The sequence below is a fragment of the Parvibaculum sp. genome (assembly GCF_045863935.1).
In the GTDB taxonomy this organism is placed as follows: domain Bacteria; phylum Pseudomonadota; class Alphaproteobacteria; order Parvibaculales; family Parvibaculaceae; genus Parvibaculum.
Window position 1 is genome coordinate 54,857 of sequence record NZ_BTVP01000002.1, and the last position, 55,927, is coordinate 110,783.

The 55,927-nt window shown below is 64.0% G+C and carries 52 protein-coding genes, 2 tRNA genes and 1 riboswitch (1 of these 55 only partly in view); of the genes, 34 read left to right on the top strand and 20 right to left on the bottom strand.

The features are described 5' to 3' along the window. Positions 1-22 precede the first annotated feature (22 nt). From ACKUUH_RS01515 to ACKUUH_RS01540, 6 genes are all read left to right on the top strand, one after another. A complete protein-coding gene (locus tag ACKUUH_RS01515) occupies positions 23-292 on the top strand; it encodes a hypothetical protein (RefSeq protein WP_407948078.1) in 270 nt (89 codons plus the stop codon). Between the two features lie 62 nt (positions 293-354). Then, positions 355-834 (top strand): OmpA family protein, encoded by a 480-nt coding sequence (locus ACKUUH_RS01520; protein ID WP_407948079.1) that lies wholly within the window; start codon positions 355-357, stop codon positions 832-834. A gap of 111 nt (positions 835-945) precedes the next feature. Then, positions 946-1,398 carry a MaoC family dehydratase gene (locus ACKUUH_RS01525; protein WP_407948080.1) on the top strand — a complete coding sequence of 151 codons (453 nt, stop codon included), beginning with the start codon at positions 946-948 and terminating at the stop codon, positions 1,396-1,398. A 193-nt stretch (positions 1,399-1,591) separates the two neighbouring features. Further along, positions 1,592-2,005 carry a peptide-methionine (R)-S-oxide reductase MsrB gene (msrB, locus tag ACKUUH_RS01530; RefSeq protein ID WP_407948081.1) on the top strand — a complete coding sequence of 138 codons (414 nt, stop codon included), beginning with the start codon at positions 1,592-1,594 and terminating at the stop codon, positions 2,003-2,005. Between the two features lie 8 nt (positions 2,006-2,013). Further along, positions 2,014-4,128, top strand: coding sequence for a S9 family peptidase (locus tag ACKUUH_RS01535; RefSeq protein ID WP_407948082.1), 2,115 nt, complete (start codon positions 2,014-2,016; stop codon positions 4,126-4,128). 75 nt (positions 4,129-4,203) lie between these two features. After that, the gene (locus ACKUUH_RS01540) at positions 4,204-4,998 is read left to right on the top strand and encodes a DNA-binding transcriptional regulator (RefSeq protein WP_407948083.1); all 795 of its coding nucleotides are present in this window, start codon (positions 4,204-4,206) and stop codon (positions 4,996-4,998) included. Here the strand turns inward: ACKUUH_RS01540 and ACKUUH_RS01545 are convergent. Beyond that, positions 4,985-6,955, bottom strand: coding sequence for a cellulase family glycosylhydrolase (locus tag ACKUUH_RS01545; RefSeq protein WP_407948084.1), 1,971 nt, complete (start codon positions 6,953-6,955; stop codon positions 4,985-4,987). The genes ACKUUH_RS01540 and ACKUUH_RS01545 overlap by 14 nt on opposite strands. Positions 6,956-7,088: 133 nt before the next feature. Between ACKUUH_RS01545 and ACKUUH_RS01550 the strand changes: the two genes are divergently transcribed. The 4 genes from ACKUUH_RS01550 to ACKUUH_RS01565 all read left to right on the top strand — a co-directional run bounded on the left by ACKUUH_RS01550 (position 7,089) and on the right by ACKUUH_RS01565 (position 10,716). Further along, positions 7,089-8,138, top strand: a complete 1,050-nt coding sequence (locus tag ACKUUH_RS01550) for a serine hydrolase domain-containing protein (protein WP_407948085.1) — start codon at positions 7,089-7,091, stop codon at positions 8,136-8,138. 84 nt (positions 8,139-8,222) lie between these two features. Continuing rightward, positions 8,223-8,519, top strand: coding sequence for a hypothetical protein (locus ACKUUH_RS01555; protein WP_407948086.1), 297 nt, complete (start codon positions 8,223-8,225; stop codon positions 8,517-8,519). 37 nt (positions 8,520-8,556) lie between these two features. Further along, positions 8,557-9,789 carry a serine hydrolase domain-containing protein gene (locus ACKUUH_RS01560; RefSeq protein ID WP_407948175.1) on the top strand — a complete coding sequence of 411 codons (1,233 nt, stop codon included), beginning with the start codon at positions 8,557-8,559 and terminating at the stop codon, positions 9,787-9,789. A gap of 21 nt (positions 9,790-9,810) precedes the next feature. Continuing rightward, positions 9,811-10,716 (top strand): EamA family transporter, encoded by a 906-nt coding sequence (locus tag ACKUUH_RS01565; protein WP_407948087.1) that lies wholly within the window; start codon positions 9,811-9,813, stop codon positions 10,714-10,716. A 435-nt stretch (positions 10,717-11,151) separates the two neighbouring features. On the opposite strand, the gene ACKUUH_RS01570 is transcribed toward ACKUUH_RS01565, so the two are convergent. After that, entirely contained in the window at positions 11,152-12,021 is an 870-nt protein-coding gene (locus tag ACKUUH_RS01570) for a TauD/TfdA dioxygenase family protein (RefSeq protein WP_407948088.1), read from the bottom strand. Positions 12,022-12,092: 71 nt separating this feature from the next. Further along, a complete protein-coding gene (locus ACKUUH_RS01575; RefSeq protein ID WP_407948089.1) occupies positions 12,093-12,932 on the bottom strand; it encodes a TauD/TfdA dioxygenase family protein in 840 nt (279 codons plus the stop codon). Between the two features lie 88 nt (positions 12,933-13,020). Here ACKUUH_RS01575 and ACKUUH_RS01580 point away from each other — a divergent pair, with 88 nt between their 5' ends. Continuing rightward, entirely contained in the window at positions 13,021-13,722 is a 702-nt protein-coding gene (locus ACKUUH_RS01580; protein ID WP_407948090.1) for a Crp/Fnr family transcriptional regulator, read from the top strand. 52 nt (positions 13,723-13,774) lie between these two features. Here the strand turns inward: ACKUUH_RS01580 and ACKUUH_RS01585 are convergent, their stop codons facing one another. Next, positions 13,775-14,773, bottom strand: a complete 999-nt coding sequence (locus ACKUUH_RS01585; RefSeq protein WP_407948091.1) for an NAD(P)H-dependent flavin oxidoreductase — start codon at positions 14,771-14,773, stop codon at positions 13,775-13,777. Between the two features lie 229 nt (positions 14,774-15,002). Here ACKUUH_RS01585 and ACKUUH_RS01590 point away from each other — a divergent pair, with 229 nt between their 5' ends. Both ACKUUH_RS01590 and ACKUUH_RS01595 read left to right on the top strand, forming a co-directional pair. After that, positions 15,003-15,917, top strand: a complete 915-nt coding sequence (locus ACKUUH_RS01590) for a LysR family transcriptional regulator (RefSeq protein ID WP_407948092.1) — start codon at positions 15,003-15,005, stop codon at positions 15,915-15,917. A 93-nt stretch (positions 15,918-16,010) separates the two neighbouring features. After that, on the top strand, positions 16,011-17,018 hold the full coding sequence (locus ACKUUH_RS01595; RefSeq protein WP_407948093.1) for an NAD(P)H-dependent flavin oxidoreductase: 1,008 nt from the start codon (positions 16,011-16,013) through the stop codon (positions 17,016-17,018). 179 nt (positions 17,019-17,197) lie between these two features. Here the strand turns inward: ACKUUH_RS01595 and ACKUUH_RS01600 are convergent, their stop codons facing one another. After that, positions 17,198-18,226, bottom strand: a complete 1,029-nt coding sequence (locus tag ACKUUH_RS01600; RefSeq protein WP_407948094.1) for an NAD-dependent epimerase/dehydratase family protein — start codon at positions 18,224-18,226, stop codon at positions 17,198-17,200. A 97-nt stretch (positions 18,227-18,323) separates the two neighbouring features. Here ACKUUH_RS01600 and ACKUUH_RS01605 point away from each other — a divergent pair, with 97 nt between their 5' ends. Further along, a complete protein-coding gene (locus ACKUUH_RS01605) occupies positions 18,324-19,250 on the top strand; it encodes a LysR family transcriptional regulator (protein WP_407948095.1) in 927 nt (308 codons plus the stop codon). 74 nt (positions 19,251-19,324) lie between these two features. Beyond that, the gene (locus ACKUUH_RS01610) at positions 19,325-20,554 is read left to right on the top strand and encodes an acyl-CoA dehydrogenase (RefSeq protein WP_407948096.1); all 1,230 of its coding nucleotides are present in this window, start codon (positions 19,325-19,327) and stop codon (positions 20,552-20,554) included. Here the strand turns inward: ACKUUH_RS01610 and ACKUUH_RS01615 are convergent. The 5 genes from ACKUUH_RS01615 to ACKUUH_RS01635 all read right to left on the bottom strand — a co-directional run bounded on the left by ACKUUH_RS01615 (position 20,539) and on the right by ACKUUH_RS01635 (position 25,470). Next, positions 20,539-21,117: a cytochrome b/b6 domain-containing protein gene (locus tag ACKUUH_RS01615; protein WP_407948097.1), complete on the bottom strand. Its 579-nt coding sequence runs from the start codon at positions 21,115-21,117 to the stop codon at positions 20,539-20,541. The genes ACKUUH_RS01610 and ACKUUH_RS01615 overlap by 16 nt on opposite strands. Positions 21,118-21,234: 117 nt before the next feature. After that, entirely contained in the window at positions 21,235-21,840 is a 606-nt protein-coding gene (locus ACKUUH_RS01620) for a DUF882 domain-containing protein (RefSeq protein ID WP_407948098.1), read from the bottom strand. Between the two features lie 96 nt (positions 21,841-21,936). Next, positions 21,937-23,520: a murein L,D-transpeptidase gene (locus ACKUUH_RS01625; RefSeq protein WP_407948099.1), complete on the bottom strand. Its 1,584-nt coding sequence runs from the start codon at positions 23,518-23,520 to the stop codon at positions 21,937-21,939. A gap of 53 nt (positions 23,521-23,573) precedes the next feature. Next, entirely contained in the window at positions 23,574-24,203 is a 630-nt protein-coding gene (locus tag ACKUUH_RS01630; protein ID WP_407948177.1) for a class I SAM-dependent methyltransferase, read from the bottom strand. Between the two features lie 46 nt (positions 24,204-24,249). After that, the gene (locus tag ACKUUH_RS01635; protein WP_407948178.1) at positions 24,250-25,470 is read right to left on the bottom strand and encodes a DUF3419 family protein; all 1,221 of its coding nucleotides are present in this window, start codon (positions 25,468-25,470) and stop codon (positions 24,250-24,252) included. Positions 25,471-25,809: 339 nt separating this feature from the next. On the opposite strand from ACKUUH_RS01635, the gene ACKUUH_RS01640 reads away from it, so the two are divergent. The 3 genes from ACKUUH_RS01640 to ACKUUH_RS01650 all read left to right on the top strand — a co-directional run bounded on the left by ACKUUH_RS01640 (position 25,810) and on the right by ACKUUH_RS01650 (position 30,056). Next, positions 25,810-27,645 carry an ABC transporter ATP-binding protein gene (locus ACKUUH_RS01640; RefSeq protein WP_407948100.1) on the top strand — a complete coding sequence of 612 codons (1,836 nt, stop codon included), beginning with the start codon at positions 25,810-25,812 and terminating at the stop codon, positions 27,643-27,645. After that, complete coding sequence (locus ACKUUH_RS01645; RefSeq protein ID WP_407948101.1) at positions 27,642-29,537, top strand: ABC transporter ATP-binding protein; 1,896 nt, start codon at positions 27,642-27,644, stop codon at positions 29,535-29,537. Before ACKUUH_RS01640 ends, ACKUUH_RS01645 begins: the two co-directional genes overlap by 4 nt. An 84-nt stretch (positions 29,538-29,621) precedes the next feature. After that, positions 29,622-30,056, top strand: coding sequence for a hypothetical protein (locus ACKUUH_RS01650; RefSeq protein ID WP_407948102.1), 435 nt, complete (start codon positions 29,622-29,624; stop codon positions 30,054-30,056). 12 nt (positions 30,057-30,068) lie between these two features. Here the strand turns inward: ACKUUH_RS01650 and ACKUUH_RS01655 are convergent, their stop codons facing one another. Then, on the bottom strand, positions 30,069-30,560 hold the full coding sequence (locus tag ACKUUH_RS01655) for a hypothetical protein (RefSeq protein ID WP_407948103.1): 492 nt from the start codon (positions 30,558-30,560) through the stop codon (positions 30,069-30,071). A 263-nt stretch (positions 30,561-30,823) separates the two neighbouring features. Between ACKUUH_RS01655 and ACKUUH_RS01660 the strand changes: the two genes are divergently transcribed. After that, positions 30,824-31,327 carry a curlin gene (locus ACKUUH_RS01660; RefSeq protein ID WP_407948104.1) on the top strand — a complete coding sequence of 168 codons (504 nt, stop codon included), beginning with the start codon at positions 30,824-30,826 and terminating at the stop codon, positions 31,325-31,327. Between the two features lie 67 nt (positions 31,328-31,394). Then, the gene (gene csgH, locus ACKUUH_RS01665) at positions 31,395-31,751 is read left to right on the top strand and encodes a curli-like amyloid fiber formation chaperone CsgH (RefSeq protein WP_407948105.1); all 357 of its coding nucleotides are present in this window, start codon (positions 31,395-31,397) and stop codon (positions 31,749-31,751) included. Between the two features lie 2 nt (positions 31,752-31,753). Here csgH and ACKUUH_RS01670 read toward each other — a convergent pair whose 3' ends face one another. The 4 genes from ACKUUH_RS01670 to ACKUUH_RS01685 form a co-directional block, all read right to left on the bottom strand. Beyond that, a complete protein-coding gene (locus tag ACKUUH_RS01670; RefSeq protein WP_407948106.1) occupies positions 31,754-32,248 on the bottom strand; it encodes a hypothetical protein in 495 nt (164 codons plus the stop codon). 98 nt (positions 32,249-32,346) lie between these two features. Next, positions 32,347-33,981, bottom strand: coding sequence for a flavin-containing monooxygenase (locus ACKUUH_RS01675; RefSeq protein WP_407948107.1), 1,635 nt, complete (start codon positions 33,979-33,981; stop codon positions 32,347-32,349). A 163-nt stretch (positions 33,982-34,144) separates the two neighbouring features. Next, complete coding sequence (locus ACKUUH_RS01680; protein WP_407948108.1) at positions 34,145-35,647, bottom strand: flavin-containing monooxygenase; 1,503 nt, start codon at positions 35,645-35,647, stop codon at positions 34,145-34,147. 266 nt (positions 35,648-35,913) lie between these two features. Then, positions 35,914-35,988: transfer RNA gene (locus ACKUUH_RS01685), tRNA-Gln, on the bottom strand. 180 nt (positions 35,989-36,168) lie between these two features. Here ACKUUH_RS01685 and ACKUUH_RS01690 point away from each other — a divergent pair. Further along, positions 36,169-36,245 (top strand) — tRNA-Pro (locus tag ACKUUH_RS01690). A gap of 71 nt (positions 36,246-36,316) precedes the next feature. Here the strand turns inward: ACKUUH_RS01690 and ACKUUH_RS01695 are convergent. Continuing rightward, positions 36,317-36,493 (bottom strand): hypothetical protein, encoded by a 177-nt coding sequence (locus tag ACKUUH_RS01695; protein ID WP_407948109.1) that lies wholly within the window; start codon positions 36,491-36,493, stop codon positions 36,317-36,319. Positions 36,494-36,592: 99 nt separating this feature from the next. Here ACKUUH_RS01695 and ACKUUH_RS01700 point away from each other — a divergent pair, with 99 nt between their 5' ends. Together ACKUUH_RS01700 and ACKUUH_RS01705 are read left to right on the top strand one after the other, a co-directional pair. Further along, positions 36,593-37,228 (top strand): glutathione S-transferase family protein, encoded by a 636-nt coding sequence (locus tag ACKUUH_RS01700; protein WP_407948110.1) that lies wholly within the window; start codon positions 36,593-36,595, stop codon positions 37,226-37,228. A 33-nt stretch (positions 37,229-37,261) separates the two neighbouring features. After that, positions 37,262-37,501: riboswitch (cobalamin riboswitch) on the top strand. Between the two features lie 134 nt (positions 37,502-37,635). Continuing rightward, on the top strand, positions 37,636-39,618 hold the full coding sequence (locus tag ACKUUH_RS01705) for a TonB-dependent receptor plug domain-containing protein (protein WP_407948111.1): 1,983 nt from the start codon (positions 37,636-37,638) through the stop codon (positions 39,616-39,618). Between the two features lie 69 nt (positions 39,619-39,687). On the opposite strand, the gene ACKUUH_RS01710 is transcribed toward ACKUUH_RS01705, so the two are convergent. Beyond that, the gene (locus tag ACKUUH_RS01710) at positions 39,688-40,536 is read right to left on the bottom strand and encodes an enoyl-CoA hydratase (protein WP_407948112.1); all 849 of its coding nucleotides are present in this window, start codon (positions 40,534-40,536) and stop codon (positions 39,688-39,690) included. A gap of 143 nt (positions 40,537-40,679) precedes the next feature. Between ACKUUH_RS01710 and ACKUUH_RS01715 the strand changes: the two genes are divergently transcribed. From ACKUUH_RS01715 to ACKUUH_RS01730, 4 genes are all read left to right on the top strand, one after another. Then, positions 40,680-41,081 carry a DUF2946 family protein gene (locus tag ACKUUH_RS01715; RefSeq protein ID WP_407948113.1) on the top strand — a complete coding sequence of 134 codons (402 nt, stop codon included), beginning with the start codon at positions 40,680-40,682 and terminating at the stop codon, positions 41,079-41,081. 83 nt (positions 41,082-41,164) lie between these two features. Beyond that, complete coding sequence (locus ACKUUH_RS01720; RefSeq protein WP_407948114.1) at positions 41,165-43,300, top strand: TonB-dependent receptor family protein; 2,136 nt, start codon at positions 41,165-41,167, stop codon at positions 43,298-43,300. Between the two features lie 116 nt (positions 43,301-43,416). Next, positions 43,417-43,953, top strand: coding sequence for a YcnI family protein (locus ACKUUH_RS01725; RefSeq protein ID WP_407948115.1), 537 nt, complete (start codon positions 43,417-43,419; stop codon positions 43,951-43,953). Positions 43,954-44,008: 55 nt separating this feature from the next. Further along, complete coding sequence (locus tag ACKUUH_RS01730; protein WP_407948116.1) at positions 44,009-45,244, top strand: pyridoxal phosphate-dependent decarboxylase family protein; 1,236 nt, start codon at positions 44,009-44,011, stop codon at positions 45,242-45,244. Positions 45,245-45,354: 110 nt separating this feature from the next. Here ACKUUH_RS01730 and ACKUUH_RS01735 read toward each other — a convergent pair whose 3' ends face one another. Next, positions 45,355-45,546, bottom strand: coding sequence for a hypothetical protein (locus tag ACKUUH_RS01735; RefSeq protein WP_407948117.1), 192 nt, complete (start codon positions 45,544-45,546; stop codon positions 45,355-45,357). Between the two features lie 260 nt (positions 45,547-45,806). Between ACKUUH_RS01735 and ACKUUH_RS01740 the strand changes: the two genes are divergently transcribed. The 6 genes from ACKUUH_RS01740 (at position 45,807) to ACKUUH_RS01765 (ending at position 52,067) form a co-directional block, all read left to right on the top strand. After that, positions 45,807-47,357 carry an acyl-CoA synthetase gene (locus ACKUUH_RS01740; protein ID WP_407948118.1) on the top strand — a complete coding sequence of 517 codons (1,551 nt, stop codon included), beginning with the start codon at positions 45,807-45,809 and terminating at the stop codon, positions 47,355-47,357. A 236-nt stretch (positions 47,358-47,593) separates the two neighbouring features. After that, positions 47,594-47,815, top strand: a complete 222-nt coding sequence (locus ACKUUH_RS01745; protein ID WP_407948119.1) for a hypothetical protein — start codon at positions 47,594-47,596, stop codon at positions 47,813-47,815. A gap of 169 nt (positions 47,816-47,984) precedes the next feature. Continuing rightward, the gene (locus ACKUUH_RS01750) at positions 47,985-48,467 is read left to right on the top strand and encodes a MarR family winged helix-turn-helix transcriptional regulator (protein WP_407948120.1); all 483 of its coding nucleotides are present in this window, start codon (positions 47,985-47,987) and stop codon (positions 48,465-48,467) included. A gap of 5 nt (positions 48,468-48,472) precedes the next feature. Continuing rightward, positions 48,473-49,570, top strand: a complete 1,098-nt coding sequence (locus ACKUUH_RS01755) for an efflux RND transporter periplasmic adaptor subunit (protein WP_407948122.1) — start codon at positions 48,473-48,475, stop codon at positions 49,568-49,570. Positions 49,571-49,608: 38 nt separating this feature from the next. Next, positions 49,609-51,096: a DHA2 family efflux MFS transporter permease subunit gene (locus ACKUUH_RS01760; RefSeq protein WP_407948179.1), complete on the top strand. Its 1,488-nt coding sequence runs from the start codon at positions 49,609-49,611 to the stop codon at positions 51,094-51,096. 59 nt (positions 51,097-51,155) lie between these two features. Continuing rightward, a complete protein-coding gene (locus tag ACKUUH_RS01765) occupies positions 51,156-52,067 on the top strand; it encodes an MBL fold metallo-hydrolase (protein ID WP_407948123.1) in 912 nt (303 codons plus the stop codon). 125 nt (positions 52,068-52,192) lie between these two features. Here the strand turns inward: ACKUUH_RS01765 and ACKUUH_RS01770 are convergent, their stop codons facing one another. Both ACKUUH_RS01770 and ACKUUH_RS01775 read right to left on the bottom strand, forming a co-directional pair. Next, positions 52,193-52,942: a DUF1499 domain-containing protein gene (locus ACKUUH_RS01770; protein WP_407948124.1), complete on the bottom strand. Its 750-nt coding sequence runs from the start codon at positions 52,940-52,942 to the stop codon at positions 52,193-52,195. A 72-nt stretch (positions 52,943-53,014) separates the two neighbouring features. Beyond that, positions 53,015-54,655, bottom strand: a complete 1,641-nt coding sequence (locus ACKUUH_RS01775) for a 3-(methylthio)propionyl-CoA ligase (RefSeq protein WP_407948125.1) — start codon at positions 54,653-54,655, stop codon at positions 53,015-53,017. 186 nt (positions 54,656-54,841) lie between these two features. On the opposite strand from ACKUUH_RS01775, the gene ACKUUH_RS01780 reads away from it, so the two are divergent. Beyond that, a protein-coding gene (locus ACKUUH_RS01780) for an amidase (protein WP_407948126.1) crosses the window boundary here: on the top strand, positions 54,842-55,927 show its 5' portion. It continues 372 nt past the right edge of the window; 1,086 of the gene's 1,458 nt are visible here — the first part of the coding sequence; the start codon lies at positions 54,842-54,844; the stop codon falls past the right edge of the window.

Genomic DNA, 55,927 nt, shown 5'->3' on the forward strand with positions numbered 1-55,927 from the left:
GAGAATGAGGGGCGATTTAGTCATGACTCAATACAATGCGTTCATGTCGAGAAGCAGCATTGATGTTGGAGCGGGAATCCGAATTGAGGGTAAAACGCAACCTAAGGCTGACGACACGATTGCTATCGAGTTCGCCGACAACAACCGCGTCGGGGCAACAGTCGTTTCCAGCTCCGACCAAAATTTAGAAATTCGTATTGAAGCCAAGTCCTATAAATTGCGCCCATGGCGAAGCGGCGATGATCCACTTTGCTCAATCGACATGCAATCAACTAGCTGGACCTTTTGCTAGAGAAAGCGTTTTTCAGTCTACTATCTTCTAGATTGAAGCGATTCACCTGCATGGAGGCTGAGATGGGCATGACGATGCGCGGGCTGGCGATGGCCGGGATTTTGGCTCTGGGGGCACTTGCCTTTGGCGGCATGGCCGTCGCGCAGACATCCGAGATGCACACGCAGGGGCACCAGTGCCGCAATCTCGGCAAGTCGAACAAGGCGTTCGACAAGAATTACTATGTGTATTTCGATACGAATTCGAGCCGCATCGACCCGAAATACCAGAAGGAATTCGAGCGCATCTATAAATTCGCCAAGGGCCAGAACGCGCAGCAGATCTGCCTGTTCGGAAAGTCCAGCAAGACCGGCAATGCCGCAGCCAATGCCGAACTGTCGCGCAAGCGCGCACGCAACGTCGCCAGGGAGTTCGAGGCGCTGGGCTGGCCCGCCTCCAGGATCGCGATCAACTCGGAAGGCGAGGCCTGGGGCTGGCTCGAGGAAACGCTGACCTGGGACGCGAAAGAGGACCGGCGCGTCCGCATCCGGCTTTCGAGATAAGGACCCTGCCCGGAATATGAGTTGGCGCTACGGAGCCGGGGCGGCTAACTTTAGCCCCCGATCCGGCGGCCCGGCCGCACCAAATTACCAGACAGGGAATGGAGACAGACTATGCGCGTTTTCGATACGGTCGCTGACTACGTCGCCGAAAAAGGCAATGAAATCGGCGTCAGCGAGTGGGTCACGCTCGACCAGGACCGCGTGAACCTTTTCGCGGACGCGACGGGCGACCACCAGTGGATCCATATCGATCCGGAGCGCACGAAAAAGGAACTCGGCATGGGCACCATCGCCCATGGCTACCTGACGCTTTCCCTCCTGCCCTATCTCATGGGCAAGATCAGCACCGTGAAGAGCGCCACGCGCGGCATCAATTACGGCTCGAACTCGGTGCGCTTCACCAACATGGTTCCCGTGGGCAGCCGCGTGCGCTGCCGCGTGAAGCTGAAGGATGCGACGCCCAAGGCCGGCGGCACGCAGATCATCAATGAAGTGACGATGGAAATCGAAGGCAATGAGCGGCCTGCCATGGTTGCCGAAACGATCAGCCTGATTTTCGAATAAGGCGAATTTCGAGGGCGGGGGATGCTCGTTTCCCCCGCCCCAAACGGCCCGCCATTGTCCGTCCTTGCAGGCAAGCTGCAGGTCGGGCCGTTTGACCCTCCCCGAGGGGAGGGTGGGAAGAGAGGCCGGTTGCCCGGCGGCGTCACGCAGCCCATATAGATATTCGCGACAGCGTTCTTTTCCGGGAGGTTCCATGACCGACATCAAATCCGGCAAGCCCGACATGGCGGATGACGAGTGGCGGCAGAAGCTGACGCCGGAGCAGTATGCGGTCACGCGCTGTTCGGCGACCGAGCGTCCGTTCACCGGCCCGTGGCTCGACGAGAAGCGAGAGGGCACGTTCGTCTGCGTCTGCTGCGGCTCCGACCTTTTCCGTTCCGACACGAAATATGAAAGCGGCTCGGGCTGGCCGAGCTTCTTCGACGCGATCGAACCGGGCGCCATCGCCACGAAGGAAGATGTCAGCCACGGCATGCGGCGCATCGAAATCCTCTGCGCCAGATGCGATGCGCATCTCGGCCATGTGTTCCCGGACGGACCGAAGCCGACGGGCCTGCGCTACTGCACCAACGGGCATGCGCTGGATTTCAGGCCGGACGCCGACTGACCAACCATATGAAACTCACGCCACCCGCCACCGCGCCGCGCGCCGAAAAACGGCCCGCGCCCGACACGCATCACGGCATCCGCCGCATCGACGATTACGCCTGGCTGCGCGACGAGAACTGGCGCGAGGTGATGCGCGATCCCGACGTGCTCGACAAGGACATCCGGGCCTATCTCGAAGCCGAGAACGCCTATACGGACGCGGCGCTCGCGCCTGTTGCCGAATTGCGCGAGACGCTGTTTGCCGAGATGAAGGGGCGGATCAAGGAAGACGACAGCTCGGTGCCCTCGCCCGACGGGCCCTTTGCCTATTACACGCGCTTCGTGGAAGGGGCGCAGCATCCGCTTTTCTGCCGCCGGCCTCGTGATGCAGAAGGGGGCGACGCGAAGGACGGCGAGGAGGTGATCCTCGACGCGAACCGCGAAGCGGAGGGTGAAGCCTATTTCAAGATCGGCGATGTGGACCACGCGCCGACGCACAGGCTCGCGGCATGGTCGGCCGACCGCAAGGGATCGGAATATTTCACCGTCCGCTTGCGCGATCTCGAAACGGGGAAGGACCTCGGCGACGAGGTGCCCGACACGTCGCCCGGCATCGCCTGGGACGCAACGGGCGAAAGCTTCCTCTACACGCAGGTGGACGAAGAGCACCGCCCGCTCAAGGTTTTCCGGCATGTGGTGGGCGCGCCCGCAAGCGAGGACAAGCTCGTCTATGCGGAGAAGGATGAAGGTTTCTTCGTCGGCGTGGGCAAGACGCAGAGCGGCAAGTGGCTCGTCATCTCCGCCCATGACCATCAGACGAGCGAGATCTATTTGATCCCGGCGGACGCCCCCGAAACGCCGCCGAAGCTCGTGGCGCCGCGCGAGGACGGCGTCGAATACGATGTCGAACACGACGCGCCGCGGAACCGCTTTCTCATTCTCACCAATGCGGAGGGCGCGGAGGACTTCAAGATCGTGGAGGCGCCGGAAGAGGCGCCCGGCCGCGAGAACTGGCGCGACCTCGTTCCCCACCGGCCCGGCACGCTGATCCTCGCCCATTGCGCCTATCGCGACTTCCATGTGCGGCTCGAACGCCGCGACGGGCTGCCGCGCATCGCGGTGCGCCGGATCGCGGACGGAGCGGAACACGAGATCTCGTTCGACGAGGAAGCCTACGATCTCAACATGGGCGCGGGCTTCGAATACGAGACGACGCGACTGCGCTTTTCCTACAGCTCGATGACGACGCCGGCGGAAGTCTACGATTACGACCTCGAAACGCGCGAGCGGACTTTCCGCAAGCGGCAGGAAGTGCCTTCGGGACACAACCCGGCGGACTATGTGACGCGGCGCATCTTCGCCACGGCGGCGGACGGCGAGCAGGTGCCGATATCGCTCGTCTACCGCCGGGGGCTCGCGCCCGACGGCAGCGCGCCCTGCCTGCTCTATGGCTATGGCTCCTACGGGATCAGCATTCCGGCCTCCTTCTCGACGACCGCGCTCTCGCTCGTCGATCGCGGCTTCGTCTATGCGATCGCGCATATTCGCGGCGGCAAGGAGAAGGGGTATCGCTGGTACAAGGAAGGAAAGCTTCTCAAGAAGCGCAATACCTTCACCGATTTCATTGCGGCGGGCGAGCATCTGGCGAAGGAAGGCTTCACCGCGCGGGGCAATATCGTCGCGCATGGCGGCAGCGCGGGCGGCATGCTGATGGGGGCGGTCGCCAACATGGCGCCGGACCTCTTCAAGGGCATCGTGGCGGAAGTTCCCTTCGTCGATGTGCTGGCGACGATCCTCGATGCGTCGCTGCCGCTGACGCCGCCGGAATGGAACGAATGGGGCAACCCGATCGAAAGCCGCGAGGCCTACGAATACATGGCCTCCTATTCGCCTTACGACAATGTGCGCCCCCAGGCCTTCCCGCATATCTTCGCGCTGGGCGGGCTGACCGATCCGCGCGTCACCTATTGGGAGCCCGCGAAATGGGTGGCGAAGTTGCGCGAGGCGCGCGCGAATGACGGCATCACGCTGCTCCATATCAACATGGATGCGGGACATGGCGGCGCTTCGGGACGCTTCGAGCGGCTGAAGGAAGTCGCGCGCGTGCAGGCCTTCGCGCTCGCCGTGACGGGAAAAGCCTGAATCCCGAGCCGGCGCGCGCTGTTTGGCGATTCCGTCTTGCGGAATTAAGATAGCCCCGTAAAGCGGAGGAGGCCGATGCCGCGCTCACAACCTGACATCGAAGGCGTGCAGCCCGTGCTGCGCAGCCTCGCCGTGCTCGAGGCGCTGAACGCGGCCGGCACGGCGACGCTGACGCGCCTGCACGCGGAGACGGGCCTGCCGAAGCCGACGCTGGTACGCCTGCTCGATACGATGATCGCGGGCGGCTATGTGCGCCGCGTGTCGCGCACCGCCGGTTATACGCTCACCGAGCGCGTGCTGCGGCTTTCGAGCGGCTTCCGGCATGGCGATCTCGTGGTCGAGGCGGCGCGGCCCTTCCTCTCGGCGCTGACCGCCGAACATAAATGGCCGGTGGCGCTCGCCACGCTCGACCGCGATGCCATGCTGGTGCGCATGTCCACGCGGCAGGAGAGCCCGTTCAGCACCGATCCAGACTGGCTCAACCGGCGCTTGTCCATGCTGCTCTCGGCGCTCGGCAGGGCCTATCTCGCCTTCTGCCCGGACGAGGAACGCCGCCTTCTCCTCGCCATGCTCAGGAGTTCGAAAGCGGCGATCAATGCGCAGGCCCGCGACGAGAAATACGTGTCGTCCATGCTCGCCGGGATCAGGAAGCGGGGATATGCGACGACGGCGCCGATGCGCGGCGATGCATCGATGGGCCTTGCGGTTGCCATCATGGAGGGCGAGAAGGCCGCCGCCTGCATCACCATGCGCTATATCGGCTCGACGATGAACGAGGCAGAAGCCGTCAAACGCTATCTCGCGCCGATGCGTCAGGCGGCGGCGGCGATTGCCGCCGCGCATGAGCGGATGACCGTCAACGCCGCGTGATCGTGACCGCCACCTTGTTCGAGCCGATGGCATGGACGAGGAGGCTCTGGTTTTCCTCGTCGCGCGTTGCCTCGCCGCCTTCGACCTCCACGTCATAGCCATCGGGATATTGCAGCCGGGGCACGAAGATTTCGGTCTCGCCCTTCCCTGCCGCCTCGTAGACGAAACGGAAGGCGCCCGTCTCGCGCTTGAACTTCATCTTGAGGGGCCGGCCCGCGACGGCGCGCGCATAGGGCCGCACGAAACCCTTCAGCGCGCGGCCGCCGCTGTTTATGTCGGAGGGATCGACGCGCTGGTCGATGCTGTAGATGGAGAGGTCTTCCTGGTTCCAGCCATCGCCGACTGCCTGATCGTTGCGGTTCGAGGCGGTGTAGTTCCATTGCGTCGAGTTCATGAGCAACTGGTCGAGCGCGTTGTACATGAGGTCGAGCGCGATGATGTGTTTCTGCCACGGCGCTTCGGTGCGGTCGCCCGCGTTCCAGGCCTTGTAGGCCGCCGCATCGTCGAGATCGAAGGGGATACCGAATTCGCCGAGCAGCGCAGGCGCGCCGGTGTCGCGGTTCAGCGTCTTCGAGGCATCCTTGAGGCGGCCGAGCTGGCGCACATATGACGCCTCGATCGCATCCGCGCCTTCCGTGGTGCGGCCGGTATAGGGATTGATCTTGACCGGGAAGTCGAAGCGTTTTGTCGAGAGCGTCACGATGTCGTACCAGTGGCTCGCATTCACGGTGCGCTCCGGCGTATCGGGCGGAAAGCCATGACCGAGGCCCGAGCCCGGATCAAGTTCGGCGAAGAGCAGCCAGTCCTTGTTGATCGCGCGAACGCGCTCGGCGACGCGCGCGAAGAACGGACCCATGAAATCCTTCTCCATCTCGAAACGGCGCCCGTTGCGCGCGACGAAGAACTCCTCGTCCAGCGCCTCGATTTCGCCGCCAGCAAGGCGATAGACACCGGCGCGCTCGAAGGGACAAGCGTGGCCCTGCTTCCAGATCGAAACGCCATCGCCATTCACGAGCACGTCGCGCTTCTTCACGACGGCGCGGGCCTCCCAGTCGATTCCCATTTCAGGAATTTCACGCGCGAGGCCGCGCGCGGCGGCGAAACCGTCGAGCGGCGACCAGGCAAGGCCCGGCCGCGCGGGAAAGGGGTTTTTCTCGCTCGGGCCCAGATGGCGATAGCTGAGCGAGAGGCCGACATAACCCGAGCCCGGCTCGTTCAGCGAGTCGAAGCCGATGACGTTCGGCAGGTCCTTTACGCGTGCCGCGACGGCCTCCATCGCGCCGAGGTAATGTTCCTGCAGGAAATCCTGCGCGGGGCGGCCCTGCACAAGGAAGTCGGGGCAGAAGGTGTTGCCCGCGAAGAAGAGCGTCCACATGATCGCGTTCGCGGGATACTTGTAGTTCTGCGACCAGGTCATGGTCGGATAGTTCTCTTCCTGCCGGCCGCCGCGCGCGGGGTCGTATTTGTATTGCATGACATGGGCGGCGCCCGCGGCGTGGAACTTCGTGAAGTCGAGGCCCACGGCGTCGAAGAGCCAGGCGGGCGCGCCGTCGCCGCCGGTCATGCGGCTCCAGACGTCCTGATGGAAGTCGACGAAGACATACATGCCGTAGTCGCCGGCCTTGCGGCAGAGCGCGGCGAAATAATCGAGATAGGCCTCGTCGTAGCGGAAGGGGCCTTCATGCTCCACCGCTTCCCATGTTGTCAGCAGGCGCAGGCAATTGAAGCCCCAGGCCTTGAGCCGCGCGAGGTGTTCGTCCGCCTCCGAGAGCGGGAAAGGCCGCCCGACGAAGGAGACGGTGCGATGATCGGCGAAATCGGTCGGGATATGGGTGTGCCCGTTCGGCGTGTAGGGCACCTTGCAGTCGCCGCCGAGATTGACGCCGCGCAGGAGGCGCGTTCGCCCCTCTGTGTCCCGGAACCACTCCCCATCGATTTCGAGACGCGGCAATGCCATTCGATCCTCCCTGAATTTGTTGCAGACGAGGATAGCGAGCGCGGGCGCGGCGGGACAGGGCGGATTGCATGTCGGGGCGTGAGCGGGCAGCATTGCGGGGCAACAGACGGGACCGACAGCCATGAACGCGCCGATGAAAGAGAGCCTCCCGCCCCTGCCCGCGCAACCCGCGGGCGTGGCGTGGCCCACGGCAGGGTGGCCGGAGGGCGACCTGCCGGCCGGCGCCGACAAGGCACGCTTCCATGCGCTGATGGACCATGCCTTTGCGGCGGAGGCCCCCGCCGACCTTGGCGAGACGCACGCCGTCGTCGTCATCAAGGGTGGCAGGCTCGTTCATGAACAATACTGGACGGGCTTCGAGCCGGATGTGACCTGTCCGTCCTGGTCGAAGGGGAAAAGCATCACGCAGGCGCTGGTGGGGATTCTGGCCGGGGACGGCAAGATCGACATTCATGCGCCCGCCGATGTGCCGGAATGGCAGGTGGCGGGAGATCCGCGCGGCAAGATCACGCTCGACCTTCTGCTGCGCATGTCGAGCGGTCTTGCCTTTCGCGAGGACTATGTGCCGGAGCATCCCTCCGACGTGATCGAGATGCTGTGGGGCAAGGGCGAGAAGGACACGGCGCATTTCGCGGCTTCCTTCCCACTGGAGCACGAACCGGGCAGTCACTGGTCCTATGCGAGCGGCACCACGAATATCGTCAGCCGCACGGCGGCGCGGGCGGCGGATGCTTTCGGGCCGGACTTCGAAGCCTTCATGCGCGAGCGCCTTTTCGATCCCATCGGCATGACGAGCGCGGCACCGAAATTCGACGAGGCGGGCACCTTCATCGGCTCATCCTTCTGCTTCTGCACACCGCGTGACTTCGCCCGCTTCGGCTATCTCTATCTGCGGGACGGCATGTGGGATGGCAGACGCATCCTGCCCGAGGGCTGGGCGGACTATGCCCGCACGCCGACATGGCAGCAGGCGGGCGTCGAGGAAGGCCCCTATGGCGCGCATTGGTGGCTCGGCCTTGCGGGACCGGGCAGCTTCTCGGCGAACGGATATGACGGGCAATATACGGTCGTCGTGCCGGAACTCGACATGGTGGTGGTGCGGCACGGCAAGACGCCACTCGACGTGAAAGCCAATCCGAAGACGTGGATCGCCGACGTGGTGGACTGTTTCAGGACGGCATGAGGCCCGGTCTGCGACAAATACGGGAGCCAATTCCTGCGCGGCTCGTGTAGACTGCCACGCGAACAACGGTACAGGGGCTTCTCCTTGGGCAGCATTGTCCGGTTTCCCGGCGATCTCATCACCGAGCACGACCGCAGGCGGCTGACCGCAGCCGCCGAGGGGTCGCCGTTCGACCTCGAATTCCGCAAGAACGCGCAAGGCGTTCTCGCCCCCTATCTCACACGCTGCGGGCATTTGCGGCCGAGCTTCCGGCTGAGGAAGACGCCCGAAGGCTGGGAAGCGATCGCGATGGGGGCGGAAGACGCGGGCGCCGCCGCGGCGCGCGCGCGAAGCGCCGAAGACCTGTTCCGCGCGCTCTCAGCGCCGCCCCAAAAAGACTGAAAAGAAACGCTCCCGGAGGAGAAGTCCCATGAACGTCATGCCCCGCATCGCAAAACCGGAAGATATCGGCCTCGATCCGTCGCGGCTCGCCTATATCCAGAATTACTTCCAGTCCTATGTCGACCGGGGCAAGATCGCGGGCTTTTCGACGCTCATCTCGCGCCATGGCGAGATCGCCCATTTCGAGGCGGCGGGCCAGCGCGACCGTGAACGCGGGCTTGCGATGGAGAAGGACACGATCTTCCGCATCTATTCGATGTCGAAGCCGATCACGAGCCTCGCGCTGATGATGCTCTACGAAGAGGGCCATTTTCAGCTGAACCATCCCGTTTCGCGCTATATCCCCGCGTTCAAGAACCTCAAGGTCTGGGCAGGCGGCACGGCGGAAAAATACGAGACGAAGCCCTGCGAGCGGGAAATGACGATCCGCGATCTCCTCACGCATACATCCGGCCTCACCTATGGCTTCATGCAGGAACATCCCGTCGATGCGCTCTACCGCAAGGCCGGCATCGAAGGCGCGAACACGGTGAAGCTCACGCTGAAGGAAACGGTCGAGGCGATCGCCGGCTTGCCGCTTCTCTTCTCGCCCGGCCAGTACTGGAACTATTCCGTCTCGACCGATGTCTGCGGCTATCTCGTGGAAGTGCTGTCGGGCCGTCCGCTCGACGAGTTTCTCGCCGCGCGCATCTTCGCGCCGCTCGGCATGGTGGATACGGGCTTCTTCGTGCCGAAGGAAAAGCTCGGCCGCTTTGCCACCAATTATTTCCGCAACCCGGTGACGAAGAAATCCGGCATCATGGATATGGGCGACGAGACAAGCTCCTATGCCCAGCCGCCGCGTTTCCTCTCCGGCGGCGGCGGCCTCACCTCGACCATGACGGACTATTACCGCTTCTGCCAGATGCTTCTCAATGGCGGCGAGCTCGATGGCGTGCGCATCTGCTCGCCCAAGACCATCGAATTCATGACCATGAACCATCTGCCCGGCGGCAAGACGATGAAGCAGATGTCGCGCTCGGCCTTCAGCGAGCTTGCGGCAGAGGGCGCGGGCTTCGGCCTCGGCTTCCAGGTCACGCTCGATCCGGCGGAAGCGCAGCATATCGGCTCGCCCGGCAATTTCTCATGGGGCGGCGCCGCCTCCACCTATTTCTGGATCGACCCGGAAGAGGACCTCATCGCCATTTTCATGACGCAGCTCTACCCCTCCTCCACCTATCCGTTCCGGCCGCAATATCAGCAGCTCGTCTACGGCGCGATCACCGAATAGCGCGAAAGCCCGCCTCTCATCATGCCGCTCTGGATTGCGCTCACCATTGCGGCCGCCTTTTTGCAGAACCTTCGTTCGGCGCTGCAAAAGCGGCTGACAGGCGGCATGTCGGCGACGGGCGCGACCTATGTGCGCTTTCTCTATGGCGTGCCGGTCGCCGCGCTCTATCTCGCCATCGTCATCGGCGTGACGGGCGCCGCCCTGCCGCAGCCGGATGGTTCGTTTCTTCTCTATGCGGTGGCGGGCGGGCTCGCGCAGATCTGGGGCACGGTGCTTCTCGTCGCGCTCTATACGTTGCGCAATTTCGCCGTCGGCACGACCTATTCAAAGACCGAGACGATCCAGACTGCCCTTTTCGGCATCATCGTGCTTGGCGATCATCTGAGCCTTGGTGCCTTTCTCGCCATTCTCATCAGCCTTGCGGGCGTGATCGCGATTTCCATGGCGCAATCACATCTGACGCTTACGAGCTTCTGGCGTGCGCTCGGCGAAAAGCCGACGCTGATGGGCATCGGTTCCGGCGCCTGCTACGGCATTGCCGCCGTCTGCTACCGCGCGGCCTCGCTGTCGCTCGATCATCCGGATTTTCTCGTCGCGGCCGGCTACACGCTCGTCGCCGTCCTCATGATCCAGACGGTGGCGATGACCGTCTGGCTCGCGGCGCGGCGGCGAAACGACCTTCGTGCCGCGATGGATACATGGCGCGTGAGTTCGCTTGTCGGACTTGCCGGTGCGCTTGCCTCGATCGGCTGGTTCACCGCCATGACGATCCAGAACGCCGCCTATGTGCGCGCGCTCGGCCAGATCGAACTCGTCTTCGCCTTCATCTCCTCGCATTTCCTGTTCCGGGAAAAAACAAGCCCGCTCGAGCTTGCAGGCATCGCGCTGGTGATCGGCGGCATCGTCATGCTGGTTCTGTGGCGGTGAGGCGGTCGCCCGCCCCGCTTCCCCGGGGCGCGGCAGAACGCCGGCCCCGGGGGCTGGCGGATCGTGGAGTAAAGGGCTGCCGCGGCGTGGGGGGGCAAGGGGTCGCCGGCAACTCTTCCGCGTCCGCCGCGCGGACATGCTCGGGTGGCATGCCGGCGGAGTGGGTGCCGTCTGATCGTCCCCAAGCGAAGCGGAACGCCTTCGCCTAAGCGCGAAAATCACACGGCATTCTTCAGTCTGGAACAACTATCGGACCTTGCCCGGACGGGGTCTGGGGGCTAGGGCGCCGGACAACTCCCGATGGAGTTACACTAGATCAGCCAATACGCCTGTCAAAGCAGATTCGTCCGTGGACGCACGATTCTACCATCACATCCGAAATGATGTGCCAGCGCGGAACAGATGCACATGAATTGGGCAGAAAACCTGTCTCACTTAATGGGGCGCATCACCCGCGACGGTCGTGCGATGCATGACACGCAGATGTCCGTCATAGCCGCCATCGGCAAAATGCAGCGTGCATCTGTTGTCCCACATGGTCAGCATGTTCGTGCGCCATTTGTGGCGGTAGACGAACTGGTCCTGTGTCATATGCGTGTAAAGAAAGCCAAGAATGGCGGCGGATTCCGCATGGGTCATGCCCTGAATGCCGACCGTATAGACGGGGCTGACGAACAGCGCCTTGCGGCCCGTCACGGGATGCGTGCGCACCAGCGGATGCGGCCAGGTTTTCTCCGCATCCTTACTGACAATAATCTTCATAGTGCGCTTTTCGGTTTCCTGCGCGAAAACGCCATTCGGCCCATAGGGAAGCGCGGCGGAGTGAACGGCGGTGAGGCCGTCCAGCACCTTCTTCATCTCGTCCGACAAGGCGTCATAGGCGCGGGTGCAATCGGCATAGAGCGTATCGCCGCCGATGGGCGGCACGACTTTCGAGTGGAGCAGCGTTGCCGCCGGCGGGCATTCCTGAAAGCTCCAGTCCGAGTGCCAGCCCGCGCCGAAATTGCGCGCCTTCTCGTCCGGCTCGCGGCGCAGCTCCAGAATATGCGGATGGTCCTCCATCGGCGCGATGAACGGATCATGGCCGAAGGGGCCGATCTGCAATGTGAAGGCTTCAAGCTGATCATGCGTCAGCGGCTGGTCGGGAAACCAGACCACCGCATGGCGCGCCCAGGCATCCTTCACCGCGGCCAGCGTTTCCGGCGGCAGCGGCTTTGATATATCGAGGCCCGTGATCTCCGCGCCGAAACCGCTTTCGTTCGGCCGCACATGGATCGTGCCCGCCTGTGCTCTTGCTTGCGACATGGGTCTCCCTCCCCTTCCTGCTCCTGCCTCGGGGAGAGAGTGCCATATCGCCGCCCCGGGCACAACCCCGCTTACTGGAGCGGGCCGCCCGCGATCGTGATGCGGTGCATCAACCGCTTCTCGCCGTGATAGTCGTTCACGGCGAAATGCCAGGTCGCGCGATTGTCCCAGAAGGCGACCGAACCCGGCTTCCATTCGAAACGGCAGGTGAATTCCGGCCGCACCGCATGGGCATAGAGATAATCGAGCAGCGGCTTGCTCTCGAACGGGGTCCAGCCCTCGAAATGCGTGGTGAAGGCGGGGTTCACATAGAGCGCCTTGCGGCCGCTCAAGGGATGCGTGATGACAACGGGATGCACGGCCTGACCGACAAGGCTCTCGCCCTTGAAGCCGTTTGCCTGATCGGTTGCCTTGTAGGCGCCGGCCGCGCCGAAGACATGCGCGTTGGAGTGAACCGCGCGCAGCCCATCGAGCGTTTTCTTCAGGCCCGGCGAGAGCGCCTCATAAGCCTTGTACATGTCGGCGAAAAGCGTGTCGCCGCCAGCCTCCGGCAGCTCGCGCGCGACGAGGATCGAACCCATCGCCGGTTCCTGATCGTAGGAATGATCCGTGTGCCAGCCGCCGCCGACATTGACGAGCTGGTCCTTCTCCTTGCGCACTTCGGCGATCTCGGGATAGCCGCCATTCGCCGGGAAGAACTTGTTGATGTCGATTTCGCCCCAGCGCCGCGCAAAGGCGATGTGTTCTTCCGGCGTCAGCTTCTGGTCGCGGAAGAAGATCACGCCATAGTCCCGATAGGCGGCGCGGATCGCCTCCATGTCGCTGTTCGTCGGATCGGCGAGGTTCACGCCCAGCACCTCGGCGCCGCAGCCCGGCGTCACCTTCCTGATGATTGCGCTTTCGAGACCCATGATTTTCCTCCCGGCGGGTTGTCCTGCCCTTGAGGATAGGAAGCCTGCCGGTGTAGATTGTTACCAAGGTAACATTTCGGGAAAATTCATGGCCCCGGCGCCGCTCCAGGACCGTCTCGCCGCAACGCTCGCCCGCAATGCCTGGTTTTCGAAACGGCCTGCCGCGCTCAAATCCCGGCTGATCGCGCTGGCACAGGTCTCGACCGCCGAGGCCGGTCACTGGATCTACGACACGGGCGACGAGGCGGAGGGGCTTTACGGCCTGCTTTCGGGCTCGGTGACGAGCCATGTGGTGCTCGACAATGGCGAGAGTGTGCCGGTCAGCATTTCCGGGCCCGGCACGATTTTCGGCTATGCGGCGCAGGTGCTGGGCGGCAGGCGCGTCACGACCGTCATCGCCCGCGAGCGCTCCGAGATCATCTTCGTGCCGCAACATGCGATTTCCGCGATAGTGCAGGAAATGCCTTCGCTCTGGCTTCACTTCGCGGAGCTTGCGACCGAACAGCTTGTCTGGGCATTGCGCGGCTATGCGGAGCTCATGCATCTTTCGCCCCGCGCGCGGATCGCAAGCCGTCTCCACGGCTACAGCTTTCCCTGGGGCGGCGGCGGGCCCGCCACCGTGCCGATCCGTCAGGAAGAATTTGCCGAACTCATGGGCCTGTCGCGCAAGACGGTGAACATCGTGCTGCGGGAACTGGAGGAGAAGAAACTCATCGAAACCGGCTATCGCAGCATCCGTATTCTCGATCCGGCGGGGCTCCACCGGATTGCGATGGAACCCGCACAATGAAAAACCCGCGCCGTTTCCGGCGCGGGCTTCTCAACGCGATTTGCCGTGCGGCTTATTCTGCGGCCTGCGCCACCGAAATGCCGGCCATGCGGTTCAGGCGGTTGCGGATGATTTCCTCCGCTTCGCGCACCATCCGCGTGACGAGTTCCTGGCACGAGGGAATGTCGTGGATCAGGCCCTGCACCATGCCGGCCGACCAGATGCCGTAATCGGGGTCGCCCTGCTCATAGACGACCTTGCCGCGCTGGCCGGAGACGAGATGCGCGATGTCCTCGATCTTCGCGCCGCCCTTCTTCTCGATAGCGACGACTTCCTGGCTCACCGCGTTCTTCGCCACGCGCGCCGTGTTGTGCAGCGTACGGAAGATGAGGTCCGTCGAGCGTTCGTCGTTGGCGACGATCTGTTCCTTCACCTTCTGGTGAATGGCGCTTTCCTTGGTGCACATGAAGCGCGTACCCATGTTGACGCCTTCGGCGCCGAGCGCGAGGGCCGCGACGAGGCCGCGCGCATCGCCGAAGCCGCCCGATGCGATCATCGGGATCTTCACCTTGTCGGCCGCGGCCGGAATGAGGATCAGGCCCGGAATGTCATCCTCGCCCGGATGGCCCGCACATTCGAAGCCGTCGATCGAGATGGCATCGACGCCCATGCGTTCGGCCGAGAGCGCATGACGGACCGCGGTGCATTTGTGAATGACCTTGATGCCGTGCTTCTTGAAATCGTCGACATGTTCCTGCGGCTTGTAGCCCGCCGTCTCGACGATCTTCACGCCCGACTCGATGATCGCGGCGCGATATTCGGCATAGGGCGGCGGCTTCAGCGCCGGCAGGATGGTGAGGTTCACGCCGAAGGGCTTGTCGGTCAGGCCCTTGCACTTCTCGATCTCCTTGCGGAGGTCTTCCGGCGTCGGCTGCGTCAGCGCCGTGATGAAGCCGAGCGCGCCCGCATTGGACACCGCCGCGACGAGTTCCGCCCGGCCGACCCATTGCATGCCGCCCTGCACGATGGGGTGTTCGACCCCGAACAGTTCGGTGAATCTGGTTTTGATCACTTTTTCTCTCCCTCGCCGGAGGCCACCCTTGTTGCGGCTCGAGCCTCTCGTGAATAGCTGGATGGGGCAGTTTTAGCAGAAGGTTTCGCCGCTTTGCACGAAGGGAATGGCGCCGCGCAACGCGAAAAATACCTTGCCGCAGCGTTCTCCTTGGCTTCCCAAACGCTTGAAACGGCGGGAAATCCGGCGCAGTCTCCCTTCCCAAGATCAAACATGTGAATGTTCAGCCATGAACAACGATTCCAACTGGGACGCCTATCGCATCTTCCTCGCCGTGGTCGACACGCAAAGCCTGTCCGGCGCGGGGCGCAGGCTGAAGCTCAGCCATGCGACGGTCGGCCGCCATATCGCCACGCTCGAGAAGCGGCTCGGCGCCAAGCTCTTCGTGCGCGAGCCGAGCGGCTATGCGCTGACCGGCGCGGGCGAGCGTCTGCGCGCCGAGGTCGAGCCGATGGCGCTTGCCGCCGAGCGCGCACTTCATGCCGCCCTCAGCGCCGATGGCGAGGCGCAGGGTCTCGTCCGCGTCGCCATTCCCCACAGCCTCGCCTCCTACTGGTTCATGCCCTATCTCGGCGAATTCGAGGAGCGCCATCCCGGCATCGAAATCGAAATCGTCAACGAGGTGACGCAGGTATCCGTGAAGCGGCGCGATGCCGACATCGTGATCCGCCCCTATGGGCCGGGGCGCGAGAATGTCGTCGGCCGCAAGATCGGCCGCATCGGTGTCGGCTTCTATGCCGCGCGCTCCTATGCGGAACAGTTCGGCCTTCCCGCGAAGCGCGAGGAATGGAAGGACCATCGCATCGTCGGCTTCGGCGGCCGCGCGGCGGAAGTCGAGCTTGCCGACTGGCTCGCCCATGTCACGCAGGGCGCGCGCGTGGTGCTGCGCTGCTTTTCGGATGCCGATCTGCTTCAGGCCGTGCGCGCGGGCGTCGGCATATCGACGCTCGTCTGCATCGTCGCCGAGGCCTATCCCGATCTCGTCCGCATCGCGCCGCAAAAGCTCGCGAACGGTACGGAAATGTGGCTGCTCGCCCATCCCGATCTGCGCGACACGGCGCCCGTGCGTGCCGTGATCGACTTCCTCGGCGAGAAGGCGAAGATCGACCGCGACAGGCTGGCGGGACGCAGCCCCTCCGCCTGAACGCATCCGAACATCCCGGCATTCAACGCTGAACAGGCATAACGGCGTAATCCGGTCCATAGTGAGCGCAGTGAATTTCCGGAGGACACCGACATGGCGCTACCCGACATCCTGAAGAACAGCCTGGAGATACCCGTTATTGGCTCTCCGCTCTTCATCGTTTCCGGCCCCGAACTCGTGATCGCCCAGTGCAAGGCCGGCATCGTCGGCTCCTTCCCGGCGCTCAATGCGCGGCCCGCGCATGTGCTGGAAGAATGGATCACGCGGATCAAGGGCGAGCTTGGCGAATATCAGGCGAAGCATCCCGAGAAGAAGGTCGCGCCCTTCGCGGTGAACCAAATCTGTCACGCGTCGAACGACCGCCTCGCGCATGACATCGACGTCTGCACGAAGCTCGAAGTGCCGATCATCATTACCTCGCTCCGCCCGCCCGCCGAAGTGATCGACGCGGCGCATACTTATGGCGGCAAGGTGTTCCACGACGTCATCAACGTGAAGCATGCGAAGAAGGCGGCCGAACAGGGCGTGGACGGACTGATCCTCGTCTGCGCCGGCGCGGGCGGCCATGCGGGCACGCTCTCGCCCTTCGCGCTGGTGCGCGAGGTGAAGCAGTGGTTCAACGGCACCGTCATTTTGTCGGGTGCTCTGTCGGACGGCTGGGGCATCGCGGGCGCGCTCGCCATGGGCGCGGACCTTGCCTATATGGGCACGCGCTTCGTCGCGACGGCGGAAGCGAACGCCGAACAGGCGTACAAGGATCATCTGATCAAGTACGCCGCCGAAGACATCGTCTACAGCAACCTCTTCACCGGCGTGCATGGCAACTACCTTGCGCCGTCCGTCGCGGCGGCGGGCCTCGACCCGAACAACCTGCCGGAAGCCGACAAGTCGAAGATGAATTTCGGCTCGGGCGGCAACATGAAGCAGAAGGCGTGGAAGGACATCTGGGGTTCGGGCCAGGGCATCGGCCAGATCAAGGATGCGCCGCCGGTCGCCGAACTCATCGACCGCCTGAAGCGCGAATATGTGCAGGCCTGCCGCGAATTCGCGGAGCGGATGCCCGCGGAAGCGCTGACCGCTTCGAGGGCGGCGGCGGAGTAATATCGCTTCGATGGAAAGAACCAGGGGCGGCAGGAGAAATCCCGCCGCCCTTTTCATGTGCCGTCGATTGCTTCAGGCGATGTAGCGCTCGAGCGTGACGCCCAGAAGGCCGAATGCGTAGAACGTCAGCGCGGAAGCGACGAGCGTGCTGACTATCCGCTCCATGCGATTTGCGGTGTTCATTGGATCGTTCCTTTTGCGATGAGGGAGGGAGAGACGTAGCCGTGTGCCGCAGCCGGGGCGGCGTCGATGCAGCCGAGATCGACAAGCGTCGCGCGGACGGCGATGTCGAGGGGCGTGTGGGGCTCATGGCCGAGAAAGGCGACGAGCTTCGTATTGTCGAGACGCACCGGCTTTTTCCAGAGGTAGCGCATCTCGCGCATCTCCCTGAAGGTCTCGACGAAGGGCGAAAGCAGGGTCAGCGCGAACCAGGGCAGACGCTTCACCGGCAGATCGGGATTGCGGGCGGCGTAGCGGATCGCGTCCGCCATCTCGATACCCTGTTCGAGCCAGTGACCGCCGAAGTTGAACACCGCGAGGGGTTCGAGTTCGCCGCCACGCAGAAGAAGCCGCGCGGCGGTTTCGGCCATGTCCGGCAGGTAGGCCCAGTTGTGACCGACATGATGCGGGCCGGGATAGGCAACCGAGCGGAGCTTCTTGCCCGGCTTCACCAGGCCTTGCGCGAACCAGTTGTTGCCCCCGTTGCGGCCGCCGAAGAAATCGCCCGCGCGGAGAATGAGGACGGGCACGCCCTCCTCCGATGCGACGCGCAGGCGGCGCTCCATCTCGACGCGGAGCTTGCCCTTCTTCGTCTTCGGGTTCTGCGGCGAGGCCTCGCGGATCAAGGGAAAGGCGTCCGGCCCGTAATTGTAGACGGTGCCGGGAAAGAGGATGCGCGCACCGGTGGCCTTCGCCGCGGCAATGGTGTTGGCGATCATCGGCACGACCGTGCCCGCCCAGTTGCGGTAGCCGGGCGGGTTCACGCCATGGACGATCACGTCCACGCCTTCCGCAGCCTCGCGGACATCGCCGGCCCGCATGGCATCGCCCTTCACCCAATCGATGAAGGGCATGTCGTCCATCTGCCGGGCCGCCGCCTTCGGATTGCGGTTGAGGGCGCGGATCTGCCAGCCATGGGCGTGAAGGGCCTTCGCCATTTCACCGCCGAAGCCGCCGGTTGCGCCGAGAATGAGAGCCGTCGAGGCCATGTGTCCGTCTCCAGTTGCCGTGTCGATGACTGGAAGATGGCCTATTCAAATACGAATATGAATTGCCTAAAGACGGCTATCATGTATACGTTTTCGTATGACTGACGCATCGCCCGGCTGGGAACTCTATCGCTCCTTCCTTGCGGTCGTCCGGGAGGGGAGCCTTTCGGGCGGCGCGCGGCAGCTCGGCCTGACGCAGCCCACCGTCGGCCGCCATATCGACGCGCTGGAAGCCGCGCTGGGGGTTGGGCTCTTCACCCGCTCACAGGGCGGCCTCTCGCCCACGGACGCGGCGCTGGCGCTCGTGCCCCATGCGGAGGCGATGGCCGTGGCCGCCGAGACGTTGCAGCGAGTGGCCTCGGGCGAGGCCGAGGAGGACCGGGGCACGGTGCGCATCACCGCGAGCGAGATCATCGGCACGGAGGTGCTGCCCGCGATCCTTGCACGCTTCCGCGAGAAACATCCGCGCATCGCCATCGAGCTCGTGCTGTCCAACCGCTCGGACGATCTCATCCGCCGCGATGCCGACATCGCGGTGCGCATGATCCGGCCGACGCAATCGTCGCTCATCGCGCGAAAATGCGGCGTGGTCGCGCTCGGTCTCCACGCGCATCGCCGCCTCATCGAGGAAATGGGCGCGCCGCAATCGCTCGACGAGATCGGGAACTATCCGATCATCGGCTTCGACCGCGAACCGTCCATCCGGCGCCTCGGCGAGCTTGGGCTCGTGCTGACGCGGGATCTCTTCACCTTCCGTTGCGACAGCGATGTCGGTCAGTTTGCCGCGCTCAAGGCGGGGTTCGGCTTCGGCATGTGCCAGTATGCGCTCGCCAGGAGCTATCCCGATCTTGTGCCGGTGCTGCCGGGCGCCATCACCTTCGAGCTCGATGTCTGGATCGCCATGCATGAAGACCTGAAGACGAGCCGGCGGATGCGGCTGATGTTCGACCACCTGGCCGAGGAGATGGGCGCCTATATCCGGGAGGGGACGCAGGAACCGGCGGAAAAAGCGGCAGCCAAGTAGGCTATCGCCCGCCGCGCCCTGCCCTGCTATATCAGTCGCGAACCAGCCTTCCCTTGCGTCCCGAGGACTTTCCCATGAGCAAAGCCGCCGAAGCCAGCACCGCGAAATCCGGCGAGAAGCCCAATCCGCCGCTCGCGCCCTTCAACTGGCAGGACCCGCTGCTGCTGGACGAACAACTGACCGAGGAAGAGCGCATGGTGCGCGACAGCGCGCGCGCCTATTGCGAGGAGAAGCTTTTCCCGCGCGTGAAGGAAGCGAACCGGCACGAGATTTTCCATCGCGAGATCATGAACGAGATGGGCGCGCAGGGCATGCTCGGACTGACGCTGCCGGAGAAATATGGCTGCGCCGGGCTCTCCTATGTCTGTTACGGGCTCGCCGCGCGCGAGGTGGAGCGCGTCGACAGCGGCTATCGCTCGGCGATGAGCGTGCAGTCCTCGCTCGTCATGCATCCGATCTATGCCTATGGCTCGGAAGCGCAGCGCGAGAAATACCTGCCGAAGCTCGCGACCGGCGAATGGGTCGGCTGTTTCGGTCTGACGGAGCCCGACCACGGCTCCGATCCCGGCTCGATGAAGACGCGCGCGAAGGCGGTCGATGGCGGCTATGTGCTGAACGGCGCGAAGATGTGGATCACCAATGCGCCGATCGCCGACCTCGCCGTCGTCTGGGCGAAGACCGACGATGACGTTATTCGCGGCTTCGTCGTGGAGCGCGGTTTCAAGGGCTTCGAGACGCCGAAGATCGAAGGCAAGTTCTCGTTGCGCGCGTCGGTCACCGGCGAAATCTCGCTGCGGGATGTGTTCGTGCCGGAAGAAAACATGCTGCCGAATGTGCGCGGGCTTGCGGGGCCTTTCGGCTGCCTCAACCGCGCGCGCTACGGCATCGCCTGGGGCGCGATGGGCGCGGCGGAATTCTGCTGGCATGCGGCGCGGCAATACACGCTCGACCGCACGCAGTTCGGCCGGCCTCTTGCCGCGAACCAGCTCATCCAGAAGAAGCTCGCCGACATGCAGACCGAAATCACGCTCGGCCTTCAGGGCTGCCTGCAGCTCGGCCGGCTGTTCGACGAGCAGAAGGCAGCGCCCGCCGCGATTTCACTGATGAAGCGTAACAATTGCGGCAAGGCGCTCGACATCGCCCGCGTCGCGCGCGACATGCATGGCGGCAATGGCGTGTCGGACGAGTATCACGTCATCCGGCACGTCATGAACCTCGAAGCGGTGAACACCTATGAGGGCACGCATGATGTGCATGCCCTCATCCTCGGCCGCGAACAGACGGGCATTCAGGCCTTCTTCTGAGCGGCGGGCCGGCCGGCGGCGGGTGCGCCTGCGTCCCGCGCGAAGAGCATGAACAGTGCCATGGGCCGCTTGAAGGCGAGAAGATAGGTCACGTGCAGGACGACGAAGAGAACCAGCAGGTTCGCCGCCGTCTCGTGAACTTCCTCAAGCGCTTCGTTCTCCTTGCCGTCCCGGTCGTGCTCGCGCTCCCCGTCGTCGTCGGCGAAGGCCGGCGCGATCGACATTTCAGCGGCGAACCCGCCAATCGGCGGCGGCTCCATGAGGAGTCCCGTTCCGGTCGTGAGCAGGAGCGTGACGACGATGCCTGCGAGGAGCGTCCGGCTGATCATCGGATGATTGAGGCGCCGGACTTTTGCAAGCTCCGTCAGGTCGGGGAAGAGCCGCGAGATGCCGAGTTGCCGCGGACCAACCGCCGCCCAGAGGGCGCGAAAGAGGATGACGGCGGCGACGGCATATCCGAGCCAGTTGTGCAGGCCTTCGAGTTCGTCGCCTGTGAAGTAAGCCGCGGTGACGAGAAGAGCGAGCGCCGCGTGATAGAGCCGAATCTTGTGAAACACCGACATTTGAAACCAACCATATTCGAGCCCCGCCCGGAATATGGCCGCTTCGCATGAGACGCCGCCAGACTGCATCTTGTCGCAGACGCGCCGCTACTCATTCGCAGATTCATGTGCAACAGTTCAGGCGCTGCGCATGCCCCACTGGCGCACGGGGCCGACATCCACGTGAATGAAATCCGAACGCGGATAATAACCGACACCACCGGTGCCGATGTCGAGCGCCGCCGTTCGCAGATATGACAGTTCGCGGCCCGGCACGCGAATGTCCACCGCCATGCCGCGCATGTGGTAGCTCTTCTTTGCGACGCCGGCATTGCTCTCGCGCATCTGCGAATTGGTCGCCGGCGAGCGGTATCCGGAGATGATGTGGAAGGCTTCGTTCGTGCCGAGCTTCCGTTTCAGGGCGTGGAGCGTATCGAGCAGCGCCGGGTCGATTGCGTGGACGTCGCCGGAACGATGGTCGCGCAACAGCCGGTCGATCCCGGCCAGCGCCTCCGGCTCGTAGCGGCCGTTCGCCCAGTAGACGATCTTCAGTTTTTCGTCCGTGTGCGTATTGATCAGGTCCAGCTCGCGTGCGCCCGCGCGGACATGCGCTTGCGGCGCCGCCGCCTGCCTGTCGGGCCGCAGGAGCGGGAGGCGGGTAGCCGCGAGAGCACTCTCGGCGACCACGCAGGAAGCAGCGGCGGCGCCGAGCCCCAGAAGGCGGCGCCGGTTCAACTGAAACACCATAATTCCCCTTTTTGGAACTGTAGAACCTGATTGTGCGCACCGGGAGGAGAAGATCAAGTCATTGATTTGAAAGTGCTATTATGGAAAGCCGGATCAGGCGCCGCAAGCCGCGCCAGTGCCCGTGCGAGAGGGCGCCGGGGCATCGTCCCGCAACAAGGCTGCCAGCGCCGCATCGCGGCCATAGATGTCGTCGCGAAATTCGACGGTGCCATCCTCCTCCACGAAGGCCGTCCAGTAGGCGACGACGACGGGCATGGAGCGCGACATGGGAAGACGCGCCGTCTCGCCTGCCGCTATCGCCGCTTCGATCCTTTCCCGCGGCCATTCGGGTTCGAGCAGACGAACCGCCAGATCGAGCGGCTTCTCGAGCCTGATGCAGCCGTGACTGCGGAAGCGATTATCGCTGGCGAAGAGCGACGGCGCATTGGTGTCGTGGAGATAGACGGCGAAGGGGCTCGCGAATTCGAACTTCAATCGGCCGAGCGAATTCCTCGGGCCGGGCCGCTGCACCAGTTGCCCTTCCTGCCAGAACATGTCGTGCTTTCCGAGATAGTCCGGATCGCGCGCGATGGCCGGCGCGATCTCGCCCACATAGATCGAGCGCGGGACGACCCAGGGCGGGTTGACGATTATGGTGTTGATCAGGCCCGACAGGATCGGCGTCGGCGTTTTGCGCGTACCGACGACCGTTCTCATCCGCAACACCGGTTCGCCGTCTTCGAAAAGCACCGCCGTTGCCGCCGCCGCATTCACCTCGACGCGCGTGGGCGGCATCGCATGAGCCATGATGCGGATGCGCTCCATGTTGAGGGCGATCTGCCGCGCGCGCTCTTCCGGCGTCACGTTGAGCGCGGCCAGCGTCTTCGGCCCTATGACACCGTCCCGTTCAAGACCGTGCCGCGACTGGAAGCGGATGACGGCCTCTACCGTCTGAGGATCGAGCCTGTCGTCGCCGATCCGCGCGCGAAGGTCTCCGAGTGCCACGAGACGGCCGCGCAGCGCTGCCATTGCTTCCGACGTCTCTCCCGGCTTCAGCGAGCGCCTGCCTTCCTCAAGCGCGAGAGGAGGCCAGTTCCCCCTCGCCGCAAGATCGCGGTGAAAGGCGAGCGCCTGCTTCAGACGCAGATATTCGGGCGTCGCGGGCGGCAAGGCGTGCAGCCAATCGGAAAGACGCGCCTGTTTCAACGCCGCCGCAAGGCCCGCGGCCACAGGCGGCTCCCAGCGCGGAATGGCGATGTCGTAGCCGCTGGCCGCGAGGTCGACGCGTCCTGCCTGCATCGCCCACGCGTAACGCAGGGCCGAGCGCGTAAGAAGAAGATCGCGCCCCGCGAGATCGGTTCCCCTGCCCGCCTTCAATTGTCCGGCGATCTCCCGCGTTCCGAAACTCTCCGGAGCGACGCCATGAAGGTCCGACTGCAAAAGGACATCGTAGAGTTCGGCCGCCGCGCGATCCGACCAGGCGCAGGCCCCGTCCCAATGCCGGTAGAAGGCTGCGACCTCCGCGGCGTCGTTTCCGGACGACACCCCGACCGGCGAAACGGCGCAATCGGCCCAGGCCGCGCCGGCGGCATGGAAGAGAAACAGAAGGGCCAGGAACGCGCCCCGCGCGGCCTGGCGCATGATCCTGGTTTGCAGTGTGCTTGAAATCGACAAAATCCCGACCGTCCCGAAACTCATGGGGCCGGGTTCAGTGTCACGTCAGCAGCTCTCGACCGCAATGGAAAACGGCATCATTCGCCGTGAAACGGCAATCGCAGGACCGCATAGGTGGCGTAACCGCGATAGAGCGAACGAAACCGGAGATCGGCGCCGAGGTCCGCCGCGAGCGCGCGGAGCACACGCTCAAGATCGCCGCGCGGGCTCACATGGAACTTCGCAAGCCATGCCCTGAGCGCCGAGCGGAACCAGCGCGGCAGACGCTCCTGCTCGCCGAAATCGACGATGTGGAGGCTGCCGCCGGGCGCGAGGTTGCAGATGCCCTGCGCCAGCGTTGCCTGCCAGTCCGGGATCATCGACAGCGTGTAGGACATGTAGATGCGGTCGAAGCGGCCAACGCCGAAGGCGGCATAGGGGTTGAAGCGGGTGGCATCGCCCTGCGCGAAGCGGAGCGCCGCACCATGCCGCGCGGCGGCGCGGCGGGCGGTCACGAGCATTTCGTGCGAAATATCCATGCCGTGAAGCGCGGCCTCGGGATAGAGCCGCGCCGCGCGGACGAGATTGCGCCCCGTGCCGCAGCCGACCTCGAGCACCGTCGCGCCGGGCCCGGCATCGAGCTCCGCGATCAGGCGGTCGCGGCCGAGCAGGTAGTAACGCCGCGTGAGGTCGTAGAAGTGGCGCTGGTACCGGTAGACCCGGTCCATCAGATGCGCATGGGCGTCTTCGCGATGGTCGACCGCACTCACCGCGTCACTCCTTCAGGATGTAGAGATGGAAACCGCCATAGATTGAGGAGCGGTCACGCGTTGTGAACGCGGCCGATTCCTCCGCGCGAAAGTCCCAGCGCGCGAGGATCGCCTCGTCCACGCGGCCCGGCAACAGCGTCGGCTCGGCGGCGGTGCGGAAGATGACCCGCGCACCGGGACGCGCGGTGCGCGTGATCTGCGACCAGAGGTCGTTCAGTTGCGCGTCCGTCATCCAGTCCTGCGCGTCGAGAAGAACATAGCGGTCGAGGCTCGCCTCGCCGCTTTCGCGCAGATAGTCGGTGAAGGAGGCATTCAGGATCTGTGCGTCCTTCGCCCGCGCCTGGAGCATCGCGAAGTTTTCCCGCTTCAGGTAAGGCGGCAGCGGACCGTCCTCACCCGGCGCGTAGGCGCGCGCGAAGGCCTGCCAGGCAAAATAATTCTCCGACAGGGGAAAGCCGCAGGCGAGACGTTCGAGCCTTTCGCGCAAGACAAGACGCATCTCGCGGCCGCCGGAGAGCGCTTCGTACTGTGCGGGCGGAATGCCGAGGCCATAAAGCGTCGAGGGCTTGCCGGTCACCCAGGCGATCAGCGGCTTGTCGAAGAGGGGCGCAAGCTTCTCCTCGAAGAAGCGGCGCTGTGCGTCGATCGTCGGCGCGACCAGAATGTCGCGAAGGCGCACGCCGTAAGCCCGTGCGGCGAGATGCGCGAGGCCGATGAAATAGCCGAGGAGGCCATGGCGATAGAAGCCGCGCGCGAAAAGCGAGATGCGGCGGCGGAAACCCATCGGGCGCTTGTCCCAATAGGCGCGGGTCGCCTCGTCGAGATGCGGGCGGAGAAAGCGGTCGTAGTCCGAGATGTTTTCGCGCGCATCGCCACGGCCGAAGAAGCGGAAGAAGCGGTCGTAGCCGGGCAGGCGCGCGACGCCCGCGAGCTTGAGCTTCACGAGCGCCACATGCGTGGGGTTCAGGTCGAGCGCCGTCACGTGTACGGGCGCTGCCGTGAGATAGGACAGCGCGTTGCATCCGCCGGACGCGATGGCAACGATCCGCGTGTCCGGGCTCATGCCTTCGTGGAGCCCCATCGCCGCGATGTCGACTTCCGGGTCTTCCCAAATCTGGGGATAGACGAGGCCGGTGAAGAGCCAGGTGAAGAGCCGTTCCGTCAGCCCCTCGCGGGAGACAGCCTTGTGCCGGTGGACGGCGGCGCCGAGGCGGCGGCGGACAATGCGCCTGTCTCCGGGGACGACGGTATCGGCGAGCGTTTCGTGGGTTGCTTCGGCGCTGTTCGACAAGACATGAACTCCGTTATCGGATCGCCGGCATCGCGCGGCGGCGCGCCCGGTCCACCTGCTGCTACAGGCTTTGCGTGAAGTTCGTGTGACGGTGTTACGACGGGGCCGCTTCCGAATCGGATGGAGAGGCGTATAGTCAGAAAAACAGACTGAAAAACTCCAGGAAACATCGTCTCCCCGCCCGATCACGGCGAAGGCCACCGATATCGGAACCGGGCGACGCCAGCCCAGCCGGCGCGGCCATGGCCCGCCAAAACCCGGATGTCATTTCCCGTGGATTCGCGCGCGCCCACGCCCCGGACGGACGGAAAATCCGGCTCCAGCCCGCTCTGGCGGCTGGTGCCTCTCGTCCATCGCCACAAGGGACGCTTCTGGGGCGGCATGTCCCTCATCAATGCCGGGCGGCTGCTCGAAGCCTTCATGCCGCTTTTCCTCAAGACCGGCATCGACAGGATCGCTGCGGGCGACCCGCGCCTTCTCATGCCCGCGCTTGCGATACTCGGCCTCATGGTGCTGCGCTACGGCGCCTTCAATCTCGGGCGGCGCCATGTGCGCGAAGTGGGCGTTGCCGTCGCCTACGAACTGCGCCAGCGCCTCTACTGGCACCTCGAACTGCAAGGCCCGCGCTTTTTCTCCCGCTACACGACGGGCGATCTCATGGCGCGCGCGATCAACGACATCACGCTGATCCGCCAGATGATCGGCATGGGCACGCGGCTTCTTTTCGTGCTCGGGTTTTCCGGCATCATCGCCTTCATTTTCATGTTCCAGCAGTCGCCGTCGCTGACGCTGCTTCTGCTGCCGGCACTTCCCGTCTTCGCCGTGCTCGGATGGGTGATTGCGAAACGCATCTTCACCCAGTCGACACAGGTCCAGGAGGGATTTTCCACCCTGTCCGCGCAGGTGCAGGAGAACCTCAACGGCATCCGCACCATTCAGACCCATGCGCAGGAGGCGCGCGAGACGGAACGCTTCGAGGCGACGTCCGACGCCTATGCCCGCGACTACTACAAGCTCATGTTCCTGAATTCGGGCCTTACCTCGGCCATGCTGGTTGCAACCGGCTTCACGACGCTCATTGTCGTCGGCTATGGCGGCATGCAGGTCGTCGAGGGCACGATCACGCTCGGCACGTTCACCGCCTTCATCTTCTATCTCGCCATGATGCTCGCGCCGATCCGCGAAGGCGGCATCATGGTGACGCTGTTCCAGCGCGGCGGTTCGGCGGCGGCGCGCATTTTCGAAATTCTCGACCACGAGCCTGAAATCCGCGATGCGCCGGAAGCCGCGCCGCTTGACGAGATCGGCGGCGCCATCACGCTGCATCACCTCTCCTATGTGCATCCCGCGAGCAGCGGCGAAGGCGGCTGGCCGGCGCTCAACGATGTGACGCTCGACATCCGCAAAGGCGAGATGATCGCGCTGCTCGGCCGGGTCGGTTCCGGCAAATCAACCCTGCTGCGCCTCATCGTCCGCCTGCTCGACCCGCCGCCCGGCACCGTCTATCTCGACGGGCGCGATATCCGCATGCTGCCGGTCACGCAGGTGCGCAACCAGATCGCCATGGTGCCGCAGGACCCGTTCCTCTTTGCAACGCATATCGCGCAGAATATTTCCTACGACAATCCGGAGCGAACGACGGAGGAAGTCTGGCGCGCGGCGGAAAGCGCCGATCTCGAAGCGACCATCCGCCGTTTTCCCGAAAGGCTCGAAACGCTGGTGGGCGAGCGCGGCGTGACGCTTTCGGGCGGCCAGAAACAGCGCGCGAGCCTGGCGCGCGGCCTCATCCGGGACACGCCCGTGCTGCTGCTCGACGATTGTTTTTCCTCCGTCGACACGGAGACGGAGGAATTCATCCTGTCGCGCCTGAAGGAACTGCGGAAGGGCCGCACGACGCTCATGGTTTCGCACCGCGTTTCGACGGCGCGCCACGCCGACAGGATCGTCGTTCTCGACGAGGGCCGCGTCGCCGAAGTCGGCACGCATCAGGAACTCATCGCCAGAGGCGGCCTCTACGCCACGCTGGAACGCCAGCAAGGCCGGAGGGACGAGCTCGTGCAGACTGTCGCGCTTCGCACGGGCGCGGGCGGCAATGGAGAGAGCGCATGAGCGACACCGCCGCCCCCTCGCGCCCCACACGCCGGAACCATGCTGTCTTCGACGACGAGATGGAGGCGCGCGGATTCGATTTCGGGCTTCTCGGCCGCCTCATGCACTGGATGAAGCCCTATCGCCGGATGGGACTTCTCTCCATCGTCTTCGTCCTGCTCGCGGCGAGCGCGGCGGTTCTCGCGCCGATCATCGTCAGCCGTGTCGTCGTGGACGGTATCCTGCTGCCTGCGTCGAACGAGGGCGCGCCCGATTTCGGACAGAAGGCCCTCAACGGCTTCCTCTCCGACATGCTGACGGTCCATCCGATCGTGTCCGCCTGCATGCTTTACGGGCTCTGGACGCTGCTCTGGGCCGTCTTCGGCCACGGATTTCGGATCCTGCTTGCCCGCACCGTGCTCAACGGCCTTCGCGATCTCAGGCGCGACCTCTTCGCGCATCTCGAAAACCTGCCATCGAGCTTCTACGACCGCGTGGCCGTGGGCCGGGTGATGACGCGCCTCACCAACGATGTCGAGACGCTGTTCGAGCTGCTTGCGGGCTTCGGCGTGCTGCTCGGCGAATTCGTGCCCTTCTTCGTCGCTGTTTCGGTGATGCTCGCGCTCAATCCGGCGCTCACCTTCGAACTGATGCTGCTTTTGCCCGTCGCGGCGCTGGCGACCTGGATCTTCCGGCGTGTCTCGCGGCAGGTCTATCGCGGCATCCGCTCAAGCCTGTCGCGGCTCAACGAGAACCTTCAGGAAAATCTCTCCGGCATCGAAATCGTGCAGCTTTATGGCCGCGAAAAGATCAACTACGACCGCTATACGGAGATCAACGACGAGAACCGCTTTCAGGAAAGCCTCGCCGTCCGGATCGAGAGCTATTACGGCCCCGCCATGGACAGCATGGCTTTCCTGGCGATGGCGGCGATCGTCTGGTTCGGAGGAAACCATGTTCTTTCGGGCGCGGCGACGCTCGGCAGCGTCATTCTCTTTGCGCAGTTCGCGGACATGATGTTCCGGCCCATCGTGGCGATGGGCGAACAGTGGAATGTCGTCTTCCGCGCCATGGCGAGCTGCGAGCGGATTTTCCAGGCGCTCGACTGGGACGAAACGCTGCAACGGCCCGCCGAGCCAAAGCCCCTGCCCGCCGGCCTCACGGGTCATGTCCGGTTCAATCATCTCACTTTCGGCTATGCACCGGACACGACGATCCTCAAGGATGTGAGCTTCGATATCGCGCCGGGCGAGCGCATCGCCATTGTCGGGCCGACGGGTTCGGGCAAGACGAGCCTCATTCGCCTGCTTTGCCGCTTCTACGACGTGCCGGCCGGCAGCATCCTGATCGACGGCATCGACATCATGGATGTGGAGCCCGGCGAAATCCGCAAGCGCATCGGCGTGGTGCTGCAGGATTTCCACATCTTCTCGGGCACCGTCTACGACAACATCATCCTCGGCAATCCGAAGGTGACGCGCGAGGATGCGCGCCGCGCCGCGCGCCTCGTCCATGCCGATCCCTTCATCCGTTTGCTGCCGCAGGGCTACGATACGGTTCTGACGGAACGCGGGCGGAATCTCAGCCACGGGCAGCGCCAGCTCCTCGCCTTTGCCCGCGTGCTGGCGATGGACCCGGAAGTGCTGATTCTCGACGAAGCGACGGCGAGCATCGACACGGAAACTGAGCTCATCATTCAGGACGCGCTCGCGAAAGTGACCGAGGGACGAACCTCGATCATCATTGCTCACCGGCTGCAGACGATACGGGAGGCTAATCGGATCGTTGTTCTCGCCAGCGGCGAAGTGCGCGAGATCGGCACGCATGAGGAGCTCATGGCGCAGGGCGGCCTCTACAAGACGCTCTACGAGCTTCAGGTCCAGGACATGAACCCGGAAACACGTTCCTCCTGAGAAGCTGCAAAGAAGTTGTCGGGGCATACGCGCTGAAGTAGCGTGATCGCCAATCGAATGACAATGACCGGGAACGCGCGCGCCATGACTAAAGCCACTCTTCCCTACGCCCTGCCGGACAAGCTCGAATCCGGCCTTGCCGAAACGCTCGCCTATTGGCGCGGACTCATTCGCGGCAAGGCCAGCAGCATGCCCTATTGGGACGATGTGAAGCTGCCGGAGATGGCGTCCCGGGCGGAGCGCGTCATGCTCGTCGCCGCCTTCGAGAAGCCCGAGCGCTTCCGTTTCGAGATCGTCGGAAGCGGCATCGCTTCGCGATATGGCGAGGAATTGCAGGGACGTTTCGCCGACGAGGTCGATATCCGCTCGCCGCTCGAATTTTTCCGCTCGCAGGCGAGCGTCACCGTGGAAGGCCGCGCGCCGACCTTATACGCGGGCGGCGGCTATGCGCGCCTGCTCCTGCCGCTATGGGGCGACGGACACATAAGCATGCTGCTCTGTGCCTTCTCGGATATCTGAGGCCGGACCGGTTCAGCAGCGCTGAACGATGACCGACACATTGTCGTTCCCGCTCTGCGTTGCGTAGGCCTCGTTCCCGCTTCCCTTCTGCACGATGTAGGAAGCGTTGTTGTTTCCGTCCTGACTGGTGACCGCGACATTGTTCGAGCCCGTCTGGCTCGCGAACGCCGTGTTCCCATATCCCGTCTGCGCGACATAGCTGCCGTTCACACCGCCGCCGAAGCCACAGCCGCCCCCACCCATCTTGCTGCCCCCCGCTGGCCTGTACCGGGTTGCCTGCTTGATGGCGCCGTTGATCTTCCTGTCCGAGACGAATTGCTGGGCCGGATTCGACGCCGTCCAGCTTTTGGTCCGGGTCTTGTTCTTGTTCTGATATACGACGGTGTAGTTGGCATCACCCGACTGATCGACGGCCGCCACGCTTCCCGCCCAAGCCGCGGGGGAGCCGAGAACGAATGCGAGCGCAACCGCCGCCGCCGTGAATGAATTGACGATCTTCTTCATCGCTCTCTCCTGCATCGTGTGACGTTCCTGACGGAACCAGAGCCCGCACACTGAATGCATTGCGCTGATGGCTCGCTGAACCCGCCGTTCATGCTGCATTCAGAAAGCGGGAATGCCCGCTCTCGTTCGCGCGACACAAAATGACCTCATCGCTGAACCGAATATGAATGGCGGCTTCAGGCAGCGCTCAGGCGCGGGCCGCTAGAACTTGCATCGTCAACCGGACAAGCCCCCATGGCCGGTCCCCAAACAGGAGATGCAAGATGAACAAGTTTCTACTGACCACGAGCACCATCGCAGCCCTGATCGCGGCCGGCATCACAGGCGCCAATGCCGGCAATTCGGCCTCGGTCTACCAGAGCGGTCGCCACAACACCGGCGTCTACACGCAGAACGGCTATCACAACAAGGGCACGATCGACACGAGCGGCCGCGGCAACTATTCCAAGGCCGTGCAGCAGGGCGAGTGGAACTATCTCTACCAGCAGCAGCTCGGCAACCGGAACTCCGCGCTGACCGACCAGTATGGCCGCAACAACTACGCGGTGACGGGCCAGGAAGGCCGCAACAACAAGGCGACCACGATCCAGACCGGCCGCAACAACACGTCCGGCATCGCCCAGATCGGCAGCAACCACAAGGCGACGACCGATCAGTACGGCTCGAACAACACGTCCGCCACGATCCAGGTCGGCAACGGCCAGAAGGCAAACACCGTCCAGACCGGCTCGGGCAACACGTCGGTCGTCATCCAGGGCGGCTACTGACCGGCTTTCATCGGGAGGCGGTATCCGCCGCCTCCCGCGACGCCCCTCTTCATACGGGAGCAGAGCAATGAACATCAAATGGGCTTCGCTGGTATTCGCACCTTTCGTCTTCGGCTGCGCGGCGGCCACCGCATCGCCGCCCGCTGCCGAATCCTGCGAGATCAGAACCATCGAGACGCCGTCGGGCATGCTGTTCGAAAGCGTCGTCTATGGCATGCCCGGTGAAACGGGTTCCTACGCCATATCCTTCGAACGGTCCGGCTCCGGCGGTACGTCGGAAGTGCGGCAGGGCGGAGACTTCGTCATCGACGAGAGCGGCGAAGCCGTCGTATCGGCCACCGAAGTCAATCTCGGCGCCCGCGACCGTTTCCACGCGCATATGACGGTGGAGAGTTATTCCGGCAGCTATAGCTGCGGTCTGTGAGACTACTCTCCGGACCTCAGACGATGGTGGTCGAACCAGAGCACGCGCAACTGATCGCCCTGTGGCGTATAGCCGATGAGGCTGAGCCCTGAAGGCTCTACAGGGCTCCGGCCCAACACCTTGTTCTGATAGATCGCGGCGCATCCCGCGAGCCGCTCTTCGGGATGCGCCTTCGACCAGAGCCCCAGCTCGTCGTGACCGTCGATCATCAGCCGGTCGGTCAGCCGCCTGCCGCGATAGGCCGACGATATGAAGCTCCGGCAGAAAGCGAACTTCTCGCGCAGTCGCGGCAGAACGCGAATGCCCGCCGTCAGGCAACCGGCCATCGTCTCGCCGTCATAGATCGCGATGACGAGTTCTTCGGCGCGCTCCTCCGGGCTCACGTCTCCCGGCAGCACGCCCGCGCGCTTCCACATCGCCACCGCATCTTTTGCAACACGCTCGTCTCGCCGCCGCCAGACGCGGAGGTAGTCGATGGTTTCGAGTTCGCCCTGCATGCCGCCCTTCCCGTTCCTTCAATGACGCGCCAGTGTCGGCACCGGGCGCCATCGGGGAAAGGGGTCACAAGGTCCATATTGGAGGTGCGGCGTCCTTCTCAGGCGCCGAGCCGGAAGCCCTCGTAATCGGCAGCCGCGACTTCCGCAATCTTTTCGCCATAGACATTCACGCCGCCGGTATAGGGCATGAAGACGCGCGGTTTGCCGGGAATGTTCGCGCCCATGTACCAGGAGTTCGCCTGCGGATAGAGCGTCGCGCTCGCGAGCTCGTTCACATGCGAGACCCACTGGTCCTCCGCTTCGCGCGTCGGCTCGATGAAGCGGATATTTCCTTCCGTCAGGCGTTTCACGCAATCCGTGATCCAGTCCACATGCTGCTCGATCGATACGATCATGTTGGAGAGCACGGAGGGGCTTCCGGGGCCGGTGATGAAGAAGAGATTGGGGAAGCCCGCGGAGCCGAGCCCGAGATAGGTTCGCGGTCCCGCCGCCCATTTCTCCCTGAGCTTCGCGCCGCCACGGCCCGTGATGTCGATGGCGAGCAGCGCGCCCGTCATGGCGTCGAAGCCCGTCGCAAAGACGATGGCGTCCGCCTCGTATTCCTTGCCGCCGCAGACGACGCCCTTCTTCGAAATCCGCTCGATCGGCGTCTCGCGCACATCCACAAGATCGACATGCGGTTCGTCGAAGGTCTGCAGGTAGTCGGTATCGAGGCAGAGACGCTTCACGCCAACCGGATGATCGAAGGGGAGAAGCTTCTCCGCGACGTCGGGATTCTTCACCGATGCGCGCATCTTCGCGCGGGCGAAATCGGCGGCGATGTCATTTGCCTCGTGGGTCGCCATCAGGTCGCCAAACGCACCGAGGAAAGCGAAGCCGCCCTGGTTCCAGCGCGTCTCGAGTTCCCTCCGGCGCGCTTCCGGCGTCATGTCTTCGGCCAGCGTTTCGCTATATTCAAAGCAGATGATGCCACCGGGGGTCTCGCGCGCATGTTTGCGGTCTTCGAGCAGCGTCTCCTTAGAGCGGGCAATCTCGCCTTGCGTCAGGGGGCGATTGCCGGCCGGCAGGGTGAAGTTCGCCGTCCGCTGGAAGACCGTCATGTGAGAAGCCTGCGCGGCAATGACCGGTATGCTCTGGATGCCGGACGAGCCTGTCCCGATGACGGCGACGCGCTTGCCCGAGAAGTCGACGCCCTCATGCGGCCAGCCGCCGGTGTGGTACCAGTCGCCTTCGAAGTCCTGAAGTCCCGCGAAGTCGGGCACGCGGGCGGCGGAGAGGCAACCCGTCGCCATGATGCAGAAGCGCGCGGAAACGCTGTCGCCCTTGTCGGTCTCGACCGCCCAAAGGCCCGTGTGCTCGTCATAGGTCGCAGACGTCACGCGCGTCTCGAAGCGCATGTCGCGGCGAAGGTCGAGCTTGTCGGCCACGTAATTCTGGTAACGCAGGATTTCCGGCTGGGCGGCATAGCGCTCGCTCCACGTCCAGCCTCGCTGAACCTCGTCGGAAAAGCCATATTGATATTCGAGGCTTTCGACGTCGCAGCGCGCGCCGGGATAGCGGTTCCAGTACCAGGTGCCGCCGACGCCCTCGCCCGCCTCGAAGACGCGCGCGGTCAGGCCAAGGCCGCGCAGGCGATGAAGCATGTACATGCCCGCAAAGCCTGCGCCGACGATCACGGCATCGAATTGTTCGGATTTCGCGCGCGCGGGCGCGCCTTCTCCCTGAGCAGCCATTTCAGTCCTCCCTCTTTTCTTGTTGCCTCAACTCTAGACCGGGCAACAAAAGACACAAGAAGGAGAAACGGCTTTTCGGGTCGCGGCGTATCGTTGCCGCAGGGGTGGGCAGGATAGCCGGAGCCGGAACGTCTCGAAAGACGCTCCGGCTCCGGTCTTCCCCTCATTCGTAGTGGAACTCGGCTCCGTCGAGGTCGACCTCGGGGAGCTGATCCTTCTCGACCCAGTAATCCTGGGTGTGCTGCCATTCCGGCTTGTCGCCGCGCTTGGGCAGCAGGTCCATGCTCCGCATGAGGTAGCCGGGGTTGAAGTTCTCCGGATCGATCCAGGGCAGCAGCGGCATGTTGCTGTCTTCCTTACGCAACGCCACCGTCACCTTTTTCGCGCCCTTCTCGTCCATGTGCTTCAGCAAGCGGCAGACGAAGTCGCCGAGCAGGTCCACGCGGAGCGTCCAGCTTGCGCGGAAATAGCCGAAGATCCAGATCATGTTCGGCACGCCGGTGAACATCATGCCGCGATAGGTCACGCTGTCGGCGAAGTTGAGCGGCTTGCCGTCGATGTCGAAGTCGATGTCGCCGAGCACGCTGAGATTGAAGCCCGTCGCCGTGATGATGATGTCGGCTTCGAGTTCCTTGCCGGACTTCAGCAGGATGCCCTTCTCGGTGAAGCGCTCGATCTCGTCGGTCTCGACGGTGGCCTTGCCGGACGCGATGCCCTGGAAGATGTCGCCATCGGGCACGAAGGCGATGCGCTGGCGCCAGGGGCGATAGCTCGGCGTGAAGTGCTTCTGCACGGTTTCTTCCGGCAGGAACAGGCGCACGGCATCGAGCAGCTCCTTGCGGACCACTTCGGGCTCCTCGAAGGAGCGGCGTGTGAATTCCGCCTGATTGTGCAGGATTTCACGGCGCGTGATCTCGTGGATCCAGGCCTCGTCCACGCCCAGCACGCGCAGCCGGTCGGCAAGCTCGTTCTCGTTGCGGCCGGGAATGAAATAGGTCGGCGAGCGCTGCAGAAGCGTCACATGCTCGCAATCGCCGGCAATGGCGGGAACGAGCGTCGCCGCCGTCGCGCCGGAGCCGATCACGAGGACCTTCTTGCCCTTGTAGTCGAGGTCTTCGGGCCAGGTTTGCGGATGGACGATCTTGCCCTTGAACTTGTCCATGTCCGGCCACTCGGGCGTGTAGCCCTCGGAGTGGCGGTAGTAGCCCTGGCACATCCACAGGAAGTTCGCGGTGAAGCGGCGCTCCTCGCCGGTCTTCTTGTCGATCGCGTAGACTGTCCAGAGATTGTCCTTGCTCGACCACTTCGCCGTGGAGATGCGGTGGTTGTAGCGAATGTGGCGATTGAGGTCGTTCTCCTCGATCACCTCTTTCATATAAGTGAGGATTTCGTCCGCCGTGGCGATGGGCGTGCCCGTCCAGGGCTTGAAGCGATAGCCGAACGTATAAAGGTCGCTGTCCGAACGGATGCCCGGATAGCGGTGCATGTGCCAGGTGCCGCCGAAGCTGTCGAGAGCCTCGAGCGCGACGAAAGTCTTCTCCGGGCACTGTTCCTGCAGATGATAGGCGGCACCGACGCCCGAAATACCCGCTCCGACGATCAAGACGTCGAAATGTTCGGTCTTCTGGGCCGATGCCGGCTTCGTAAGCGTTTCTGTTCCTGACATGTCCTCTACCTTCCTCGCTCGGCGCTTCTTTGGGTCGCCGGATTTCCGTTGAGGTTATCTTGAGGCCCTGAAATCTAGGGTCAATACCCTAAATTTGCCCCAGGCAGACCAAATTGACGCAGGGTCGGACGCCCCGCCTCCGGCAAAGCCTTCTCTCGGCGGCTCCATTTTGTCAGTAGACTGAATATATTCGGAAAAACCGGGCGATTCCCGGCGGCCTCCGCCAGCCATCCGGCGCTAGGAATGCGCGCGCGACCGCGGAAATCTGGCTGGGGCGGGAGGGTTCGAACCTCCGAATGGCGGAATCAAAATCCGCTGCCTTACCACTTGGCTACGCCCCAGCAGGGCCCGGAAGCCTCAAGCGGGCGGCCTCGCGAAACGCGGCGGAACATACCGGCATCCCCTGAAGGGTGCAACCGGGCGGCCCGGCCGCCGATTCCAGCGGAAACTGCCGGTCAGGGCCCCCGATCGCGCTTGCGGGCACGGGTTTTGGCGGCTATAACGCCGCCTCGAATTGGCGGCGGAGTGTGGCGCAGTCTGGTAGCGCACCTCGTTCGGGACGAGGGGGTCGGAGGTTCGAATCCTCTCACTCCGACCAATCGAAAATGAAGGCTCCCGGCGCTTATCGGCGCGGGAGCCTTTGTTCGTTTCAGGGGCCCTGCCTTCGCCTTACCAGCCGAAAATACGGCCGATGATGTCGAGCAGGTTGCCGAGCGAGCCGCCACCGCCGGGCGCGCAGGCATAGGCTGGCTTCGCGCTCATGAAGAAGGCCGATGCGCCGGCGCCGAGACCGAGCACCATTGCCGAGACCGCCACCCGGAGGTGGGTCAGCCGAAACGGTTTCATAACAAGACATCCCCTCTATCTGTTGAGTAGCATCCGCTAACGTCAGCAAATCGCGGGCCAGCCCGGCGCCGTTAACGAAGAAAATTGCGAGGAACCCCCATGACCGTCACGCTCTACGACTTCACCCTTGCGCCAAGCCCCCGCCGGGCGCGCATCCTGCTCGCGGAAAAGGGAATCGCCCATGAGACCGTGCAGGTCGACCTCACCAAGGCCGAACAGCTCGGCGAGGCCTATCGCAAGATCAACCCCGCCTGCACCGTGCCGGCGCTGAAGCTCGAAGACGGCACGATCCTCCCCGAGAATATCGGCATCGCCGCCTGGGCCGAGGAGGTGAAGCCCGCGCCCGCACTGCTCGGCCGCACGCCCGCCGAAAAAGGCCTCGTCTTCAGCTGGAATGCGCGAATCGAATTCGAAGGCTTCATGCCCATCGCCGAAGTCCTTCGCAACACCTCCAAGGGCATGGTGGGCCGCGCCCTGCCCGGCCCCCTCGATCTTCCGCAGATCCCGGCGCTGGCCGAGCGGGGTGCGCAGCGCCTCACCCGCTTCTTCGAGATGCTGAACGAGCGGCTCAAGGGACGCGACTACATCGCCATCGACACGTTCTCCCTCGCCGACATCACGGCTCTTGTCTGCGTCGATTTCGCCAAATGGGTGAAGCAGGAGCCGAAGCCGGAGCACACCGACCTCCTGCGCTGGCATGCGGCCGTTTCCGCGCGGCCGAGCGCCAAGGCGTGAAACGGCAAGTTTGACAGAGGCTCCCTCCCCCCTATGATGCCGCCACTCGATGGTTCCGAGGGGGCCCGCAAGGGCGTCCCGAGGAGGCAAGAGGGAACAGGGTGAGGCCCGCAAGGCCAATGCCCTGGCTGCCCCCGCAACTGTAAGCGGCGAGGCACCGTTCCAACAATGTCACTGGCTGCAAAGGTCCGTTCGCGGGCCGGCATCCCGGGAAGACGGAACGGCGCCGATGACCCGCGAGCCAGGAGACCTGCCACCGGGTTCGTCATCTGCCGTGGCCGGGGGTCTGCCAGGGGGACGTCGACCCTTGGGCTTACGCCTTTCGGGTTTCCGTTTTCCGTCTCTCTCCCGCGCACCGGCGCCATGCGGCCGGGGTGGCCGCGCCAGAGAGACAGGATACCTGTTCCATGACTATCAAAGGCTGGGGGGCCGTTGCTGCCCTGACACTGGCGGCATTTGCCGCCGCATCCGCACATGCGGAAGAAGCGATCGTAACGGAGGAGCTGCTCGTTTCGGGCGGCGTCGAGCCCATTCCCACGAAGGAAGTGGCAAGCTCCTACACGATCGTCACCGCCGAAGAGATCGAGACGTTTCAGTACCAGGACATCACCGACGCATTGCGCTCGGTTCCCGGGCTCCATGTCGTGCCGTCGGGTTCGCGCGGCACCGTCACTTCCGTTTTCACGCGCGGCGCGAATTCCAACCAGACGCTCGTTCTCGTGAACGGCACGCCGATCAACGATCCCTCGTCGCCTGGCGGCGCGGCGAACCTTGCCGGCATTCCGCTCGACAATGTCGAGCGCATCGAAGTGGTGCGCGGGCCGCAATCCTCGCTCTATGGCAGCCAGGCGCTTGGCGGCGTCATCAACATCATCACGAAGTCCGGCACGAGCGATCCGCGCAGCACGCTCCGCGTCGAGGGTGGCACGCTCGGCACGCTCAACACCTATGCGAGCACGGGCGGCAGCTTCGGCGCGACCGACTATTTCCTGTCGCTCTCGCGCGAGGATACGGACGGCAACGACATCACGCCCGCGCGCCTTCGCGATGCGCGCGGTGAAGAAGAGGACGGCACCGAAACGCTTTCGGCGTCGGGCCGCATCGCCACGACGTTCAACGAGAATGTGAGCGGCTCGGTCTTCCTGCAATACACCGATGCCGAAGCGGACACGGATGCGGACGGCTCGACCGCCGGCTTCGTCAGCGTCTATCAGAACTTCGACAGCGTCTTCGAATCGCGACGGCTCTTCCTCTCGGGCGATCTCTCGGGCCGCTTCCTCGACGGGAAGTGGCGGCCGAGACTGTCTGCGGGCTATACGGTGCAGAAGTCCGACTCGACCGACAATCCGGATCCCGGCGGCTCGGTCTATCTCGACCGCGCAAGCAATGAAGGCACGACGCTCAGGCTCGCGATCGACAATGCCTTCGATCTCACGCCCGAACATCTCCTCACCTTCGGCGGCAGCTACACGAGGGATGAGTTCGAGTCCGACGGCTTCCGCGACCTCGGCGGCTTCGTCATCGATCTCAATTCCGATGCGCAGACGGACGCCTTCGCTGTCTATGCGGGCGATCACATGACCTTCGGCGAGCGCTTCTTCGCCACGCTGAGCACGCGCTACGACATGCCGGAAGACATGGATGATCGCTTCACCTTCACCATCGCCCCCGGCTACTACCATCCGGAGACGGACACGCGCCTAACCTTGTCCTATGGCACGGGTTTCAAAACACCGTCGCTCTATCAACGCTTCGGCTTCGACATAAACACGTTCGGCGGCTTCCCCTCCGGCGTCTATACCGGCAATCCGGACCTCAAGCCCGAAAAGAGCAAGGGCTGGGAGGTGGGTATCGAGCAAGGCTTCTTCGGCGGCAAGGCGACGGCCGGCGCAACCTGGTTCGACACCGAAATTGAAGATGCAATCGTCATCGTCTACGACGCCTTTGGCAATTCAACGTCCGTCAATGTCGATGAGTTCGACACGAAAGGGATCGAAACCTTCATCGAATTCAATCCGATTGCTGAACTCACGACCCGCATCGACTACACGTTGACGATCCTGAAGGCGGACAGCTTCACCAGTACGATGGTGCGCCGTCCGCGTCACCAGCTCGGCTTCACGGCGAGCTGGGAATTCATTCCCGGCACGGTTCTGTCGGGCAATGCGGAATGGATCGACATCTATCGCGACGTGCCGCGCGACGGATTCGGCTTCTATGTCGATCCCGGACCCTACACGGTCGTGAACATTGCCGGATCGCATCGCCTCACGGACAATGTGAAACTCACCGCGCGGGTGAACAACCTGCTCGACGCGCATTACGAGCCGGCCAACGGCTTTGTGGCGCCGGGCATCGAGGCTCTGGCGGGCGTCGAAGTAACCTTCTGAGGAACGCCTGCTGCAAAACAATAGGCGCGGGGATCGCTCCCCGCGCCTTATTCATTTCCGCCGCGGCAACTATCGCCCGGTAAAATTCGCCGCACGCTTCTCCACGAAATGCGCGACGCCTTCCTTGAAGTCGGCGCTGCCGAAGCTTTTCTGCATCTCGCTGTCGCCCACTTCCAACGCTTCGTTGAAGTTCTGGAACAGCGCCTTCCATATCTGCGCCTTCATGACAGCCATGGACCTCGGCGACACGGTTTCGGCGAGCATCCGCGCATAATCCATGACATTCGCCATGAAGTTCTCCTGCGGGAAGACCTTGTTGACGAGCCCCATGCTCGCGGCCTCGTCCGCCATCACCTTGCGCGCCGACATCAGAAGGTCGAGCGAACGCGCGGGGCCAACGAGATGCGGCAGCAGCCATGAAACGCCGTGCTCCGCGATGAGGCCGCGGCTTGCGAAGGAGGTCGTGAACTTCGCTTCCGAGCCCGCGAAGCGCATGTCGGCATAGAGCGCGAAGACGAGACCGAGTCCTGCCGCCGGGCCGTTGATCGCGGCAATGATCGGCTTCTTCACCTGCATCAGATAGCCGAAGCGGCCGCCATAATGCGGGCTCACATCGGGTCCGAGGCCGCTCGCGAAATCGAAGCTCTCCTCGCGCGACGCCGTCGCAAGCTCACGGTCTTCCCATTTGCCGGGCTTGATCGACTGCAGCAGGTTCATGTCGGCGCCCGCACAAAAGCCGCGCCCGGCACCCGTCACCACGATGACGCGAACATTCTCGTCCGCAACCGCCGCCGCCATGGCCAGCTTCACACTTTTTTCCATCGCCGCCGTCCAGGCATTGAGCTTGTCCGGGCGGTTGAGCGTCAGCAGGGCGACGCGATCCTTCACCTCGTATGTGAGGTCTTCATAAGCGCTCATGTTCTCCTCCCTCTGCTTCGGCCTCTGTTCGGGCCCCTGTTCCTCCAGCTTTGCGGAGAGTATAGGCGCAACCGGGGGCCATGCGACAAACTGCGCTTTGCGAGGGCATGGCATTCCGGCCGTCCGCGGCGTATGGTTTTTTCATGGGGAAAACACAGGCATATGGCCAAAGGCCGCTCGCTCGCCTCGGCGCCGTTCAGGTGCTGGCGCTGCTTGCGATGTTCTTCCATCTCGCCTCGCCCCTCGCGCTCCAGCTCGCAAACCCGGCGACGGACGGCCTCTTCGAGACCGTCATCTGCTCGGGCGGCGTCTGGAAGACCGTCACTATCGACGAGGAAGGCAACCCCGTCGAACAGCCGGCCTCTCCCGGCTCGGCCTCGCATGATTGCAGCATCTGCATTCATCATTGCGGCGCGGCGGCCCTTACCGCGATGTTCTCCCTTCCCTCGCAGCAATGGGCGCTTCCCGCTCCGCTGCTTGTCGCCTTCGCCGCCCTCTCGGGCGTCGTCCTCACCGACAGCCATCCCCGCGCACCGCCCGCCTGACGCGGTGCGTCCTTCCATCCTTCCTTCATAACGACGCCTGCAGCGGCTCGCCGCTTGCGGGCGCGCATCATTAGTCGGGCAACATGAAATATTTCAGCCGCTTTGGGGGCGTGGCGCTGGCCGCGTTCGTCTCCGCCTTTGCCGCTCCCGCCTTCGCCGGGAGCGAGAGCATCGAACTTCCCGAGATCGTCGTTCACGGAGAGACCGAAAATACGGTCAATCCGCTTTCGGGTCTCGGTTCCCCCGCCTTCCCCTCGGGTACGCTCACCGTTCCCGGCGTCGCGCAGGCGCAGGAAGAGCTCTCGCTCCTCCCCGGCGCCGTTTCCCTCGTTCCGGCGGCGAAATACCAGGACCTCTACGCACACAACTTCGAGGACGTGATGGACTTCACGCCCGGTGTTTACGCGCGCAAACGCTTCGGCGCGGAGGTGCGGCTTTCCGTGCGCGGTTCCGGCCTTTCCCGTTCGTACCACATGCGAGGTCTCGACCTGCTGCAGGACGGCGTGCCCTACAACCTTGCCGACGGCGCGGCCGACTTCCAGGAGATTGATCCGCTCATCGCGCAGCACATCGAGGTCTACAAGGGCGGCAACGGCTTGCGCTTCGGCGCATCCACGCTTGGCGGCGCGATCAATTTCGTCACACCGACCGGCCACACGGCGGAAGCGGAAAATCTTGTCCGCCTCGAAGGCGGCTCTTACGGCACCGCGCGCATCCACACCGAGACCGCGCGCGTTCTCGGCGCGACGGACTTCTTCGCCGCCATGAGCGCCAACCATGTCAACGGCTTCCGCCAGCAGGAGGCGGAGGAAAGCATTCGCCTCGCAGCGAATATCGGCCACCGTTTCAACGACGCTGCGGAGACCCGCTTCTATCTCACCTCCAATATCGTCGACCAGGAACTTCCCGGCACGCTCACGCTCGCCCAGGCAGAGAACAACCCGGAACTCGCCAATCCCGGCAATATCGCGCTCAACCAGCAGCGCAACGTTCGTTCCGTTCGCGTCGCGAACAAGACCACGCTCGTCATCGACGATGGAGCGACGATCGATTTCGGCGGCTATGTCGGATACAAGCGTCTCTATCACCCGATCTTCCGTGTTCTCGACCAGCGCGGGCCGCTCGCCGGTCTCTTCGCGCGCTACAATCTGGAGAGCGCGCTTGCCGGTCACCGCAACGTGCTGACGCTGGGAGGCGACCTCGCCTGGGGCGAAGTCGATGCGAAGCAATACACCAATCTCGCCGGATCGCGCGGCGCGCTTCAGGCCAGCGGCACGCAGACTTCCACCAACATCAAACTCTATGCCGAAAATCATTTCTATGTGGTCGAGACTGTCGCAGTCGTCGGCGGGCTGCAGGCGATCCATTCCTATCGCAAGTTCACCAACGACCTCGCGCCCGCACAGAGCGATGCGACCGACTTCAGTTCGCTGAGCCCCAAGGCGGGCATTCTCTGGGATGTCACCGAAGCGGCGCAGGTCTATGGCAACGTAACGCGGAGCTACGAACCGCCGACCTTCTCCGAACTCGTGCAGGCGACCGTCTTCCAGTTCGTGCCGCTCGACCCGCAGCGCGCCGTTACGGCGGAAGTGGGCACGCGCGGCACGTCGGGCACGGTCGCGTGGGACATCGCGCTCTACCGCGCATGGGTGAAGGACGAACTCATCAACTACACGGTCAGCCCAAGCATCCCGGCCTCCACCTTCAATGCCGGCGACACGATCCATCAGGGTATCGAGGCCTCCCTCACGCTCGACATCGGTACGATGGGGCTCAAGGAGGTTCTGCCGGAGGGGGCCCGCGTCCTCTTCGAACAAGCCTATATGTTCAGCGACTTTTCCTTCGACGGCGATCCCGTCTATGGCGACAACAAGCTCGCGGGCATGCCACCCCATGTCTATGTCGCCGCGCTTCGCTACAAGTCGCCTGCGCCGAACGGCCTCGGCTGGGACATCGCGCCGAAAGTCGAATGGGTGCCGGATGGCGGCTATGTCGATTATGCGAACCGTCTCAAGGCGCCCGGCTACGCGACGCTCGGGCTCGAAGGCGGCGTCGATCTCGCCAAGGGCCTGCGTCTCTTCGTCGATGCCCGCAACCTGACGGACAAGCACTACATCTCGACCTACAGCAACATCACCGATGCCGCGACGGCCGCGACCAACGTCTTCTATCCGGGCGAAGGCCGAAGCGTGTTCGCCGGTATCAAGGTTTCGTTTTAATCCGTCATTGAAGGAATGACCGTTCCGGCCTCGCGGGAACGGTCCGGCGAAGCGATCCACGCACACCCAGCCCCGGTGGGTCGCTTCGCCGCCAATGACGCTCAAAGGAAAGCATCATGAAACATCTCGGAAAAAGCACGCTCCTCGCCGCCCTCCTCGCCCTCGCCTCGCCCGCCGCCGCGCATGTCGTTCTCGATCAGCCGATGGCGACGGCCGGCGCCTACTACAAGGCCACCTTCCGCGTGCCGCATGGCTGCGATGGCTCGGCGACGACCGCCGTCACCGTCCGCATCCCCGAAGGCGTCATCTCGGTGAAACCTCAGCCGAAGCACGGCTGGAGCGTGAAGACGGAAACCGCTCCCTATGCCCAGACCTATGAGGTTCACGGCAAGCCCGTTTCGGAAGGCGTCGTCAGCGTCACATGGGAGGGCGGCCCGCTGCCCGACGACATGTTCGACGAGTTCGCGCTGACGATGAAACTGCCCGGCGACAAGGAAGTGATGATGCTCTTCTTCCCGGTCGAGCAGGCTTGCGAGAAGGGTGCTATCGCCTGGGACGAGGTCGCGATGCCCGGCACCGATCCTCATTCGCTCGCCCATCCGGCACCGAGCCTCATGCTCCACCATGACGGGGGTCACGAACACCAACATTGATGCGTCCCCGCGCCTATCTGCTAGTCTGCCTCCAATCGACTGACAGGAGGACAGGATGGGCGTGACGCTGCCGAAACAGGGCACCGATTGGGGCAAGCTGAAAACCGAGATGGAGACGCGCGGCTCGCACGACGTCAAATGGCGCGAGGGCAAGACTGCCGTCTACGTCTTCAATGCCGGTCCCGATGTCGCTGAGGTCCAGAAAGAGGCCTACACGATGTTCATGTCGGAGAACGGCCTTGGACCCATGGCCTTTCCGAGCCTGAAGCAGATGGAAGACGAAGTCGTCTCCATGGGCCTCGGCCTTCTCCACGGGCCGGAAGGTTCCGCCGGCAACATCACGTCGGGCGGCACGGACTCGATCACCATGGCGGTGAAGACCGCGCGCGACTATGCCCGCAAGGAAAAAGGCGTCGCGGGTCAATGCAACATCGTCGCGCCCTGGTCGGCGCATCCCGCCTTCGACAAGGCGGCGAAGATGATGGAGATCGAAATCCGCCGCATCCCTTGCGCGGACCTTCTCGCCGATCCGAAGGCGATGGAAGAGGCGGCCGACGGCAACACCATCATGATGGTCGGCTCCGCACCCTGCTTTCCCTATGGCCTCATCGACCCGATCGAAAGGCTCGGCGCGCTCGCCGAAAAGAAGAAGCTCTGGCTCCATGTGGATGCCTGCGTCGGCGGCTACATCGCGCCCTTCGTGCGCATGAATGGCGGCGATGTTCCGCCCTTCGACTTCGAGGTGCCGGGCGTCATGTCGATGTCCGCCGATCTCCACAAATACGGCTACTGCGCCAAGGGAGCCTCCACCGTCCTCTTCCGTTCGGAGGAACTGCGCGCGCACATGATCTTCGACTGCGCGGACTGGCCGGGCGGGCGCATGGTCACGCCGACACTCGCGGGCACACGGCCGGGCGGCGCCATCGCGGCGGCCTGGGCGGTGATGAATTTTCTCGGCGAGGAAGGCTACCGCGCGAAGCACAAACAGGTAACAAACGCGCGCGAAGCGATCGAGGCGGGTATCGCGAAGCTCGGCTTCCGCGTGCTCGGCAAGCCGCAGCTCGGCATCGTCTCCTTCACCCATGACGAGGTCGACCCCTTCGCCGTCTGGGGCAAGCTCTTCGAGCGCGGCTGGTTCACGAGCCTCACCACCGAGCCCAAGGGCCTCCACCTCATGCTCTCGCCCTTCCATGAGAGCGTGGCGGACACCTATCTCGCGGATATCGAATGGGCGCTCGGCGAAGTGAAGGCGGGCAATGAAGGCAAGAAGCGCGAGGCGCGCTATAGCTGACGCCACCCGCGAGAAAAGCCCGCCTCCCCGGGGGGGGTGGAAGGCGGGCCCTACTCATACGCTTACGCAACTTGCCTCGTGGGGCGTTCGTTCAACGAGCGTGCGGCGGTTCAGTTCCCCGTCGCGTCGTCCATTTCCTCGCCCATTTCCTCGGCAGGGCCCTGATCGAAGGCTGAGCCCTGATCCAGCGCGTCGTCGATGTTCTCGCCAGCCTCTTCCGCCGGGCCGCTATCGTCGCAAGCGGCGAGGCCGCCGGCGAGCGGCAGGATGAGGGCGATACCGAAGAGTGTCTTGCGTAACATGTATGGTCTCCGTCCGTGATGACAGGACCGGCACCTGGATGCCGGGACGTACATGGCCGGCGGCAAAGCCGCTGACCCCAAGTCGGAGGAGAGAACGCGCGGGTTCCCTTCCGGTTCCACGCTCATTTCGAGGGCCGCCTGACGCAGGGGGAACCGTCGCATGCCCGCCGATTGCGGTGTGCGGAGCTTCGATTGACGTTTTCCGCGCCGCCGCTGCTGCTACACTTGCCCGAAAGACACGGTCACCTGGGGAGGAGACGATGGGAGCAGCGACAATCACTTCGGGCGCGCGGGTCGCGGAGATCGCCGCCCTGCAGGAGCGGGCGGCACGGGCGGCAAGCGGCTTCAGAAGCATCGGCATCGGACCGGGCGATGTCGTCGCCGTCTATCTCCGCAACGATTTCCCCTTCATGGAAGCATCGGCCGCGGCAGGCCTCGTCGGCGCCTATTCGACGCCCGTCAACTGGCATAATTCGCCGGACGAGGCGCGCTACATCTTCGAGAATTCCGGTGCGAAGGCGATCGTCATTCATGCCGATCTGCTGCGCGGCATCGAAAAGGCGATCCCGAAGGATGTGCCCGTCTTCGTTGTCGAGACACCGTCCGAGATCGTTTCGGCCTATGGCCTGTCGCCGGACGAGGCCAAGCTTCCGGCCGGCGCCACGAGCTGGGACAAATGGCTCGCGCAGTTTCCGCCCATCGAGGCAGGCCCGGCCGAGGCGCCGGGATCGATGATCTATACATCCGGCACGACCGGCCATCCGAAGGGCGTGCGCCGCGCGCCGCCGACGCCGGAACAGGCCGTTGCCTGGGCCGGGATCATCGGCAAGGTGATGGGCTTCAACGCCACCTATGGCGATCCGAAGGACATGGTCACCGTCGTCACCGGCCCGATGTATCACTCCGCGCCCAATGCCTACGGGCTCTATGCCTTCCGCGTCGGCGCGAACATCATCCTGCAGCCGCGCTTCGACGCGGAAGAGCTCCTGCAGATGATCGAACGCCACAAGGTCACGCATCTTCACATGGTGCCGACCATGTTCGTGCGTCTGCTGAAACTGCCGGAGGATGTGAAGAAGAAATACGACCTTTCCTCGCTGCGCTTCGTCGTTCACGCGGCGGCGCCCTGCCCCGTTCACGTCAAGCAGGCAATGATCGAGTGGTGGGGCCCCGTCATCAACGAGTATTATGGCGGCACGGAAACGGGCGCTGTCGTCTTCTGCAATTCGGAAGAATACCTCGCCCATCCGGGCACCGTCGGCAAGGCGGTCGAGAATGCGAAGGTTCTCGTGCTCGACGACAATGGCAACGAGCTCGCACGCGGCGCGACCGGCGAGATCGTCTGCCGCACCGCCACCATCCCCGACTTCACCTATCACGGCGACGACGAAAAGCGCCGCAAGTCGGAGAAGGCCGGGCTCATCGCACTCGGCGATGTCGGCTATCTCGACGAGGATGGCTTCCTCTATCTCTGCGACCGCGCGAAGGACATGGTCATCTCCGGCGGCGTGAACATCTATCCCGCCGAGATCGAGGCCGAACTTCACAAGATGCCGGGCGTGGGCGACTGCGCGGTCTTCGGCATTCCCGACGACGAGTTCGGCGAATCCCTCTGCGCCGTGGTCCAGCCCCAGCCCGGTGCGACGCTCAAGGAAGCGGATGTCCGTTCCTTCCTGCGCGAGCGGGTCGCGGGCTACAAGGTGCCGAAGAAGGTCGAGTTCCGCTCCGACCTGCCGCGCGAGGATTCCGGGAAAATATTCAAGCGCAAGCTCCGTGAACCCTATTGGGAAGGCGCCGGGCGAGCCATCTGAGCCGCTTCGGCCTGAATGAGGAAAAGGGGCGGGTTTCCGCCCCTTTTTCTTGGGTGCGGTGCGGCGGAATGCCTCGCTGCATTGCAATAATTTCATTGACTGACATCTTGTCAGTTTGTGCGGCGCAGCATATCTTGAGCTTAATGAGACAAGAAGACCGCCCCAGGCGGTAACCCCTCCGGGGGCGGAAACGATCGGGCCGGACTGAGTGTCACTTGAAGTAACGAGGTAAGCCCATGAATTCCGCACAGCATCTCGCCTCCTACGCCGCGGCCCATACGAAGTCCCTTGGCGCCGACATCGCAGTCCGGGCGGCGCATCTCCGCGACGCCGGCAAGTCCCTGCTCGCCAGGGCCAGCCACGGTTTCAATGCGTCCGAGGCCCTCACGGCGGGCGGCTACACGCTGCTCTCGCTCTACACGGCGGGTTTCGTCGCCTATATCGCCGCCGCTTACTGACCCCCTCCCGCAAACAAGGCCGGGCGCGGCCTTCCCGCCGCGCCCTTGTGCCATTCACCCCTGTTGGCCGCTCCTCGGTGCCCTCGCTTGCGCCGCGTAAAGACCTACCCATATAATAAGCACTCCTTATTAAGGGGCAGGCACGCTACCAATCTGGCGAGGTGAATCCATGAGCGCAAACCAGAATCCGGACCGCAGCACGGGCTTTCTCTTAAGAGACAATTCCCGTTTCGTGAAGGCCGCCTTCAATGACCGGGTCAGCGGCCTCACCCAGGCGCAATGGGGCGCCCTCGCCCAGCTTTCGCGGCATCAGGGGCTCAATCAGGTCGGTCTCGCCGATCTCCTCGAAGTGCAGCCCATCACCGTGGCACGGCTCATCGACAAGCTCGTCGGACTTGGCGTGGTGGAGCGCAGGGCCGATCCCAACGACCGGCGCGCGCAGCAACTCTTCCTGACGGACAAGGCGCAGCCGCTGCTCGACCAGATGTGGGAGGCCGCGGACGAAATCCTCGACGAAGCCTATGCGGGCTTCAGCGAAGAAGAACGAGCCAGGTTCATCGACATGCTCGTGCGCATGCGCTGCAACCTCGCCCACTTTACGCAGCACGACAGCGCCCGCTCCCGCGCGGCGAGTTTCAGGAAGGCCGGTTAAACATCATGTCTGCATTATTGGCGGGGGCCGGCGAGCGCATTCGCGCCCGGTTCGGGCGTCCCGATTCATCCCGGTTGCGGCCGATCCTCATGATCGGCGTCCCCCTTCTCGTCGTCGTCATCGGCACCACCCTCTATTTTACCGGCGGCCGCTACGTCAGCACCGACAATGCCTATGTGAAGGCCGACGCGGTTTCGATCAGCCCCGAGGTCGGCGGCCGCATCGTCAAGGTCTTCGTGACGCAGAACCAGCATGTCGCGGCGGGTGAGAAAATCCTTCAACTCGACCCCGAGCCTTATCGCATCGCGCTGTCCGAAGCCGAGGCCCAGCTTGCACAGGCTGCCGCCAATGTGCGCGCCATGCAGGCGCGCTACCGCATGACGACCGCGCAGCTCGAACTCGCAAAGAGCAACATCGATTATTACGGCAAGGAGTATGAGCGGCAGAAATCTCTGGCGCGCAACGATTTCGTCAGCCAGGCGAAGCTCGACGAGGCGAAGCACAATTACGACACGGCGATGCAGCTCTCCGCCGTCCTCGGACAGAGCATCGCGGAGATTGCCGCCAATCTCGACGACATACCGGACGCACCGGTCGAGCGGCACTCGGCCTATATGCAGGCAAAGGCCGTTCGCGACCGCGCCGCGCTCAACCTCAATCACGCGACGCTCTATGCGCCTTTCGGCGGCGTCCTCGGCTCGCAGCCGCAGGTCGGCGACAACGTCGCGCCGGGCACCCCCGTCGTCAGCCTCATTTCCGACGAGAAGCTCTGGGTCGAGGCCAACTTCAAGGAAACGCAGCTCACCGACGTTCACATCGGACAGAAGGCGAGCATCACCATCGACACCTATCCCGGCCGTACCTGGGAAGGTCATGTGGCGAGCATCGCACAGGGCACGGGCGCCGAATTCTCGATCCTTCCCGCGCAGAACTCGACGGGCAACTGGGTGAAGGTCGTGCAGCGCATTCCCGTCCGCATCTCCATCGACCGCGCGGCGGGCGACCCCGTCATACGCGCGGGCATGAGCTCCGAAGTGGAGATCGACACCGCATCCGAAATCGAAGTCGCCGCGCATGGCGGCACTGAAGGCAGCCAGTTGTGAACCCCAACCTGCAGCGCACCATCGTCACGGGCTCGATTATGCTCGCGACGATCATGCAGACGCTCGACTCTACCATCGCGAATGTCGCGCTCCCCCACATGCAGGGCAGCTTCTCCGCGACACAGGAGCAGATCGCCTGGGTGCTGACTTCCTACATCGTCGCCGCCGCCGTCTTCACGCCGACGACGGGTTTCCTCGCAACCCGCCTCGGACGGCGCAATCTTCTCGCCAGTGCCGTCATCGGTTTCACGGTCGCCTCCATGCTGTGCGGCGCCGCCACCTCCCTATCCGAGATCGTCCTCTTCCGTCTCCTGCAAGGCATGTTCGGTGCGGCACTGGTGCCGCTCTCACAAGCGATCCTGCTCGACACCTATCCGCCCGAGAAGCACGGGGCCGCCATGGCGGTCTGGGGCATGGGCGTCATGGTCGGCCCCATTCTCGGTCCCGCGCTGGGCGGCTGGCTCACCGACGCCTATAGCTGGCGCTGGGTTTTCTACATCAACGTACCCTTCGGCCTGCTCGCGCTCGCCGGCATCTTTGCCGCCAGCAGCGAAGCCCCCGTCGACAAAAGCCGCCGTTTCGACTGGCAGGGCTTCGCCTATCTGGGGCTTTCCATCGCCGGACTGCAGATCATGCTGGACCGCGGCCAGGTGCAGGACTGGTTCTCGTCGACGGAAATCATCGTCGAGGCGGGCATCGCCGCCATCGCCTTCTTCCTCTTCATCGTCCATTCCATGACGACGAAGAACCCCTTCATCACGCTGCACCTCTTTCGCGACCGCAACCTCGTCGTCGGCCTCGTTCTCATCACCGTCGTTGGCGTCGTGCTCTTTGCCACCATGGCGCTGCTGCCGCCCTATCTCGAAACGCTGATGGGCTATCCGGTCGTCACCACGGGCCTCGTCCTCGCACCGCGCGGCATCGGCACCATGATCGCGATGTTCCTCGTCGGCCGGCTCGTGAACCGCATCGACATCCGCCTCATCATGGCGTTCGGCATGCTGCTCACCATCTATTCGCTGTGGGAAATGTCGCGCTTCAATCTCTATATCGACGAAGGCATGATCGTCACGACCGGCGTCATCCAGGGCTTCGGTCTCGGCTTCATTTTCGTGCCGCTCACCACGGCGACATTCGCGACGCTCTCGCCGGAACTCCGCACCGAGGGCACGAGCCTCTACAGCCTCATGCGCAATATCGGGTCGAGCGCCGGCATCTCGATTACGCAGGCTCTCATCTCGCGCTACACGCAGATCAACCACGAAATATTGTCGCGCAACGTGTCCGAGCTCAATCCGCTGCTGAGGCCGGAGCACGCGCCGCCCGGCTGGGATGTGCAGACCATGCAGGGCCTCGCCCTTGCGGAAGGCGAAGTCACCCGTCAGGCCGCCTCCATCGCCTATCTCAACGACTTCAAGCTGATGATGTATCTGACGCTGCTCGCACTCCCACTGCTGCTTCTGTTGCGCACCCCGCGCCACGGACAGGCGGCTTCCTCGGAGATGCCCGCGGCACATCTCGACTGAGCATCCGCCCATTGCAGTCCTTCGCCGAAGGGTTCAATCTGCGGCAAACGGGAGGCCCCATGCCGGTTCAGATTCCATATGTACGCGAAATCGAGTTCGAATACGGCGCCTGCGACGAGGTTTCGCCGCTGATCCGCCGCGTGGTCGCGCACAATCCGTCCGCCTTCACCTACAAGGGCACCGGCACCTACATCATCGGCGAGGGCGATGTCGCCGTCATCGATCCGGGCCCGCTGCTCAACGAGCATGTGGAGGCGCTTCTTCGCGCACTCGAAGGCGAAACGGTAAGCCATATCCTCCTCACGCATACGCATAGCGACCACTCGCCCGCCGCAAAGCCCCTGAAGGCGCTCACCGGCGCCCGGACCTTTGCCTTCGGGCCGCATGGTTCGGGACAGAAGCAGGCGCCGGATGGCGACGTGCAGGTCGAGGAAGACGGCGATATGGATTTCGTGCCGGATGTCGAGCTGCGTCACGGCGACATCATCGAAGGCGATGGCTGGACCGTCGAATGCGTCTACACGCCGGGCCACACCTCGAACCATATGTGCTTCGCGCTTCGCGAAGAGAAGGCGCTCTTCACCGGCGACCATGTGATGGGCTGGTCGACAAGCATCGTCAGCCCGCCCGATGGCAATATGGAAGACTACATGGCCTCGCTGCGCCTGCTCCTCACGCGCGACGACGAGATCTACTGGCCGACGCATGGGCCCGCGATCACCGATCCGAAGCCCTTCGTGCGTTCCTTCATCGAGCACCGCGAAGACCGCGAACGGCAGATCATGGAACAGCTCGCGGCGGGCCGCACGCGCATTCAGGACATGGTGCCCATCATGTATGCCGCCGTCGACAAGCGGCTCTATCCCGCCGCCGCCCGCTCCGTCCTCGCCCATATGGAGCATCTCGTCGCGCGCGGTGCCGTGCGCACGGAAGGCCGGCCGACGCTCGGCAGCGAGTTCAGGCTGGCTTAACCGCCCCCTCTCCCGTCATGGCCCGCTTCATGCGGGCCATCCACGTCTTGCTGCTAACATGAAAAGAAGACGTGGATGACCCGGACAAGCCGGGTCATGACGTTTTTGAGGGAAACTCTGCTCCCCTACCCCTCGTCGCCGAGATTCACCTTCAGCGCATGAAGATAGCTGCGGATGCGGTTCGCATTCGCGCCCATGTCGCTGATGCCGACGCGCGAAACGGAGCGGACATCCACCGCCGCGCCCTCGCCCGCTTCCGTGACGCGGATCGCGATGTCGTCCTTGAAGTTCATCACGCGCGTCGTCGCCGTCGCCTCGATCAAGCCCTGCTCGGGGTTGGACGCGACGATCTCCCAGCCCATGCCCCGTGCGGTTTCGAGCGCCGCCTCATAGACCTTGCCCGGCTGCGCCTCGATCTCGAGCGTCTTGAGATCGGGATAGGCCTGTGCCTGGAGCTCGGCGAGGTCGGCGGGCTCCGCCCGGTCGAGCGGGTTCGACGTTTCGCCGCGCAGCGCCACCACCGCATCGAACGCGGGCGGATTGGCGAGGTCGGTCGCGATGTCGTGGATGCGCGGCACTTTCGAGCCCGCGATCATCGCCTGGCCGACAGGCGCCGCGACCAGAAGGCCGATCACGAGCCCGGCGATTGCCGTGCGCACGCCGCTTCGCGACGAGACGAGGCTCATGACGAGCGCGATCGCCGAGACGACGGCGCCGAGCAGGCCGATGGCCGCGCCGCCCGCAAGGCCGAGCAGCGCCGGACGGAAATCCAGCACGCCGAGGCGATGGCCGAGTATGCCGAGCGCCAGCACGGCGAGACCCAGAATGGCGAGCCTCAGTCCCCACGCGGCAAGCCGCGACTTGTCACCGTTCATGGTGTTCTGCTTTCCCTCTGCGGCGGACGGAATGTCCGCCGGGATATGATTTGCCCTGCCCGGCGCGCTTGTCTATTCGGCGGCGTTCGCCGTCGGCAGCGTGTAATCCTTGAACTTCTCGCGCAGCGCGAGCTTCTGGATCTTGCCCGTTGCCGTGTGCGGAATTTCATCCACGAAGACGACGTCGTCCGGCATCCACCACTTGGCGATCTTGCCTTCCATGTAGCGCAATATCTCGTCCTTCGAGGGGTTTTCGCCTTCCTTCGCCACGACGATCAGCAGCGGGCGCTCGTCCCATTTGGGATGCACGATGCCGATGACAGCGGCTTCCGCGACCTTCGGATGACCGACCGCGAGGTTTTCGATTTCGATGGAGGAAATCCATTCGCCGCCGGACTTGATGACGTCCTTCGCGCGGTCGGTGATCTGCATGTAGCCCTGGGGATCGATGGTCGCGACGTCGCCCGTATCGAACCAGCCGTCCTTGTCGAGGATGTTGCCGCCCTCGCCCTTGAGATAGGCGCCGGCGATCGCGGGTCCGCGCACCATCAGATGGCCGAAGGCCTTGCCGTCCGACGGCAGCTCCTTGCCGTCATCGTCGGTGATCTTCATCTCGACCGTGTAGATCGCGCGGCCCTGCTTCACCTTCACGTCGATCTGCTTTTCGAGCGGGAGTTCGTCCATGCCGGCCTTCAGCGCGCCGAGCGTGCCCATGGGCGACATTTCCGTCATGCCCCAGGCGTGGAACACCTTCACGTCGTATTTCTCTTCGAAAATCTCGATCATGGAGCGCGGCGCGGCCGAGCCGCCGATCACCACGCGGTCGAGCTTCGGCAGTTTGGCGCCGGTCTTTTCCAGATATTGCAGCAGCATCAGCCAGACGGTCGGCACGGCCGCCGTCACCGTCACCTGTTCCTTGTCGAGCAGCTCGTAGATGCTCTCACCGTCCATGTTCGCGCCGGGCATCACGATCTTCGCGCCGACGGCCGGCGCCGCGAACGCGATACCCCAGGCATTCGCATGGAACATCGGCACCACGGGCAGGATCGCATCGGCGGACTTCATGCCGAGCGCATCGCCCATGTTGGCGGCCATCGAATGCAGCACGTTTGATCGGTGCGAATAGAGCACGCCCTTGGGGTTGCCCGTCGTGCCCGACGTATAGCAAAGGCCGCAAGCGGCGTTCTCGTCCACTTCCGCCCATTTGAACTCGCCGTCCTCGGCTTCCACGATCTCCTCGAAGCAGAGCGCGTTCGGCAGCGACGTTTCGGGCATGTGCGCCCGGTCCGTCATGACGACGTAAGTCTTCACGTTGGGCAGCTTGCCGGCGATGCCTTCGAGGATCGGTACGAAGGTCAGGTCGAGGAAGATGACCTTGTCCTCGGCGTGGTTGATGATGTAGACGAGCTGTTCGGCGAAGAGGCGCGGGTTCAGCGTGTGGCAGACCGCGCCCATGCCCATGATGCCGTACCAGGCTTCGAGGTGGCGCGCCGTGTTCCAGGCCATGGTCGCGACGATGTCGCCTTCCTTGATGCCGAGCCGGGTCAGCGCCTGCGCCACCTTGCGGGCGCGCAGGTGGACCTGCTTGTAGGTGGTGCGCGTGATCGGCCCCTCGACGGTCCGCGTCACGATCTCCCGGTCGCCATGAAAACGTGCGGCGTGGTCGATAATCGTGCTCACGCGCAGCGGCCAGTTCTGCATCAATCCCTGCATGGATCTCGTTCCCTCGTGTTCTGATCTGACGCCGGGGCTTCCCGGCTTATCCCCGTTTTGGGGGCAGTCTAGCGGCGAAGGCGGGGGCGGACAACGCTCCCCATAACGGGCGGGGCGGAATCCTTGCCTCGAGCGCGTCCGCCCCCTCTAATGGGCGGCAAAGAACATCTAAACGGGGAGTTTTTCATGACCGAGCTTCATTTCCGCTCCGCCTCGGAGCTGGGGCGGATGATCCGCCGCGGCGAGATATCGAGCGCCGAACTCACGGATCATTTCATCGAGCGGATCGAGAAGCTCGACGGCAAGACCAATGCCGTCGTCGCGCGCGATTTCGACCGCGCCCGCGCCCTCGCGAAGGAGGCCGACGCGGCGCAGGCGCGCGGCGCCTCTCTCGGCGCGCTGCACGGGCTGCCCTTCACCATCAAGGACGCCTACGAAGTCGAAGGCATTGTCTCGACCGGCGGCAACCCCGCCTGGCGGACCCACGTCCCCACAAGCAGCGCCACCGCCATCGAGCGGCTGCAGCGCGCCGGCGCCATCGTCATGGGCAAGACGAACGTCCCCTATCTGTCGGGCGACCTCCAGTCCTACAACGACATCTACGGCACGACCAACAACCCGTGGGCGCTCGAATGCGGCCCCGGCGGTTCGTCCGGCGGCTCGGCCGCCTCGCTCGCGGCGGGCTTCACGGCGGCCGAATTCGGCTCCGACATCGGCGGCTCCATCCGCACGCCCGCGCATCTCTGCGGCGTCTTCGGTCACAAGCCGACATTCGACATCGTGCCGAAGCGCGGCCATCTCGGCCCCGCCCCCGGCGCGCTTTCCGAAGGCAATCTCTCGGTCGCCGGTCCGCTTGCCCGCAGCGCCGAAGATCTGAAACTGCTCCTCTCTCTCACGGCCGGGCCCGACTGGGCGGATGCCATCGGCTGGAAGCTCGACCTGCCGCCGGCGCGCGCCAAATCCCCACGCGAACTTCGCGCCGCCGTCTGGATCGACGATGAATTCTGCGACATCGACCGCGAAAGCGCGGACCTGCTCACCAATGCCGCCAAGGCGCTTCAGGATGCGGGCGCCAATGTCGACTGGAACGCGCGGCCCGATTTCACGCTCGCCGAAATCACCGAATGCTATCTCATCCTGCTTCATTCGGTGACAGGCGCAGGCATGCCACAGAGCATCCGCGACCGCTGGGCCGAAATGAAAAAAGGCTTCGCACCGGACGACAAGAGCCACCGCGCGCTGCAGGCCATCGGCGGCACGCTCTCGATCGCC

Coding starts and splice junctions, on each gene's coding strand:
- ACKUUH_RS01550 (WP_407948085.1), top strand. CDS start 7,089: ATGAAAGAGAGCCTCCCGCCCCTGCCCGCGCAACCCGCGGGCGTGGCG.
- ACKUUH_RS01590 (WP_407948092.1), top strand. CDS start 15,003: ATGAACAACGATTCCAACTGGGACGCCTATCGCATCTTCCTCGCCGTG.
- ACKUUH_RS01695 (WP_407948109.1), bottom strand. CDS start 36,493: ATGAAACCGTTTCGGCTGACCCACCTCCGGGTGGCGGTCTCGGCAATG.
- ACKUUH_RS01575 (WP_407948089.1), bottom strand. CDS start 12,932: ATGGGTCTCGAAAGCGCAATCATCAGGAAGGTGACGCCGGGCTGCGGC.
- ACKUUH_RS01710 (WP_407948112.1), bottom strand. CDS start 40,536: ATGAGCGCTTATGAAGACCTCACATACGAGGTGAAGGATCGCGTCGCC.
- ACKUUH_RS01655 (WP_407948103.1), bottom strand. CDS start 30,560: ATGAAGAAGATCGTCAATTCATTCACGGCGGCGGCGGTTGCGCTCGCA.
- ACKUUH_RS01670 (WP_407948106.1), bottom strand. CDS start 32,248: ATGCAGGGCGAACTCGAAACCATCGACTACCTCCGCGTCTGGCGGCGG.
- ACKUUH_RS01600 (WP_407948094.1), bottom strand. CDS start 18,226: ATGGCCTCGACGGCTCTCATTCTCGGCGCAACCGGCGGCTTCGGCGGT.
- ACKUUH_RS01660 (WP_407948104.1), top strand. CDS start 30,824: ATGAACAAGTTTCTACTGACCACGAGCACCATCGCAGCCCTGATCGCG.
- ACKUUH_RS01570 (WP_407948088.1), bottom strand. CDS start 12,021: ATGTCGCAAGCAAGAGCACAGGCGGGCACGATCCATGTGCGGCCGAAC.
- ACKUUH_RS01540 (WP_407948083.1), top strand. CDS start 4,204: ATGCCGCGCTCACAACCTGACATCGAAGGCGTGCAGCCCGTGCTGCGC.
- ACKUUH_RS01755 (WP_407948122.1), top strand. CDS start 48,473: ATGTCTGCATTATTGGCGGGGGCCGGCGAGCGCATTCGCGCCCGGTTC.
- ACKUUH_RS01535 (WP_407948082.1), top strand. CDS start 2,014: ATGAAACTCACGCCACCCGCCACCGCGCCGCGCGCCGAAAAACGGCCC.
- ACKUUH_RS01720 (WP_407948114.1), top strand. CDS start 41,165: ATGAAATATTTCAGCCGCTTTGGGGGCGTGGCGCTGGCCGCGTTCGTC.
- ACKUUH_RS01740 (WP_407948118.1), top strand. CDS start 45,807: ATGGGAGCAGCGACAATCACTTCGGGCGCGCGGGTCGCGGAGATCGCC.
- csgH (WP_407948105.1), top strand. CDS start 31,395: ATGAACATCAAATGGGCTTCGCTGGTATTCGCACCTTTCGTCTTCGGC.
- ACKUUH_RS01735 (WP_407948117.1), bottom strand. CDS start 45,546: ATGTTACGCAAGACACTCTTCGGTATCGCCCTCATCCTGCCGCTCGCC.
- msrB (WP_407948081.1), top strand. CDS start 1,592: ATGACCGACATCAAATCCGGCAAGCCCGACATGGCGGATGACGAGTGG.
- ACKUUH_RS01615 (WP_407948097.1), bottom strand. CDS start 21,117: ATGTCGGTGTTTCACAAGATTCGGCTCTATCACGCGGCGCTCGCTCTT.
- ACKUUH_RS01605 (WP_407948095.1), top strand. CDS start 18,324: ATGACTGACGCATCGCCCGGCTGGGAACTCTATCGCTCCTTCCTTGCG.
- ACKUUH_RS01630 (WP_407948177.1), bottom strand. CDS start 24,203: ATGGACCGGGTCTACCGGTACCAGCGCCACTTCTACGACCTCACGCGG.
- ACKUUH_RS01725 (WP_407948115.1), top strand. CDS start 43,417: ATGAAACATCTCGGAAAAAGCACGCTCCTCGCCGCCCTCCTCGCCCTC.
- ACKUUH_RS01700 (WP_407948110.1), top strand. CDS start 36,593: ATGACCGTCACGCTCTACGACTTCACCCTTGCGCCAAGCCCCCGCCGG.
- ACKUUH_RS01765 (WP_407948123.1), top strand. CDS start 51,156: ATGCCGGTTCAGATTCCATATGTACGCGAAATCGAGTTCGAATACGGC.
- ACKUUH_RS01770 (WP_407948124.1), bottom strand. CDS start 52,942: ATGAACGGTGACAAGTCGCGGCTTGCCGCGTGGGGACTGAGGCTCGCC.
- ACKUUH_RS01645 (WP_407948101.1), top strand. CDS start 27,642: ATGAGCGACACCGCCGCCCCCTCGCGCCCCACACGCCGGAACCATGCT.
- ACKUUH_RS01705 (WP_407948111.1), top strand. CDS start 37,636: ATGACTATCAAAGGCTGGGGGGCCGTTGCTGCCCTGACACTGGCGGCA.
- ACKUUH_RS01650 (WP_407948102.1), top strand. CDS start 29,622: ATGACTAAAGCCACTCTTCCCTACGCCCTGCCGGACAAGCTCGAATCC.
- ACKUUH_RS01545 (WP_407948084.1), bottom strand. CDS start 6,955: ATGGCATTGCCGCGTCTCGAAATCGATGGGGAGTGGTTCCGGGACACA.
- ACKUUH_RS01750 (WP_407948120.1), top strand. CDS start 47,985: ATGAGCGCAAACCAGAATCCGGACCGCAGCACGGGCTTTCTCTTAAGA.
- ACKUUH_RS01715 (WP_407948113.1), top strand. CDS start 40,680: ATGGGGAAAACACAGGCATATGGCCAAAGGCCGCTCGCTCGCCTCGGC.
- ACKUUH_RS01760 (WP_407948179.1), top strand. CDS start 49,609: ATGCTCGCGACGATCATGCAGACGCTCGACTCTACCATCGCGAATGTC.
- ACKUUH_RS01560 (WP_407948175.1), top strand. CDS start 8,557: ATGCCCCGCATCGCAAAACCGGAAGATATCGGCCTCGATCCGTCGCGG.
- ACKUUH_RS01520 (WP_407948079.1), top strand. CDS start 355: ATGGGCATGACGATGCGCGGGCTGGCGATGGCCGGGATTTTGGCTCTG.
- ACKUUH_RS01515 (WP_407948078.1), top strand. CDS start 23: ATGACTCAATACAATGCGTTCATGTCGAGAAGCAGCATTGATGTTGGA.
- ACKUUH_RS01680 (WP_407948108.1), bottom strand. CDS start 35,647: ATGTCAGGAACAGAAACGCTTACGAAGCCGGCATCGGCCCAGAAGACC.
- ACKUUH_RS01565 (WP_407948087.1), top strand. CDS start 9,811: ATGCCGCTCTGGATTGCGCTCACCATTGCGGCCGCCTTTTTGCAGAAC.
- ACKUUH_RS01525 (WP_407948080.1), top strand. CDS start 946: ATGCGCGTTTTCGATACGGTCGCTGACTACGTCGCCGAAAAAGGCAAT.
- ACKUUH_RS01730 (WP_407948116.1), top strand. CDS start 44,009: ATGGGCGTGACGCTGCCGAAACAGGGCACCGATTGGGGCAAGCTGAAA.
- ACKUUH_RS01610 (WP_407948096.1), top strand. CDS start 19,325: ATGAGCAAAGCCGCCGAAGCCAGCACCGCGAAATCCGGCGAGAAGCCC.
- ACKUUH_RS01675 (WP_407948107.1), bottom strand. CDS start 33,981: ATGGCTGCTCAGGGAGAAGGCGCGCCCGCGCGCGCGAAATCCGAACAA.
- ACKUUH_RS01775 (WP_407948125.1), bottom strand. CDS start 54,655: ATGCAGGGATTGATGCAGAACTGGCCGCTGCGCGTGAGCACGATTATC.
- ACKUUH_RS01580 (WP_407948090.1), top strand. CDS start 13,021: ATGGCCCCGGCGCCGCTCCAGGACCGTCTCGCCGCAACGCTCGCCCGC.
- ACKUUH_RS01625 (WP_407948099.1), bottom strand. CDS start 23,520: ATGAGTTTCGGGACGGTCGGGATTTTGTCGATTTCAAGCACACTGCAA.
- ACKUUH_RS01745 (WP_407948119.1), top strand. CDS start 47,594: ATGAATTCCGCACAGCATCTCGCCTCCTACGCCGCGGCCCATACGAAG.
- ACKUUH_RS01595 (WP_407948093.1), top strand. CDS start 16,011: ATGGCGCTACCCGACATCCTGAAGAACAGCCTGGAGATACCCGTTATT.